55 protein-coding genes (1 of these 55 cut by a window edge) are annotated in these 57,073 nt (G+C 59.3%); 43 read left to right on the top strand and 12 right to left on the bottom strand.

The annotated features are described in order from the left end of the window. The first annotated feature begins 481 nt into the window (after positions 1-481). The 4 genes from AQ981_RS21415 (at position 482) to cirA (ending at position 5,517) form a co-directional block, all read left to right on the top strand. Positions 482-1,570: an ABC transporter substrate-binding protein gene (locus AQ981_RS21415; protein WP_420809782.1), complete on the top strand. Its 1,089-nt coding sequence runs from the start codon at positions 482-484 to the stop codon at positions 1,568-1,570. 14 nt (positions 1,571-1,584) lie between these two features. Continuing rightward, complete coding sequence (locus tag AQ981_RS21420; RefSeq protein WP_058913803.1) at positions 1,585-2,661, top strand: FecCD family ABC transporter permease; 1,077 nt, start codon at positions 1,585-1,587, stop codon at positions 2,659-2,661. Further along, a complete protein-coding gene (locus tag AQ981_RS21425) occupies positions 2,662-3,447 on the top strand; it encodes an ABC transporter ATP-binding protein (protein WP_058913804.1) in 786 nt (261 codons plus the stop codon). Between the two features lie 96 nt (positions 3,448-3,543). Continuing rightward, positions 3,544-5,517, top strand: a complete 1,974-nt coding sequence (gene cirA / locus AQ981_RS21430; RefSeq protein ID WP_058913805.1) for a catecholate siderophore receptor CirA — start codon at positions 3,544-3,546, stop codon at positions 5,515-5,517. A gap of 60 nt (positions 5,518-5,577) precedes the next feature. Here cirA and fghA read toward each other — a convergent pair whose 3' ends face one another. Then, complete coding sequence (gene fghA, locus AQ981_RS21435; protein ID WP_058913806.1) at positions 5,578-6,414, bottom strand: S-formylglutathione hydrolase; 837 nt, start codon at positions 6,412-6,414, stop codon at positions 5,578-5,580. A 260-nt stretch (positions 6,415-6,674) separates the two neighbouring features. On the opposite strand from fghA, the gene folE reads away from it, so the two are divergent. The 20 genes from folE to AQ981_RS21535 all read left to right on the top strand — a co-directional run bounded on the left by folE (position 6,675) and on the right by AQ981_RS21535 (position 26,957). Further along, positions 6,675-7,343, top strand: coding sequence for a GTP cyclohydrolase I FolE (gene folE / locus AQ981_RS21440; protein ID WP_058913807.1), 669 nt, complete (start codon positions 6,675-6,677; stop codon positions 7,341-7,343). Positions 7,344-7,357: 14 nt separating this feature from the next. Continuing rightward, positions 7,358-8,503 (top strand): DUF418 domain-containing protein YeiB, encoded by a 1,146-nt coding sequence (gene yeiB / locus AQ981_RS21445; protein WP_058913808.1) that lies wholly within the window; start codon positions 7,358-7,360, stop codon positions 8,501-8,503. A gap of 169 nt (positions 8,504-8,672) precedes the next feature. Continuing rightward, positions 8,673-9,698 carry an HTH-type transcriptional regulator GalS gene (gene galS / locus AQ981_RS21450; RefSeq protein ID WP_058913865.1) on the top strand — a complete coding sequence of 342 codons (1,026 nt, stop codon included), beginning with the start codon at positions 8,673-8,675 and terminating at the stop codon, positions 9,696-9,698. Positions 9,699-9,974: 276 nt separating this feature from the next. Further along, positions 9,975-10,973: a galactose/glucose ABC transporter substrate-binding protein MglB gene (gene mglB, locus AQ981_RS21455; RefSeq protein WP_058913809.1), complete on the top strand. Its 999-nt coding sequence runs from the start codon at positions 9,975-9,977 to the stop codon at positions 10,971-10,973. A 204-nt stretch (positions 10,974-11,177) separates the two neighbouring features. Continuing rightward, on the top strand, positions 11,178-12,698 hold the full coding sequence (gene mglA / locus AQ981_RS21460; RefSeq protein ID WP_058913810.1) for a galactose/methyl galactoside ABC transporter ATP-binding protein MglA: 1,521 nt from the start codon (positions 11,178-11,180) through the stop codon (positions 12,696-12,698). A 15-nt stretch (positions 12,699-12,713) separates the two neighbouring features. Then, a complete protein-coding gene (gene mglC / locus AQ981_RS21465; protein WP_058913811.1) occupies positions 12,714-13,724 on the top strand; it encodes a galactose/methyl galactoside ABC transporter permease MglC in 1,011 nt (336 codons plus the stop codon). Positions 13,725-14,042: 318 nt separating this feature from the next. Next, positions 14,043-14,357, top strand: a complete 315-nt coding sequence (locus AQ981_RS21470) for a non-heme iron oxygenase ferredoxin subunit (RefSeq protein ID WP_058913812.1) — start codon at positions 14,043-14,045, stop codon at positions 14,355-14,357. A 4-nt stretch (positions 14,358-14,361) separates the two neighbouring features. Beyond that, the gene (locus AQ981_RS21475) at positions 14,362-14,670 is read left to right on the top strand and encodes a recombinase-like helix-turn-helix domain-containing protein (protein WP_058913813.1); all 309 of its coding nucleotides are present in this window, start codon (positions 14,362-14,364) and stop codon (positions 14,668-14,670) included. 12 nt (positions 14,671-14,682) lie between these two features. After that, a complete protein-coding gene (locus AQ981_RS21480; protein ID WP_058913814.1) occupies positions 14,683-15,726 on the top strand; it encodes an aromatic ring-hydroxylating oxygenase subunit alpha in 1,044 nt (347 codons plus the stop codon). Next, entirely contained in the window at positions 15,723-16,472 is a 750-nt protein-coding gene (locus AQ981_RS21485; RefSeq protein ID WP_058913815.1) for an SDR family oxidoreductase, read from the top strand. Before AQ981_RS21480 ends, AQ981_RS21485 begins: the two co-directional genes overlap by 4 nt. Positions 16,473-16,495: 23 nt before the next feature. Beyond that, positions 16,496-17,284, top strand: coding sequence for an IclR family transcriptional regulator (locus AQ981_RS21490; protein WP_058913816.1), 789 nt, complete (start codon positions 16,496-16,498; stop codon positions 17,282-17,284). A 98-nt stretch (positions 17,285-17,382) separates the two neighbouring features. Next, positions 17,383-18,336, top strand: a complete 954-nt coding sequence (locus AQ981_RS21495) for a VOC family protein (RefSeq protein ID WP_082683244.1) — start codon at positions 17,383-17,385, stop codon at positions 18,334-18,336. After that, the gene (locus AQ981_RS21500) at positions 18,333-19,532 is read left to right on the top strand and encodes an NAD(P)/FAD-dependent oxidoreductase (RefSeq protein WP_058913818.1); all 1,200 of its coding nucleotides are present in this window, start codon (positions 18,333-18,335) and stop codon (positions 19,530-19,532) included. The genes AQ981_RS21495 and AQ981_RS21500 overlap by 4 nt, the downstream gene beginning before the upstream one ends. A gap of 29 nt (positions 19,533-19,561) precedes the next feature. After that, a complete protein-coding gene (locus tag AQ981_RS21505; RefSeq protein WP_058913819.1) occupies positions 19,562-20,851 on the top strand; it encodes an MFS transporter in 1,290 nt (429 codons plus the stop codon). Between the two features lie 16 nt (positions 20,852-20,867). Further along, positions 20,868-21,398, top strand: coding sequence for a cupin domain-containing protein (locus AQ981_RS21510; protein WP_058913820.1), 531 nt, complete (start codon positions 20,868-20,870; stop codon positions 21,396-21,398). After that, on the top strand, positions 21,398-22,207 hold the full coding sequence (locus tag AQ981_RS21515) for an alpha/beta fold hydrolase (protein ID WP_058913821.1): 810 nt from the start codon (positions 21,398-21,400) through the stop codon (positions 22,205-22,207). Before AQ981_RS21510 ends, AQ981_RS21515 begins: the two co-directional genes overlap by 1 nt. Beyond that, entirely contained in the window at positions 22,204-22,998 is a 795-nt protein-coding gene (locus AQ981_RS21520; protein ID WP_058913822.1) for an SDR family oxidoreductase, read from the top strand. The genes AQ981_RS21515 and AQ981_RS21520 overlap by 4 nt, the downstream gene beginning before the upstream one ends. A 9-nt stretch (positions 22,999-23,007) precedes the next feature. Then, the gene (locus AQ981_RS21525; protein WP_058913823.1) at positions 23,008-23,799 is read left to right on the top strand and encodes an aspartate dehydrogenase; all 792 of its coding nucleotides are present in this window, start codon (positions 23,008-23,010) and stop codon (positions 23,797-23,799) included. Positions 23,800-23,809: 10 nt separating this feature from the next. Beyond that, positions 23,810-25,279, top strand: a complete 1,470-nt coding sequence (locus AQ981_RS21530; RefSeq protein ID WP_058913824.1) for an aldehyde dehydrogenase — start codon at positions 23,810-23,812, stop codon at positions 25,277-25,279. A gap of 37 nt (positions 25,280-25,316) precedes the next feature. Continuing rightward, complete coding sequence (locus AQ981_RS21535; RefSeq protein ID WP_058913825.1) at positions 25,317-26,957, top strand: thiamine pyrophosphate-binding protein; 1,641 nt, start codon at positions 25,317-25,319, stop codon at positions 26,955-26,957. Positions 26,958-27,020: 63 nt separating this feature from the next. Here the strand turns inward: AQ981_RS21535 and sanA are convergent, their stop codons facing one another. The 5 genes from sanA to AQ981_RS21560 all read right to left on the bottom strand — a co-directional run bounded on the left by sanA (position 27,021) and on the right by AQ981_RS21560 (position 31,006). Then, positions 27,021-27,743: an outer membrane permeability protein SanA gene (gene sanA / locus AQ981_RS21540; protein ID WP_058913826.1), complete on the bottom strand. Its 723-nt coding sequence runs from the start codon at positions 27,741-27,743 to the stop codon at positions 27,021-27,023. Between the two features lie 126 nt (positions 27,744-27,869). Further along, positions 27,870-28,754, bottom strand: a complete 885-nt coding sequence (gene cdd, locus AQ981_RS21545) for a cytidine deaminase (RefSeq protein WP_058913827.1) — start codon at positions 28,752-28,754, stop codon at positions 27,870-27,872. A gap of 129 nt (positions 28,755-28,883) precedes the next feature. Next, positions 28,884-29,579 (bottom strand): CidB/LrgB family autolysis modulator, encoded by a 696-nt coding sequence (locus AQ981_RS21550; RefSeq protein ID WP_058913828.1) that lies wholly within the window; start codon positions 29,577-29,579, stop codon positions 28,884-28,886. Beyond that, a complete protein-coding gene (locus AQ981_RS21555) occupies positions 29,572-29,976 on the bottom strand; it encodes a CidA/LrgA family protein (protein WP_058913829.1) in 405 nt (134 codons plus the stop codon). Before AQ981_RS21555 ends, AQ981_RS21550 begins: the two co-directional genes overlap by 8 nt. A 115-nt stretch (positions 29,977-30,091) precedes the next feature. Continuing rightward, the gene (locus tag AQ981_RS21560) at positions 30,092-31,006 is read right to left on the bottom strand and encodes a LysR substrate-binding domain-containing protein (RefSeq protein WP_058913830.1); all 915 of its coding nucleotides are present in this window, start codon (positions 31,004-31,006) and stop codon (positions 30,092-30,094) included. A 125-nt stretch (positions 31,007-31,131) separates the two neighbouring features. Here AQ981_RS21560 and mhbT point away from each other — a divergent pair, with 125 nt between their 5' ends. From mhbT to bglG, 7 genes are all read left to right on the top strand, one after another. Continuing rightward, positions 31,132-32,505, top strand: coding sequence for a 3-hydroxybenzoate transporter MhbT (mhbT, locus tag AQ981_RS21565; RefSeq protein WP_058913831.1), 1,374 nt, complete (start codon positions 31,132-31,134; stop codon positions 32,503-32,505). Positions 32,506-32,524: 19 nt separating this feature from the next. Beyond that, a complete protein-coding gene (gene gtdA / locus AQ981_RS21570) occupies positions 32,525-33,556 on the top strand; it encodes a gentisate 1,2-dioxygenase (RefSeq protein ID WP_058913832.1) in 1,032 nt (343 codons plus the stop codon). A gap of 14 nt (positions 33,557-33,570) precedes the next feature. Beyond that, the gene (locus AQ981_RS21575) at positions 33,571-34,272 is read left to right on the top strand and encodes a fumarylacetoacetate hydrolase family protein (RefSeq protein WP_058913833.1); all 702 of its coding nucleotides are present in this window, start codon (positions 33,571-33,573) and stop codon (positions 34,270-34,272) included. A gap of 13 nt (positions 34,273-34,285) precedes the next feature. After that, complete coding sequence (gene maiA, locus AQ981_RS21580; RefSeq protein WP_058913834.1) at positions 34,286-34,930, top strand: maleylacetoacetate isomerase; 645 nt, start codon at positions 34,286-34,288, stop codon at positions 34,928-34,930. Between the two features lie 20 nt (positions 34,931-34,950). Further along, on the top strand, positions 34,951-36,144 hold the full coding sequence (locus AQ981_RS21585; RefSeq protein WP_058913835.1) for a 3-hydroxybenzoate 6-monooxygenase: 1,194 nt from the start codon (positions 34,951-34,953) through the stop codon (positions 36,142-36,144). Between the two features lie 486 nt (positions 36,145-36,630). After that, on the top strand, positions 36,631-37,563 hold the full coding sequence (dusC, locus tag AQ981_RS21590; RefSeq protein WP_058913836.1) for a tRNA dihydrouridine(16) synthase DusC: 933 nt from the start codon (positions 36,631-36,633) through the stop codon (positions 37,561-37,563). 331 nt (positions 37,564-37,894) lie between these two features. Continuing rightward, complete coding sequence (bglG, locus tag AQ981_RS21595) at positions 37,895-38,731, top strand: transcriptional antiterminator BglG (protein WP_058913837.1); 837 nt, start codon at positions 37,895-37,897, stop codon at positions 38,729-38,731. A gap of 192 nt (positions 38,732-38,923) precedes the next feature. Here the strand turns inward: bglG and AQ981_RS21600 are convergent, their stop codons facing one another. Further along, on the bottom strand, positions 38,924-39,655 hold the full coding sequence (locus AQ981_RS21600; protein ID WP_058913866.1) for a class I SAM-dependent methyltransferase: 732 nt from the start codon (positions 39,653-39,655) through the stop codon (positions 38,924-38,926). A 133-nt stretch (positions 39,656-39,788) separates the two neighbouring features. After that, positions 39,789-40,370: a DedA family protein gene (locus AQ981_RS21605; RefSeq protein WP_058913838.1), complete on the bottom strand. Its 582-nt coding sequence runs from the start codon at positions 40,368-40,370 to the stop codon at positions 39,789-39,791. Between the two features lie 188 nt (positions 40,371-40,558). On the opposite strand from AQ981_RS21605, the gene AQ981_RS21610 reads away from it, so the two are divergent. From AQ981_RS21610 to AQ981_RS21640, 7 genes are all read left to right on the top strand, one after another. Beyond that, positions 40,559-41,146, top strand: coding sequence for a Yip1 family protein (locus AQ981_RS21610; RefSeq protein WP_058913839.1), 588 nt, complete (start codon positions 40,559-40,561; stop codon positions 41,144-41,146). Positions 41,147-41,318: 172 nt separating this feature from the next. After that, positions 41,319-42,263 carry a D-alanyl-D-alanine endopeptidase gene (gene pbpG, locus AQ981_RS21615; RefSeq protein ID WP_058913840.1) on the top strand — a complete coding sequence of 315 codons (945 nt, stop codon included), beginning with the start codon at positions 41,319-41,321 and terminating at the stop codon, positions 42,261-42,263. 508 nt (positions 42,264-42,771) lie between these two features. Continuing rightward, a complete protein-coding gene (locus tag AQ981_RS21620; RefSeq protein ID WP_058913841.1) occupies positions 42,772-43,887 on the top strand; it encodes a branched-chain amino acid ABC transporter substrate-binding protein in 1,116 nt (371 codons plus the stop codon). 112 nt (positions 43,888-43,999) lie between these two features. Next, on the top strand, positions 44,000-44,914 hold the full coding sequence (locus tag AQ981_RS21625) for an ABC transporter permease subunit (RefSeq protein ID WP_058913842.1): 915 nt from the start codon (positions 44,000-44,002) through the stop codon (positions 44,912-44,914). 10 nt (positions 44,915-44,924) lie between these two features. Next, entirely contained in the window at positions 44,925-46,211 is a 1,287-nt protein-coding gene (gene livM / locus AQ981_RS21630; protein ID WP_058913843.1) for a high-affinity branched-chain amino acid ABC transporter permease LivM, read from the top strand. Continuing rightward, positions 46,208-47,083, top strand: coding sequence for an ABC transporter ATP-binding protein (locus AQ981_RS21635; RefSeq protein ID WP_058913844.1), 876 nt, complete (start codon positions 46,208-46,210; stop codon positions 47,081-47,083). Before livM ends, AQ981_RS21635 begins: the two co-directional genes overlap by 4 nt. Next, positions 47,080-47,796, top strand: coding sequence for an ABC transporter ATP-binding protein (locus AQ981_RS21640; RefSeq protein WP_058913845.1), 717 nt, complete (start codon positions 47,080-47,082; stop codon positions 47,794-47,796). The genes AQ981_RS21635 and AQ981_RS21640 overlap by 4 nt, the downstream gene beginning before the upstream one ends. Before the next feature lie 72 nt (positions 47,797-47,868). On the opposite strand, the gene dld is transcribed toward AQ981_RS21640, so the two are convergent. Next, positions 47,869-49,620 (bottom strand): D-lactate dehydrogenase, encoded by a 1,752-nt coding sequence (gene dld / locus AQ981_RS21645; RefSeq protein ID WP_058913846.1) that lies wholly within the window; start codon positions 49,618-49,620, stop codon positions 47,869-47,871. A 196-nt stretch (positions 49,621-49,816) separates the two neighbouring features. Between dld and bglX the strand changes: the two genes are divergently transcribed. From bglX to AQ981_RS21670, 5 genes are all read left to right on the top strand, one after another. Further along, positions 49,817-52,114: a beta-glucosidase BglX gene (bglX, locus tag AQ981_RS21650; RefSeq protein WP_058913847.1), complete on the top strand. Its 2,298-nt coding sequence runs from the start codon at positions 49,817-49,819 to the stop codon at positions 52,112-52,114. A 138-nt stretch (positions 52,115-52,252) separates the two neighbouring features. Then, positions 52,253-53,164: a glycine betaine ABC transporter substrate-binding protein OsmF gene (gene osmF / locus AQ981_RS21655; protein ID WP_058913848.1), complete on the top strand. Its 912-nt coding sequence runs from the start codon at positions 52,253-52,255 to the stop codon at positions 53,162-53,164. Positions 53,165-53,234: 70 nt separating this feature from the next. Then, complete coding sequence (locus AQ981_RS21660; RefSeq protein ID WP_058913867.1) at positions 53,235-54,356, top strand: ABC transporter permease; 1,122 nt, start codon at positions 53,235-53,237, stop codon at positions 54,354-54,356. After that, positions 54,343-55,302: an ABC transporter ATP-binding protein gene (locus AQ981_RS21665; protein ID WP_058913849.1), complete on the top strand. Its 960-nt coding sequence runs from the start codon at positions 54,343-54,345 to the stop codon at positions 55,300-55,302. Before AQ981_RS21660 ends, AQ981_RS21665 begins: the two co-directional genes overlap by 14 nt. Then, positions 55,286-56,017: an ABC transporter permease gene (locus tag AQ981_RS21670; RefSeq protein WP_058913850.1), complete on the top strand. Its 732-nt coding sequence runs from the start codon at positions 55,286-55,288 to the stop codon at positions 56,015-56,017. The genes AQ981_RS21665 and AQ981_RS21670 overlap by 17 nt, the downstream gene beginning before the upstream one ends. Here the strand turns inward: AQ981_RS21670 and AQ981_RS28210 are convergent. The 3 genes from AQ981_RS28210 to metG all read right to left on the bottom strand — a co-directional run. Beyond that, on the bottom strand, positions 55,998-56,105 hold the full coding sequence (locus AQ981_RS28210) for a hypothetical protein (protein WP_249226366.1): 108 nt from the start codon (positions 56,103-56,105) through the stop codon (positions 55,998-56,000). The genes AQ981_RS21670 and AQ981_RS28210 overlap by 20 nt on opposite strands. A gap of 79 nt (positions 56,106-56,184) precedes the next feature. After that, positions 56,185-56,403: a hypothetical protein gene (locus AQ981_RS27755; RefSeq protein WP_154675968.1), complete on the bottom strand. Its 219-nt coding sequence runs from the start codon at positions 56,401-56,403 to the stop codon at positions 56,185-56,187. A gap of 33 nt (positions 56,404-56,436) precedes the next feature. After that, positions 56,437-57,073: the 3' end of a methionine--tRNA ligase gene (gene metG, locus AQ981_RS21675; protein ID WP_058913851.1), read on the bottom strand. The gene runs 1,403 nt beyond the window's last position; the window shows 637 of its 2,040 coding nt (coding positions 1,404-2,040); its start codon lies beyond the right edge, outside the window; the stop codon is at positions 56,437-56,439.

The following is a 57,073-nucleotide window of genomic DNA, read 5'->3' on the forward strand; positions in this document are numbered from 1 at the left end:
CACATTCCCGGCTGATATCATGAACGGAAAAACAGCGGTGCATCACCCCAATACCAGCCAGCATACCGAAACGGGGTGTCGGGACGCTCCCCGACCCGTTCACTGATAACTGGCGTCAGCAAAGAGCAAGACACATAAAGTGAACGGAAAAAAGCGTCGCTTCAGACTCACCGCGTGAGCGGAAAAAACAACAACACCACAGACTAGCCAACACACCGCACCAGAACGTCGAATCATGCTGGTCCACGGGACAAGGCCGGGAGCGGGACGCTCCCCAACCCGTTCACTGGCAACCGGCGTCAGCAAAAAGCACCAACACCACGTAAACGAAAAACAATCCCCCTGGCACAACCCCCCAAAATCCCCTCAAACTGTAACAATTAAATTGATAAGAATTATCATTTGCTTTATCGTTAGCGCGGTCTTGTAAGGAGCGCAGGAGAGCAATGTGAAACCACTCAGCCATCTCAAACATCTTTGTCTGGCACTCACCCTCACCGTCGGCGCGCTATCCAGCGCATGGGCCGCTACCGTAACGGATATCGCCGGCCGCGAAGTGACTATCCCTCAACAGGTCAACCGTATCCTGCTCGGGGAAGGGCGACTGTTCTATGCCCTGGCGCTGCTGGAAGGGCAACAGCCGCTGGACCGCATTGCCGGATGGCAGGGGGATCTCCGCAAACTGGATACCCAAACCTATGCGCTTTATAAAGCCAAATTCCCGCAGATTGACAAAATCCCGCTGATTGGCAATACCACCGCCGACAGCGTCAGCCCGGAAAAAGTACTGACCCTGAACCCGGATATCGCCATCTTCGGCCTCGCCGGTCACGGCCCGGGGCGCAACAGCGAACTGGTTCAGCAACTGGAAAAAGCCGGCGTCCCGGTGATCTTTGTCGATTTCCGCACCGCGCCGTTAAAGAACACCATCCCCAGCATGCGGGTATTAGGTAAAGCCCTGCAGCGCGAGGCGCAGGCCGAAAAATTCATTACCTTCTATGAAACCCAGTTAAAGAAAGTCACCGATATCACCAGCGCAATTGCGCAGCAGGACAAACCGCGAGTATTTATTGACCTGCGCGCCGCGACTCTGGAAGAGTGTTGCGGTTCGGCGGGCAAGGGGAATATGGGCGACTTTATCGATCTGGCCGGCGGCGATAATATTGCCAGGCCGCTGCTGCCCGGTCCGCTGGGCACCGTCAATCTGGAAACCGTACTGGCGGTGGATCCGCAGGTCTATATCGCCACCGGCGGCAAAGCGCCCGGCACCTCCCCGGGACTGGTGATGGGCGCGCAGGCTACCCAGGCTGGAGCCCGCAGCAGCCTGCAGCAGATTACCTCGCGCAAGGGCATTAACCAGCTCAGCGCGGTGAAACAGGGGCGCGCCCACGGCCTGTGGCATAATTTCTACAACTCGCCATACAACATTCTGGCGATTCAGGCGATGGCGACCTGGTTCTACCCGGAAAAATTCGCCGAATTGCAGCCGCGGGAAACTGAACGTGAAATGTATCAACAATTCCTGGCGGTAGAACCTGCCGGAACTTACTGGATTGATACCCAGGGATAGAAGGTAAATCAGTGATGAGTTCCACCACCGATTCTCTGTCGCGCGCGGCAGACGCCCCGGGCGTTCTGGGGCGCTACCAGCAGGTATTGCGCCATCGTTTATTCATGATGGCGCTAATTGTGGCGGCGATCCTCGCGTCGCTGCTGCTGGATTTCACCCTCGGCCCTTCCGGGCTACCGCTGGAAACCCTGTGGCGCACGCTGATCGACCCGGCCAGCGCCAGCCCTGGCACCCGGGTTATTGTCTGGGATATCCGCTTACCCTATGCGTTAATGGCGCTGGTGGTGGGGATGGCCCTCGGCCTGGCCGGGGCGGAAATGCAGACGATCCTCAATAACCCGCTGGCCAGCCCGTTTACCCTTGGGGTCTCGTCGGCGGCGGCGTTTGGCGCTGCGCTGGCGATTGTCCTCGGAATTGGTATCCCCGGGGTGCCCGATCAGTGGTTTATCTCCGCTAACGCTTTTATCTTTGCGCTACTGGCGGCGCTGATGCTCGACGGTATTACCCGCTGGACCCGGGTGGCGACTTCTGGCGTGGTACTGTTCGGTATCGCGCTGGTGTTCACCTTCAATGCACTGGTGTCGATGATGCAGTTCGTTGCCAGCGAAGATACTTTGCAGGGGTTGGTATTCTGGACCATGGGCAGCCTGGCGCGGGCCTCCTGGGAGAAGCTCGGGGTGCTGGTGCTGGTGTTCGCCATCGTGCTGCCGCTGTCGATGATGAGCGCCTGGAAACTGACCGCGCTGCGTCTTGGGGAAGACCGGGCGGTCAGTTTTGGTATTGATGTCCGCCGTTTGCGTCTGACGACGCTGTTGCGCATCAGTATTCTGTCCGCGCTGTCGGTCGCGTTTGTCGGGCCGATCGGTTTTATCGGCCTGGTGGCGCCCCATATTGCACGGCTGATTTTTGGTGAAGATCACCGCTTTTACCTCCCCGGCAGCGTGCTGATCGGCGCGCTGGTGCTATCGCTGGCGTCAGTGGCGTCCAAAAATATTATTCCCGGAGTGATCATTCCGGTAGGGATCGTCACCTCGCTGGTGGGGGTTCCCTTCTTCCTGAGTATTATTCTGCGTCACCGGGGGAATGTGTAGATGCGCGGTCTGCAAATCAACCATTTCACGGCGGGCTACCCGAAACGCAAAGTGATTGCCGATCTCAGTGTGCCCACGCTGCCACGCGGCAAAATCACCGTATTGCTCGGGCCCAATGGCTGCGGTAAATCGACGCTGCTACGGGCGCTGGCCGGGCTGAATCAGGCTCACGGAGAACTGCTGCTCGACGGAACGGATTTAATGACGCTGCCGTTTCGCCAGCGGGCGGAAAAGGTGGTGTATTTACCGCAGTCGCTGCCCCAGGGGGTACATCTGCATGTGCTGGAGTCGATCGTGGTCGCGCAGCGGGCGTCAGGGGGACGCCACAGCGCGGAAGGGCAGGCGCAGGTAATGTCGCTGCTGGAGCAACTGGGGATTTCCCATCTGGCGCTCAACTATCTCGACCAGCTTTCCGGCGGCCAGAAACAGCTGGTGGGGCTCGCGCAGTCGTTGATTCGCCGGCCATCGCTGCTGCTGCTGGATGAGCCGCTCAGCGCCCTGGATCTTAACTATCAGTTTCATGTCATGGATCTGGTGGCCCGGGAGACCCGGGCGCGGGACATTGTCACCGTGGTGGTCGTGCACGATATCAATATCGCGCTGCGCCACGCCGAACATGTGCTGATGCTCAAAGAGGGGCGGCTGGTGGCCAGCGGCGAGCCGGAAGCGGTCATCACCGCCGGGAGCCTGGCGGAAGTCTATGGCGTGGTGGGGCGCATTGAACGCTGCTCCCGCGGTACGCCGCAGGTATTGATTGATGGACTGGCAAACGTACCAGTCGTATAGCGCGGTTTTTGGCAGCTGCCGGCCAAAGTAGCGGGCAGCGCGTTGCGCAGTGTGAGTAGTACTTTTTTATTTTTTTGAGACCTCATGGAGTATGGAATGTTTCGCTTAAACCTTGTCACCCGGGGAGGGTTGTGCGCGTCCGCGATTTCCCTGGCATTTCCTGTGCTGGCGGCGCAAGAGCCCCAGGCCCGCGAAGAAACCCTGGTTGTCACCGCTTCCGGTTCGGAGCAAAACCTCAAAGACGCGCCGGCCAGTATCAGCGTCATCACCCGCGAAGAACTCAAGCGTAAACCGATTCAGAATCTGAAGGATATCCTTCAGGAAGTCCCCGGCGTGCAGTTAACCAACGAAGGGGATAACCGCAAAGGGGTGAGTATTCGCGGCCTGAAGAGCAGCTATACCCTGATTCTGGTGGACGGTAAGCGGGTAAACTCGCGTAACGCGGTGTTCCGCCATAACGATTTCGACCTCAACTGGATCCCGGTGGACGCCATTGAGCGTATCGAAGTGGTACGCGGGCCGATGTCCTCGCTGTATGGTTCGGATGCGCTGGGAGGCGTGGTCAATATTATCACCCGTAAAGTGGGTAAGGCCTGGCACGGTAGCGTCACGCTCGATACCACGATTCAGGAACATCGCGATCGCGGCGACAGCTATGGCGGCCAGTTCTACACCAGCGGGCCGCTGGTTGACGATCTGCTGGGCGTAAAAGTGTACGGTAGCCTGGCGAGACGCGATAAAGACGATCAGCAGTCATCGTCCACGGCGGCCAGCGGTCTGTCGCCGCGAATTGAAGGCTATACCTCGCGCGACGGCAACGTGGAGTTCGCCCTGACGCCGAATGAAAACCATGAATTCAACCTTGGCTACGGTTTCGATCGCCAGGATCGTGATTCCGATTCGCTGGATAAGAATCGCCTTGAGCGCCAGAACTATTCGCTTTCGCATAACGGGCGCTGGGACTACGGCAACAGCGAACTGCGTTTCTACGGTGAGAAGGTGGATAACAAAAACCAGGATAATGGCGGCGCCATTACTTCGGAAAGCAACACCCTTGACGGTAAATATGTGCTGCCTCTCGGGGAGATCAATCAGCTGATGACATTCGGCGGCGAGTGGCGCCATGACAAGCTCAAAGATCCGGTTAACCTCGGCGCTGGCGGCAGTACCTCCGCCAGTCAGTACGCGCTGTTCCTTGAAGATGAGTGGCGGATTTTCGAACCGCTGGCGCTGACCGCGGGCGTGCGTATGGACGACCATGAAACCTATGGCGATCACTGGAGCCCGCGCGCCTACCTGGTGTACAGCGCCACCGATACGCTGACGGTGAAAGGGGGCTGGGCAACGGCGTTTAAAGCCCCGTCGCTGCTACAGCTCAGCCCGGACTGGACCAGCAACTCCTGCCGCGGCAGTTGCCGGATTATCGGTAACCCGGATCTGAAACCGGAAACCAGTGAAAACTTCGAGATCGGCCTCTACTACAGCGGCGATGAAGGCTGGCTGGACGGCGTATCGGCCAGTATTACCACTTTCCAGAATAACGTGGACGATATGATAGACGTGCTGCGTACCTCAAACCCGGCGCTGGCGCCGTCTTACCCCAACTATGTGGGGATGGAAAACGGCAGGCCGGTGTTCCGTTACTTCAACGTCAATAAAGCGCGTATCCGCGGACTGGAGACAGAGCTGAAAGTCCCGTTTAACGAACAGTGGAAACTGACGCTCAACTATACCTACACCGATGGCCGCAACCTGAGCGATGGCGGCAATAAGCCGCTGGAAAACCGTCCGTTCCACAACGCTAATGGGACGCTGGACTGGGCGCCATTGCAGGACTGGTCGTTCTACGTTTCCGCGAATTACAGCGGCGAGAGTCGCGCCACCGCCGCTAATGGACCGACGCCGGGCGGATACGTTATCTGGAATGCCGGCGCTGGCTGGCAGGCGACAAAGAACGTGAAACTGCGCGCCGGGGTGCTGAACCTTGGCGATAAAGACCTGAGCCGCGACGACTATAGCTTCAATGAGGATGGTCGCCGCTACTTTGTGTCGCTGGATTATCGTTTCTGATTGTTGACCGGTTATCGCGGTTAGCGCCGTGCAACCCGGTTCGGGTTGCACGGCGTTTTTTCAGGCGAACAGATAGCGGGCGTGGAAGCGCAGATGGTCTTCGATAAAGGTGGCAATAAAATAATAGCTGTGATCGTAACCCGGCTGGATACGCAGTTCCAGCGGCCATCCGCTCTGGCGGGCGGCTTCCGCCAGCAGCGCCGGCTGTAATTGATCGGCGAGGAACTGATCGCTATCGCCCTGATCGATCAGCGCCGGAATATGATCCTGCGGTTTTGCCTGGCGCATCAGAACACAACTGTCCCACGCCTGCCACTGGCTCTCATCCTCGCCCAGGTAAGCGCGAAACGCTTTCTGGCCCCAGGGCACCTGGCCCGGATTGACTATCGGGGCAAAGGCGGAAACCGAGCAGAAGCGACCCGGGTTTTTTAGCGCCATGATCAGCGCCCCGTGTCCGCCCATAGAATGGCCGCAAATCGATGCCCGCTCGCTGACCTGAAACTGAGCGCTGATCAGCGCCGGCAGTTCATCGCGCAAATAGTCAAACATCCGGTAATGGGCCGACCACGGGGCGCGGGTGGCGTTAAGGTAAAAACCGGCGCCCTGACCAAGATCGTAACCCTCGTCGTTGGCGACATCGGCGCCGCGCGGACTGGTATCCGGCATGACCAGGACGATGCCCAGTTGCGCCGCGATGCGCTGGGCGCCGGCCTTGGTGGTAAAGTTTTCATCGTTACAGGTAAGTCCGGAAAGCCAGTACAGCACCGGCGGCGGCGCGCTGTCGCGCGGCCCGGGTAAAAAAATACTGAAGGTCATCGCGCAGTTCAGCGTCGCGGAGGCATGGCGCCAGCGCTGTTGCCAGCCGTCGAAACAGCGGTGTTCTTCGAGTAGTTCCATCAATATCTCCCTTGTGGCGACTTTTTCAGTTCCCGGTGAGGAACTTTCACTTCACCCACGATAACGGATGTTGCATCATATTCATAACCTGGCAGTTACAGACCGGGCGGTTTTTTCGGCGTTGGGTATCAGCAATGGAATTAACGATGATAATAATAGTTACCCGCCGCGCTGGATTCTCCGCGGTGACTGCCGCACAATGAGCGCAAACTTTACCCCACGCAGGGTGAAGATAAGCCACACCTGCAGGAGAACAATTGATGTCATCACTCAGTAAAGAAGCCGCCCTGGTACACGAGGCGCTGGTCGCCCGCGGGCTGGAAACCCCGCTGCGCCCGCCGGTGCACGAGATGGACAACGAAACCCGCAAGCGCCTGATTGCCGGCCACATGACGGAAATCATGCAATTGTTAAATCTCGATCTGAGCGATGACAGTTTGATGGAAACCCCGCATCGCATCGCCAAAATGTATGTCGACGAGATCTTTTCCGGGCTGGATTACGCCAATTTCCCGAAAATCACCGTGATCGAAAACAAAATGAAGGTCGACGAGATGGTGACGGTGCGTGACATCACGCTGACCAGCACCTGTGAGCACCATTTTGTCACCATCGACGGTAAAGCCACCGTGGCCTATATCCCGAAAGATTCGGTTATCGGCCTGTCGAAAATCAACCGTATCGTGCAGTTCTTCGCCCAGCGCCCACAGGTGCAGGAGCGGTTAACCCAGCAGATTCTGGTGGCGCTGCAGACCCTGCTGGGCACCAACAACGTGGCGGTATCCATTGACGCGGTGCATTACTGCGTTAAAGCGCGCGGCATTCGCGATGCCACCAGCGCCACTACCACCACCTCGCTGGGCGGTCTGTTCAAATCCAGCCAGAATACCCGACAGGAATTTTTGCGCGCGGTACGTCACCACAACTGATCGGGAGCGGGGCCATGCAGCGAAATATTACGCTGGATTTTGTGCGCGGCGCCGCCATTCTCGGCATCCTGCTTCTTAATATCACCGCCTTTGGACTGCCGAAGGCGGCCTATCTCAATCCCGCCTGGTCCGGCGCTATTCGCGCCCACGAGGCGTGGACATGGGCGCTACTCGATCTCTTCGCCCAGGTAAAATTCCTGACGCTGTTTGCTCTGCTGTTCGGCGCCGGACTGCAAATGCTGCTGCCGCGCGGTAAACGCTGGATCCAGGCGCGCCTCTCCCTGTTGGTGCTGCTGGGCTTTCTGCATGCGCTGCTGCTGTGGGACGGTGATATTTTGCTGGCGTATGGCCTGGTGGGGCTGATCGGCTGGCGGTTAATCCGTGATGCTACCAGTAGCCGCCAGCTATTTAAAACCGGGGTACTGCTGTACCTGATGGGCATCGCTGTCCTGATTTTGCTCGGCATGGTATCCGGCGATCAGGTCAATCGCTCCTGGGTGCCGGACGCCGCCCATATTCAGTATGAGCAGTTCTGGAAATTACAGGGCGGCATGGAAGCGGTGCGTAATCGCGCCGACCTGCTTTCCGCTAACCTGCTGGCGCTGGGCGCTCAGTACGGCTGGCAACTGATGGGCATGATGTTGCTCGGGGCGGCGCTGATGCGCAGCGGCTGGTTACAGGGGCAGTACAGCCTGCGGCACTATCGGCGTAGCGGCTGGTTGCTGGTGGCCGCGGGGCTGGCTATCGATCTGCCGGGGGTTATCGCCCAGTGGCGGCTGGGGTGGGACTACCGCTGGTGCGCATTTCTGTTACAGGCTCCCCGGGAACTGGCGGCGCCATTTCAGGCTATCGGCTATGCGGCGTTGGCCTGGGGCTACTGGCCGTGGCTGGCGCGCTGGCGCATTATCGGGGCGGTGGCCTGCGTCGGGCGTATGGCCCTGAGCAATTATCTGCTGCAAAGCGTTATCGGTGTTGCGCTGTTCCATGTCGGCGGGCTGTTCCTGAAGTTCGACCGTTGGCAACTGCTGGCTTTTGTACCGGCGATCTGGGCAGTTAACCTGGTCTTCTCAGTGCTGTGGCTGCGCTGGTTCCGCCAGGGGCCGCTGGAATGGCTGTGGCGTCAACTGACGCAGCGAGCCAGTGGAGCCACTTATAGCTAACATTGATTTAACGATTTAGATCACATTTAACAACATTCTTTCCTGTAACCGTTTTCATCCTGTGACCAGTCTCACGCTGGCGCAGGTCTGGCGCTGACAGAATAGCTCCTTCATTTCTTCCCTGAGGGGCCGCCAGTGAATTGCTGCCAGAATCAATCGGGTGGTCGTTATGATCACCATTCGTGATGTCGCCCGCCTGGCGGGCGTTTCCGTGGCGACCGTTTCCCGGGTACTCAACAATAGTCCGCTGGTCAGCGCCGACACCCGCGACGGCGTTATGCAGGCGGTAGCGCAATTGGGTTATCACCCCAATGCCAACGCCCAGGCGCTGGCGACTCAGCACAGCGATACGGTCGGCGTGGTGGTGATGGATGTCTCCGATCCCTTCTTTGGCGCGCTGGTTAAGGCAGTGGATACGGTCGCCTGGCAGCATAAAAAATATCTGCTGATCGGCAACAGTTATCACCAGGCGGAGAAGGAGCGGCACGCTATTGAGGTGATGATACGCCAGCGCTGCAGCGCCCTGATTGTGCACGCCAAAATGCTCAGCGACGGCGAGCTGGCCAGTTTTATGGGTAATATTCCCGGCATGGTGCTGATCAACCGCGTCGTACCCGGCTATGAGGGGCGCTGCGTCGCGCTGGATAATTTCGCCGGGGCGATGATGGCGACGCGCATGCTGCTTAACCAGGGGCACCGACGTATTGGTTATCTGGCGTCAAGTCACGCCATTGACGACGATGAACAGCGGCGCGCTGGCTGGCGCCAGGCGCTCGGCGAGGCCGGCATTCAGGCCCCGGAAAGCTGGATTGGGGTTGGTAGCCCGGATATGCAGGGCGGCGATGCCGCGATGGTGGAGCTGCTGGGGCGCAACCAGCGGCTGAGCGCGGTGTTTGCTTACAATGACGGGATGGCCGCCGGCGCCCTGACGGCGCTGAAAGACAATGGCATTCTGGTGCCGCGCCAGCTGTCGCTGATAGGCTTTGACGATATCCCCGGCGCCCGTTATACCGATCCCCAGTTAACCACGGTGCGCTATCCAATTATTTCAATGGCGAAACTGGCCACGGAACTGGCGCTGCGCGGCGCTGCCGGGCAGATCGACGACGCCCAGACGCATCTGTTTCTGCCTACTCTGGTGCGTCGTCATTCGGTAGCGGCCAGCCCCCGGTCAGGAGATTTAACGACGATTTAATGTAACCGCTTTCAATCTGTGAGTGAATTCACAGATTGTTAACATTACTCTGTCTATGATGGCAACGTTTCATGATTGTAAACAATATGTAAACTTTAGTCTGGGGTGGTAAGCCACGGTTTACGTCCACAGACAGCGATATTCACGCCACGGAGCGTCACCGAACAGGGATGAAAAGCAACAATAAAAATAAAGCCCGGCGTTCAGTAACGTTTTATTAACATTATTGCCCGCCAGTATTTGATCAGAACAACCCTGTATAAAACCGGAGATATCATGATTAAGAAGGTCTTGACCCTGTCCGCGCTGGCGTCCTGCATGTTATTTGGCTCCATGGCCCACGCGGCGGATACCCGTATCGGCGTGACAATTTATAAATATGATGACAACTTCATGTCAGTGGTGCGCAAGGCGATTGAAAAAGACGCCAAATCGGCGCCGGACGTCCAACTGCTGATGAATGACTCGCAGAACGATCAGTCGAAGCAGAACGATCAGATTGACGTGCTGCTGGCGAAAGGGGTGAAGGCGCTGGCGATTAACCTCGTCGACCCGGCGGCGGCGGGAACGGTGATTGATAAAGCGCGCGCCCAGAATGTTCCGGTGGTGTTCTTCAACAAAGAGCCGTCACGCAAAGCGCTGGACAGCTACGACAAGGCTTACTACGTGGGTACCGACTCTAAAGAGTCCGGGATTATCCAGGGCGACCTGATTGCCAAACACTGGAAAGCCAATCCCAACTGGGATCTGAATAAAGACGGTGAAATTCAGTTTGTGCTGCTGAAAGGGGAGCCTGGCCACCCGGACGCCGAAGCGCGTACCACCTATGTGATCAAAGAGCTCAACGATAAAGGCATCAAAACCCAGCAGTTGCAGCTGGATACCGCCATGTGGGATACCGCACAGGCGAAAGACAAAGTGGACGCCTGGCTCTCCGGCCCGAACGCCAACAAAATCGAAGTGGTGATCGCCAATAACGACGCCATGGCGATGGGAGCGGTGGAAGCCCTGAAGGCGCACAATAAGAGCAGCATCCCGGTATTCGGCGTCGATGCGCTGCCGGAAGCGCTGGCGCTGGTGAAATCCGGCGCGATGGCCGGTACTGTTCTGAACGACGCCAACAACCAGGCGAAAGCGACTTTCGATCTGGCGAAGAACCTGGCGGCAGGTAAAGAAGCCGCTGCCGGTACCGACTGGAAAATCGATAACAAAGTGGTGCGCGTGCCGTACGTCGGGGTGGATAAAGACAACCTGGCGCAGTTTACCGCGAAGTAAGCGGCCTGCGCCCGGCGCGGCATAGCTGCGGCGTCGGGCCTGGCTGTGCCGCAGGCTGATGGGCGATTCGACACGGCCTGCGGCATTTGCGCGTCGCCGCGATTAGCAATGATTCACTTTGATGCTGGTTTCCGGGCGCGGAATATTGCGCCCCGTTTTAAACGTGTCTGAGCGCCACGCTTACGGCGCCGCCAGGTAATATTTATGGTCAGCAATGATTCATCCGCCTCGCGCGAATTTCTGCTGGAAATGAGCAATATCAGTAAATCATTTCCCGGTGTTAAAGCGCTGGACAATGTTAATTTGAAAGTGCGTCCCCATTCTATTCATGCGCTGATGGGGGAAAACGGCGCCGGAAAATCGACATTACTGAAGTGCCTGTTCGGTATTTATAAAAAAGATAGCGGCACGATTATTTTTGAAGGCCGGGAAATTGATTTTACCAGTGCTAAAGAGGCGCTGGAAAATGGTATTTCCATGGTGCACCAGGAACTGAACCTGGTATTACAGCGTTCGGTGATGGATAACATGTGGCTGGGGCGTTACCCCACCAGAGGCATGTTTATCGATCAGGAGAAAATGTACCGCGATACCAAAGCGATTTTCGACGAGCTGGATATTGATATCGATCCGCGCGCCCGCGTTGGTACTCTGTCGGTCTCACAAATGCAGATGATCGAAATCGCCAAAGCGTTCTCCTACGATGCGCGTATCGTGATTATGGATGAGCCGACCTCCTCCCTGACGGAAAAAGAGGTCAACCATCTGTTTAAAATCATTCGCAAACTGAAAGAGCGCGGCTGCGGTATTGTTTATATCTCCCACAAAATGGAAGAGATATTTCAGCTGTGCGATGAGATTACCATTCTGCGTGACGGCCAGTGGATCGCCACCCAGCCGCTGGAAGGGCTGGATATGGATAAGATCATCGCCATGATGGTTGGCCGCTCCCTGAATCAGCGCTTCCCGGATAAAGAAAACCATCCCGGCGAGGTGATTCTGCAGGTACGTAATCTGACCAGCCTGCGCCAGCCGTCGATTCGCGATATCTCTTTTGATCTGCATAAAGGGGAGATTCTCGGTATTGCCGGTCTGGTCGGGGCGAAGCGAACCGATATTGTCGAAACGCTGTTCGGGATCCGCGAAAAATCAGGCGGCACGATTACCCTGCACGGCAAGCGGATTGACAACCATTCGGCGAATGAGGCGATTAATAACGGCTTCGCGCTGGTGACCGAGGAGCGGCGCTCCACCGGGATTTACGCTTATCTGGATATTGGCTTTAACTCGCTGATCTCTAATATCCGCAAATATAAAAACAGCGTCGGTTTGCTGGATAATTCGCGTATGAAGAGCGACACCCAGTGGGTGATTGACGCCATGCGCGTAAAAACCCCCGGCCATCGCACCCAGATTGGCTCGCTGTCCGGCGGTAATCAGCAAAAAGTGATTATTGGCCGCTGGCTGCTTACCCAGCCGGAAATTTTAATGCTCGATGAGCCGACCCGCGGTATTGACGTTGGGGCTAAATTTGAAATTTATCAATTAATCGCCGAGCTGGCGAAGAAAGGGAAAGGGATCATCATTATCTCTTCGGAAATGCCGGAGCTGTTAGGGATTACTGACCGTATTCTGGTGATGAGTAATGGACTCGTCTCCGGAATTGTTGACACCAGAACCACAACGCAACACGAAATATTACGTCTTGCGTCATTGCACCTTTGATATCAGGGGTTTCTCATGAGTGCGCTGAATAAAAAAAGTTTCCTCACTTATCTCAAAGAGGGCGGTATTTACATTGTGCTTCTGGTCCTGCTGGCAATTATTATTTTCCAGGATCCGACATTTTTAAGCCTGCTCAACCTGAGTAATATTCTTACCCAGTCATCGGTGCGTATTATTATTGCGCTCGGGGTGGCGGGACTTATTGTGACTCAGGGGACTGACCTGTCCGCCGGGCGCCAGGTGGGGCTGGCGGCGGTGGTGGCGGCCACGTTGCTGCAGGCGATGGATAACGCTAATAAAGTATTTCCTGAGATGGCGACGATGCCGATTCCGCTGGTGATTCTGATTGTCTGCGCGATAGGGGCGCTGATCGGGTTGATCAACGGTATTGTCATCGCTTACCTGAATGTTACGCCGTTTATCACTACGCTTGGCACCATGATTATCGTCTATGGCATCAACTCGCTCTACTACGATTTTGTCGGTGCGTCGCCGATCTCCGGTTTCGATTCGCGATTTTCGACCTTTGCCCAGGGCTTCGTGGCGATAGGCAGCTTCCGGCTCTCCTACATTACCTTCTATGCGCTGATCGCCATTGCGTTTGTGTGGATCCTGTGGAATAAGACCCGCTTCGGGAAAAACATTTTCGCCATCGGCGGCAACCCGGAAGCGGCGAAAGTTTCCGGTGTCAACGTCGGCCTGAACCTGATGATGGTTTACGCCCTGTCCGGGGTGTTCTACGCCTTCGGCGGCCTGCTGGAAGCGGGGCGTATTGGTTCGGCCACCAATAACCTTGGCTTTATGTACGAACTGGACGCCATCGCCGCCTGCGTGGTGGGTGGGGTCTCGTTCAGCGGCGGCGTCGGTACGGTGCTGGGGGTGGTGACCGGGGTGATCATTTTTACCGTCATCAACTACGGCCTGACCTATATCGGCGTCAACCCCTACTGGCAGTACATTATCAAAGGGGCGATCATTATTTTCGCGGTAGCTCTCGACTCGTTGAAATACGCGCGTAAAAAATAATCATTTTGCTCATCACAAAGCTGCCCTTGCGGGCGGCTTTTTTATTTTTATGCCGGGATTTTTTATAAAATAAATTTATATTTCAGCATGTTACATAATATTTCTTCGCCGCTGACCGACTGCATAACCGCCTGTCAAATTCCTTTCTTATACATCCCATAACTGTGAATCGACTCACAAATGCTTCAATTTTGTTTCTTGATTGTTAATTTTTAGTTTCTTTTTGTTGACGACATTTTGGCCGCCAGTTATAGAGATCAAGTACCAAATAATAAACAAAGTTTCATATATGAAACAAAAAGATAGAGGAATGCTTTTATGAGCTGGACCAACGTGTGCGAAGTGTCTCAGGTAAAAGAGGAATTTCCTTTTTCAGGCACCGTTAGCGGCAAAGAGATCGGCATCTATCTGGTAGACGGCGAATACTACGCGCTGGAAGATGTCTGCCCTCACGCCTATGCGCTGCTCAGCCAGGGATTTGTCGAGGACGGTAAGGTGGAATGTCCGCTCCATGAAGCGATTTTTGACATCAAAACCGGCCAGTGTCTGCGCGAACCGGGGGGCCGCGATCTCAAGCGCTATCCCCTGCGCATCCTGGACAACCGTATCCAAATCACCCTGATAGAGGAGTAAACCCGTGAATCCAATTCAGGATTTTAATCCCTGGCTGCCTGATACCCAGGCGCTGATCCCGGCCCAGGAAGGCGGCAACGGTAAAATTCATCACCCTGGTCAGTACCAGAACGTGGTCTGGCAGACCCGTAGCCGCGTACCGGACAGCTTTGAACGGGCGCTGGTCGCCGCTCTTGAACCGCTGTTTGACGCCGGGCTGGAAACCCTGTCCGAACTGGTGGAAGCGCTCAATCAGCGCCGGTTGTTCGATCGCAGCGGCGCGCCGTGGAGCGAGCAGACGTTTCGTGAATATCTGGCCATTAACGGTTACTGACGGGGGCGCAACATGACGGCAGAAACGCAATTTGATTCAGTCCAGGCGTATCTCGACAGCGGCCTGCGCGACAACTGGTATCCGGTACTCTCCAGCTGGGAAGTGAGCAGCAACCCGGTGGGCATCACCCGCCTCGGCCAGCAAATCGTCGTGTGGCGCGACCGCGACGGTCAACTACACGCCCTGGAGGACCGCTGTCCGCACCGCGGCGCGCGGCTGTCCCTCGGCTGGAATCTCGGCGATCGGGTGGCCTGCTGGTACCACGGCGTCGAAGTGGACGGCCAGGGGGAAGTGAAAGATGTACCGGCGGTAGACCGCTGCCCGCTGGTAGGGCAGAAATGCCTGCGCTCTTACCCGATTCAGGAGGCCCATGGCGCGGTATTTGTGTGGTTCGGCGTGCTGGCTGGCGATGAGCCGCCGGCGCTCAGTTTCCCGGAAGAGCTGGCGGACGGTGAACAGTACAGCCACTTTTTATGTACCGCGGCCTGGAAGTGTAACTACCAGTATGCGCTGGAAAACGTGATGGACCCGATGCACGGTTCGTACCTGCATTCCGCATCGCACTCTATGGCTGAAGGGGACCGCAAGGCCGATATGCTGCTGGAGCCTACCGAAAACGGCTTTATGTTCCGCAAAAGCGGTCAGATGGGGGTCAATTTTGACTGGGTGGAATACGGCCATACCGGCGCCGCCTGGCTGCGGCTGTCGATCCCGTATCGCAAGCGTTTCGGACCCGGCGGTCACTTCTGGATCATTGGCATGGTGGTACCGGAAGACAACGATAATTGCCGGGTGTTCTTCTGGCGTATTCGCCGGGTGCAGGGCTGGCAGCGCGATATGTGGCGCTTTATGTACCGTAATCGCCTGGAACAACTGCACTGGGATGTTCTGGAACAGGACCGCATCGTACTGGAAAACCTCGCCCCGCAGGCCCGGGACCATGAATACCTGTATCAGCACGATGTCGGGCTGTCGCGCCTGCGACGCATGATGCAAAAAGAGGCGAAACAGCATCTGGCGCGTATCAACGCCGCCGCGACGGAAAACCGCCAATGAGCGCTCTGCTGGCGGGAAAACGTATTGTGATCACCGGCGCGGCGCGCGGTCTCGGGCAGAGTTTTGCCCGGGCGGCGGCCGATGCCGGGGCGCGCCTGGTACTGTGCGATATCCTCGAACAGCCGCTGCAGGAGACGGCGGCGACGCTGAGCGAGCAGGGGGCTGAGGTTGACGCGGTGACTATTGATCTGGCGGATCCGGCCTCCATCGAGCAGGCTTTTGCGCGCATTGCCGACGGCGGCGGGATCGACGGACTGGTGAATAACGCGGCGCTGGCGACCGGCGTCGGCGGCGTCAATATGCTGGATTATGACATCGAGCTGTGGGATCGGGTGATGCGTGTGAACGTACGCGGCACCTGGCTGGTAAGCCGCGCCGCGGTGCCGCTGCTGCCGCGCGGCGGCAAGATAGTCAACGTGGCGTCGGACACTGCGCTGTGGGGCGCGCCTAACCTGCTGGCCTATACCGCCAGCAAGGGGGCGGTAATCGCCATGACGCGCTCGATGGCCCGCGAGCTGGGGGAGCGTGGCATTTGCGTCAACGCCATCGCTCCCGGCCTGACCCGGGTGGAGGCCACCGAGTACGTACCGGCCGCCCGCCACCAGCTGTATGAAACCGGCCGCGCGCTGGCCGGCGCTCAGCAGCCGCAGGATGTCGACGGCAGCGTACTGTATCTGCTGTCGCCGCTGGCGGATTTTGTCACCGGCCAGCTACTGCCGGTAAACGGCGGTTTTATCTTTAACTAGTGGCACCAGCCGGGAGAATGGCGATGAGCACCATCAACGACGAAGAAGCGGGCTACAAATACCTGATTCCCGGCCTGGAACGGGGGCTACAACTGTTGCTGCTGTTCAGTCAGCAGCATCAGGAGCTGTCGTTTACTGAACTGCACCGGCTGATCGATATCCCCAAGGCCACGGCCTACCGGGTGGTGCAGACCCTTGAACACATGGGCTTTCTGCAGCGCAACCCGCGCAATAACACCTTTGCGCTGGGGATCAACGTACTGCGGCTGGGCTTTGAATATATCGCCGGGCTGGATGTGGTGCAGGCCGGGCAGCCGGTGATTGAGCGGCTGCGCGACAGCAGCCTGTGCAGCAGCCACCTGGCGATCCGCGATGGCGCTGACGTTATTTATGTGGCGCGGGTCAGCGCCGCTGGCGCCACCATTAACCAGGTGAGCGTCGGCACCCGGCTGCCGGCCCACAGTACCTCGCTGGGACGTATGTTGCTCACCGGTCTGGACCGCCGCGAGTTTGAGCGTCTGTACCCGCAACCAGCGCTGCCAGCGGACGCCGCGGTTACCGATCGCGAGGCCCTGTGGCGCATGGTGCAGGAAGACCGGGCGCGCGGTTATGTGATTGGCGAATCGTTTTATCGCCACGGTATTTCGTCCATCGTCTATCCGGTATTCAACCGTGAGCAGAAGGTGACCGCCGTGGTCAGCATTATGGTACCGCTGGATGAGATCCCCGCCGCCGACCGCGAGCGGCTGCGCCAGCAGGTACGCGAAGCCGCCGGGACAATTTCCGGCTTCCTGGGGGCGCCGCTCTACTGAGCGAGGCCGTGATTCCTTAACACGTTTCGGGCGCGTTTTTATGCGTCACGGGCACCCGTACGCCTGAATCCGGGCGCACAGGACCAAGAGGCACAATGATGAACAGCGAATTTTCACCGGTTACCGGCATTGAACGGCTTGAATTTGGCGTCACGGATTTACAGGCCTGCGCCCGCTTTATGCAGGATTTTGGCCTGACGCCCGCCGCGGATGCGACCCCTCCAGGTCGCGAATTCACTACCCTGAGCGGGGCGCGCGTTGCGCTGGCCTCGCTGCAGGACTCTGAGTTGCCGGCCCCTTTTGAAGACGGCTCGACCCTGCGCCGCATGACCTGGGGAGTGGCCAGCGCGGCGGATCTGGCGGCGCTGGCGCCGCGCCTGCGTGATTGTCCGGGCTTTCGCGAAACCGCAGACGGGCTGGAGTGCCGCGATCCCAACGGCATGACCCTGCGCATCATCGTCAGCCGCCAGGTGGAGGTTAATCTGACGGTACCGCCGATCAACCAGTGGGGCGATGTGCGCCGCGTCGATCAGCCGAGTCCGCTCTATGAGGGCGCCCGGCCGATCAATATCGGCCACGTGGTGTTCTTTGTTGACGATCTGGCGGCCACGGAACGTTTCTATCGTGAAGTCCTCGGTTTTCAGGTATCCGATCGCTATATCGATCGCGCCGTGTTTCTGCGCTGCCAGGCGCGTGGCGGCCACCACAATCTGTTCCTGCTGAAACTGCCACAGCGCGGCGCCGGGCTGAATCATGTGGCGTTTACGGTGCGCGATATCCATGAAGTGGTGGGGGGCGGTATCGCCATGAACCGCCAGAAGTGGAGCACTTTTATCGGGCCTGGCCGCCATCCTGTCTCTTCGGCTTACTTCTGGTATGTCAACAGCCCTTGCGGCGGCGCGTTTGAATACTACACCAACGACGACTACCTGACGGAAAACTGGCAGCCGCGCGAGCTGGAGCATTCGCTGGTGTCCTTTACCGAATGGGCGGTCGAAGGCGGTATTGACGCCGATACCCGCCGCCAGCAGCGCAAAGAGGGGGCGCTATGAGCGACACCATTGTGATTATCGGCGCCGGGCAGGCCGGCGGCTGGACGGCGAAAACCCTGCGCGATAAAGGGTTTACCGGTCGGCTGGTGGTGGTCGGCGACGAATCCTGGGATTTCTATGAGCGCCCGCCGCTGTCCAAATCGGCGCTACAGCAGGCGCAGCCGCCGTTCAGCCCATTGTTCAGCGCAGAGACGCTGGCGGCGCTGAACCTTGAATGGCGCCGACCGCTGCGGGCCGAGGCGATTGACCGCGCGGCGCAGGAGGTGGTGCTGAGCAGCGGCGAGCGTCTGCGCTATGACCAACTGGTGATCGCCACCGGCGGTCAGGCGCGACTACCGGGCCGCGAATGGCAGGCCCATCCGCGGGTTTACACCCTGCGCAGCTGGGACGACGCCACGCGTTTGCGCGCCGGGCTGTCCGCCGGGCAGCGGGTGGCGGTGGTCGGCGGCGGCTGGATAGGCCTGGAGATTGCCGCCACCGCCCGCGGACTGGGTAAAGCGGTGACGGTATTCGAATCCCAGCCGCGTCTGTGCCAGCGTAGCGTCGATCCTGACGTTTCCAGCGGACTGCTGGCGCTGCACCAGAGTCACGGCGTGACGGTGCATCTCAACTGCGGCGCCGTCACCCTCGACGACCAGCAAGGTCTGGCGCTTATCGGCAGTGCGGCCACGGAGCAACAGGCCTTTGACTGCGTAGTGGTAGGGATTGGCGTAACGCTGAACAGCGAGCTGGCCGCCCGCGCCGGTCTTAAGGTCGCGCAGGGCATCGTGGTGGACGCCCGGGGCCGAACCAGCGATCCGGCGATTTTCGCGGTCGGCGATGTGGCGCAACATCCGCGGCTCGGTCTGTGCCTGCAATCCTGGGCCTGGGCGCAAAATCAGGCTATCGCCACCGCCGCGGCGATGCGCGATCCCCAGGCGCCGGAATATGACGACGGTCCGTGGCTGTGGTCGGATCAATACGGCCACAATATCCAGATCCTCGGGCTGCCCGGCGTTGCCGATCGTACCTGGATCCGCCGCCAGCCGGCGGGGGATGTCTATTTTTCGCTTGATGAGCGCGGGCGTCTTACCCAACTGGTGAGCTTCAATGATCCGCGCACGGTTAAACTGGCCCGGCGCTGGCAGGCCTCTGACCGCGAACTGGATCCGGCGCAACTGGTCAACCCGGAATTTTCACTGATGTCGCTGAAATAAACCACGGCTTTACTCCGCGAGGAAACATCATGACTACCACCCACGAACTGGACGACAGCATCGGCCAGCGCGTCGGCCAGCCTGTGCCGACGGAAACGACGCAACCGCAGGCGCAGCCGGTGCGCTGGAGTGTGCCGCTGGCGCTGTTTGCCTGTGTGCTGCTGGCGTTTTTCGACAAGATAAGCATTGCGGCGCTGTTTTCCGATGCCGGTTTCCAGCAGGCGCTGGGCATCGACTTTGATCCCACCCGGCTCGGGCTACTGATGACGGCATTTCTGCTCTCCTACGGCCTGTCATCGACATTGCTCAGCGGTATTGGCGACCGGATTTCCCCGAAAAAACTGCTGCTGGCGATGATGGGGATCTGGTGTCTGCTGATGATCATGATGGGTTTTACCCATTCTTATCACGGCATGATGACGCTGCGTATTTTGCTCGGTATCGCTGAAGGGCCGCTGTTCCCGCTGGCGTTTTCGATTATCCGCCACGCCTTTCCGCAGCATCTCCAGGCGCGCGCCACCATGCTGTGGCTGCTGGGCACGCCGATTGGCGCCGCGGTCGGCTTTCCGGTCACCCTGTATATCCTCAGCCATGTCGGCTGGCAGGCGACCTTTTTCGCCATGGCGGCTATGACGGTGCCGGTGATGCTGTGGGTGTGGTTCGGTCTGCGCCACATGAGGCCGCCGCGCGCTGCCGCAATGCCCGCGCCGGCGCAGCGCGCCGGGATGCAGCGCCAGCGCCGCCAGGAAAGACGCGAACTGCTCCGGCAGCCGCATTTCTGGTTGATCTGCCTGTTTAACGTCACCTTTCTCACCTATCTGTGGGGCATGAACGGTTGGCTGCCCAGTTATCTGATCGCCGGTAAAGGCATCCATCTGGAGCACGCCAGCTATCTCTCTTCGCTGCCGTTTATCGCCATGCTGCTTGGCGAAGTGCTCGGCGCCTGGTATGCCGATCGCCTCAACTGGCGCGCCCTGAGCTGTTTTGTCTCGATGTGCGGGGCCGGCGCCGGGCTGCTGCTGGTGCTGTATCTGGACAGTACCTGGGCGGTGATGGGCGCCATGGCCTTCAGCACCTTTATGTGGGGCACCGGGGCGCCAAATATTTTCGCCCTGCTGGCGAAAGCCACCGCCAGCCAGGTGAGCGCCACGGCGGGGGGCATTTTTAACGGACTGGGTAACTTTGCCGGCGCTCTGGCGCCGGTAGTGATGGGCCTGCTGATTGCTGCCCTCCACGATATGGACAGCGGTTTGCTGTTCCTGGCCGCGGTGGCCGGTGTGGGGTGCCTGATGCTGCTGCCGCTGCTGAAACACTATTGATAACCGGAGAATCACTATGTCTGACATGACCGAACTGAGACCGCAGGCGGTAAAACCGCAGGATAAATCGTTGCAGGAGTGGGTGGAGTCGCGGGTGGCGCGCTTTGAAGGCCGCCAGTACGACTGGAATGCCCTGAAATTCCAGGCGGATTTCGACCCTAAATACCGCCGCGCCCAGATGCGTTACATCGGTACCGGCGCCACCGGGGTGGCAAACGATGTCAACACGGTACCCGCTGAGCATTTCACCTTCTCTACTATGGTATTGCCGGCGAAATGCGAAGGGCCGCTGCATCTGCACACCGATGCTGAAGAGGTCTTTTTCATGTTGCGCGGCACCATCACTTTATTCGTGCGCGATGGCGAAGAGGAATACCAGACCGTGCTGCGCGAACGCGACCTGATTTCAGTGCCGAAGGGGATCTATCGCGGCCTGTTTAATCACGGCGAAGAAGAGGCGCTGATGCTGGTGATGATCGGCAATCCGCAGCCGGTCACCCCGACCTATCCGGCAGATCATCCGCTGTCGAAAGTGAAGCGTAACTAATGGAGCAGGGCAGTCTGAGCCTTAACGGCGGTCAACTGAGCTATCGCCACGCCGGTCAGGGGGTGGATGTGGTGCTGTTGCACGGTATCAGCTCCCGGGCCGCTTCCTGGCATAAACAGCTGACGGACCCGGCGCTGTGCGCTCGCTGTCGGCTGTGGGCCTGGGATGCGCCGGGCTATGGCGATAGCACGCCGCTGGCCGTATCCCGGCCGCGGGCGGCGGACTATGCCCGGACGCTGGCCCACTGGCTGGATGCGCTGGGGCTGGAGCGGGCGACGATCGTCGGCCATTCGCTGGGGGCCATGATGGCCGCGGCTTTTGCCGCCGCTTACCCACAGCGGGTCGCCGGGCTGGCGTTCGCCGATCCGGCGCAGGGCTACGGCGGCGCGGACAGCGCGCGGCGTGAACAGGTTTTCAGTATCCGTCGCCGTCAGGCGGAGGATGTGGCCGATTATGCGCAGCGCCGCGGCCCGCTGCTGCTGCGCCCGGGAGCCGATGCCGTGGATATCGCCACCGTGCGCGACGGCATGCTGGCCCTGCGCCGGGACGGGTTTCTCGCCGCCGCGCGCATGCTGGCCGATGATGCGCTGGAGCCTTATCTGCGCGACTATCGGGGAACGCTGGCGGTGTGGTGCGGCGCTGAGGACGGGATTACGCCCGCGCCGGATGCCGCCGCGCTGGCGCAGCGCTGCGGCGCGCCGTTCCGGCTGATTGCCGCCGCCGGCCATGCCAGCTATCTCGATGCCCCGGAACAGTTTAACCGGCTGCTGTGTGATATCGCGCGGCAGTCATCAGGAGACGGGTTATGAATTACCAGATTGAAGGACGGGTGGCGGTAGTGACCGGCGGATCATCCGGTATCGGGTTCGCCACCCTGCGCCTGCTGCTGGCCGAAGGGGCGAAAGTCGCTTTCTGCGGCCGTGACCGGGAGCGCCTGAGCGCTGCGCTGGAGCGCCTGCGCGGTGAGTTTCCCGATGCTGACATTGTCGCTCACGGCTGCGATGTGCTTAACGCGCAGGAAGTTCAGCAGTTTGCTGAGCGGGTGGAGCAGCAACTGGGGGCGGCGGAGATGTTGATCAATAACGCCGGACAGGGCTATGTCGCCAGTTTTGAGCAGACCCCGGAAAGCGCCTGGCTGCATGAAGCACAACTGAAACTGTTTGGGGTGCTGAATCCGCTAAACGCCTTTTTACCCCAGTTACGCCGTTCGGGCCGGGCGTCGGTGACCTGCGTGAACTCGCTGCTGGCGCTACAGCCGGAAGAGCACATGATCGCCACTTCGGCGGCCCGGGCGGCACTGCTCAATATGACCCTCAACCTGTCGAAATCGCTGGTGGAGCAGGGGATCCGCGTCAACTCAATCCTGCTCGGGATGGTGGAGTCCGGCCAGTGGCGACGCCGCTTTGAACAGCGCGACGACCAGAGCCAGGACTGGGAAAGCTGGATCGCCGCCATTGCCCGTAAACGCGGCATTCCGATGGGGCGGCTCGGTAAGCCGGAAGAAGCGGCGCAGGCGCTGCTGTTTCTCGCTTCGCCGCTGGCGTCATTCACCACCGGCGCCACGCTGGATGTGTCCGGCGGTTTTAACCGTCATCTGTGAGGGCCGGAAATGAAAAAAATCATGCTGATTGGCTACGGCGCGATGGCGCAGGCGGTTATAGAGCGCCTGCCGCAGGGGGTCAGCGTCGGCTGGGTGGTGGCCCATCCGCGTCATCATGACGCCATCAATGCGCGCTTCAGCCCGGGAGCCGCGCTGAGCGATCCGCAGCAGTGTCCGGTCGCGCCGGATCTGGTACTGGAGTGCGCCAGCCAGCAGGCGGTGCGGGAATATGGCGCGGCTGTCCTCGCCCGCGGCTGGACCATGGCGGTGATCTCCACCGGCGCGCTGGCCGATAGCGAACTGCAGCAGGCGCTGAAGCGCAGCGCGCAGCAGGGCGGCGGACGTCTGGTGGTGCTGTCCGGGGCGGTCGCCGGTATGGACGGCCTGGCCAGCGCCCGGGAAGGGGGGCTGGATAGCGTGACGTATCAGTCCTGCAAAGGTCCCGCCAGCTGGCGCGGCAGCCCGGCGGAACAACTGGTGGATCTGGATACGGTGCGCAAGGCGCAAATCTTTTTCGAAGGTACGGCGCGCGAAGCGGCGCGTCTGTTTCCGGCCAATGCCAACGTGGCGGCCACGATCGCGCTGATGGGCATCGGCCTTGACGATACCCGGGTGCAGTTAAAGGTCGATCCCGATGCGCGGCGCAATACCCACGTGATCCACGCCAGCGGCGGATTCGGTGAATTTCATATTGAGCTGTGCGGCAATCCGCTGGCGGCGAATCCGAAAACCTCCACCCTGGCCGCCCTGAGCGCGGTACAGGCCTGCCGTCATTTACTGAACCAGGACTATGCCTGGTAGGGAGAACGCGATGGATTTACAGCCGATTTTTATCGCCGGGCGCTGGCGCACCGGTCGGGGTGAAGAGATGGTATCCCGCTATCCGGCGGATGGCAGGGAAATCGCCCGCCTTAACGCCGCCAGCCTTGAGGATGTGGAAGAGGCGATCGGCGCAGCGGATCGGGCCTGGCGCGACCCGCAGTGGCGCGGGCGGCTGCCCCATGAGCGTGCGACCATCCTGTATCGGGTCAGCGAACTGATCGTGGCGCAGCAGGAGGAACTGGCGCGCCTGCAAAGTCTTGATAACGGTAAACCGCTGGCGGAAACCCGCGGGCTGGTGGCCAGCGCCGCGGCGACCGCGCGCTATTTTGCCGCCGCCTGCGAAGTGCTGGAGGGCGAGCTGCCGACGCCGCGCAGCGCCGCGGTGATGACCCTGAGTGAGTATGAACCGCTTGGCGTGGTGGCGGCCATCACGCCGTGGAACTCGCCGATCGCCAGTGAAATGCAGAAAGTGGCGCCGGCGCTGGCGGCGGGTAACGCGGTGATCCTCAAACCGGCGGAAGCCACGCCGCTGATGGCCCTGAAGCTGGCGGAACTGTTTGAACAGGCGGGATTACCCGCAGGTCTGCTCAGCGTCCTGCCCGGTAAAGGCAGCGTGGTGGGCGAAGCCATCGCCCGTCACCATGCGGTGCGCAAAATTTCATTTACCGGCGGAACCCGTACCGGGCGCCATCTGGCGGCGATCGCCGCCGGGCGGCTGATTCCGACCTCGCTGGAACTGGGGGGCAAATCGCCGACCATCGTACTGGCAGACGCCGACCTCGAACAGGCGGCGCGCGGCATCAGCTACGGCATTTACAGCTCTGCCGGCCAGGCGTGTATCGCCGGAGCGCGGCTGTTCGTGCAACGCGAATGTTATCAGGCGCTGGTGGCGCGGGTGGCGGAACTGGCGCGCGGGCTGCGGGTGGGCTCTCCGTTTGCCGCCGACACCCATCTGGGTCCGCTGATTAGCCCGGCCCATCGCGCCAGCGTGGCGGCGTATGTGGAACTGGCGAAAAAAGAGGGCGGACGGGTGCTGGTGGGCGGCGAAGCCCCTGCCGACTCGGCGCTGGCTAACGGCAGTTACTATCTGCCGACGCTGATTGAAGGGCTGAATAACCAGGCGCAGGTGTGCCAGGAGGAGATTTTCGGCCCGGTGCTGGTGGCGATGCCGTTTGACGACGAAGAAGAGTTGATAGCCCTGGCTAACGATTCGGTTTACGGTCTGGCGGCGGGGATCTGGAGCCGGGATTTTCCGCGCGCGCTGCGTCTGGCGCGGGCGTTGGAGGTCGGCACCGTGTGGATCAACACCTATAAAACATTTTCGATTTCCACCCCGTTCGGCGGCTTTAAAGACAGCGGCCTCGGGCGGGAGAAGGGGCTGCAGGGCATTAAAGCATATATGCAGCAAAAGAGTATTTATCTGGGGCTGAGCGGGCAGAGTAATCTGTGGAGCGACTGAACCGGCGTGGCAATAATAACTGATGAGAAGGCTGACGATGAGCGAAGAGATTACCGTGGGCGAAGCGATTGCCCGAACGCTGGAACAGTACCATGTAGACGCCGTATACGGCATTATCTCCATCCATAACCTGCCGGTGGCGGACGCCATTGGCCGCCGTGAGCGCATCCATTTTGTGCCGGCGCGCGGCGAGGCCGGCGCGGTGACTATGGCGGACGCCCACGGGCGCTTTTCCGGCCTTGGCGTAGCGCTGACCAGCACCGGCGCCGGAGCCGGCAATGCCGTGGGCGCGCTGGTGGAGGCGACCAACGCCGGCTCGCCGCTGCTGCATATTACCGGACAGGTGGAAAAGGCCTGGCTGGACGCCGATGTGGGCTTTATCCACGAGGCCCGCGATCAGCTCGGCTTTCTGCGCGCCAGTTGCAAAAAGGCCTTCCGCGTCAGTAATGCCGGGCAGGCGGTGGCGCTGTTGCATAAAGCGATCGCTGAGGCGCGCACGCCGCCCTGCGGGCCGGTATCGATTGAGATCCCGATTGATGTGCAGGCCGAGAAAATCCCCGTGGCGCTGTTGACGGCGCCGCCGGCGTCGCCCGTGGCGCCGCAGGCTACGGACGAGCAACTGGAGCATCTGTACCAGCGGGTGAGCCAGGCGCGGCGACCGATCCTGTGGGTCGGCGGCGGCGCGCTGGGCTGTGCCGACGCGGTGCGGCGTCTGGCGGATGCCGGGATCGCCGTGATCTCTTCCACTCACGGGCGGGGGATTCTGGCGGACTCCCATCCGCGCAGCCTGCGGGCGTTCCACAATTCGCCCTCCGTGGAGCAGCTACTGGCGCAAAGCGATCTGCTGGTGATTGCCGGATCGCGTCTGCGCAGTAACGAGACCCGCACCTGGAGCCTTGGTTTGCCGGAAGTGCGGGTGCAGATTGATATCGATCCGGCGGCGATAAACCGCAACTATCAGATCAGCGAGGCGATCGTCGCTGACTGTGGGCAGGTGCTGAACGCGCTGGCGGAGCGTCTGCTGGCGGACGAGCGGCGCAACGGCGAATGGGACGGACAGATCGCCGCCGCCGTGGCGCAGGCGGAGCAGGCGCTGCGCGCCCAGGCGGGGCCCTATGCCCGGCTCAACGACGCCATTGCCCGGGCGCTGCCGGCTGACGGTATTCTGGTGCGCGATATTACGGTCTCCGGCAGCGTCTGGGGTAGCCGACTGTTTCGCGCCGCCGCGCCGCTGCGCAATATTCACTCCCTGGCGGGGGCGATTGGCATGGGGTTGTCGATGGCGGTAGGCAGCGCGGTGGCGAACCCGGGCAAAAAAATTGTCGGGCTGGTGGGGGACGGCGGACTGATGCTCGGCATCGGCGAACTGGCGACCATGGCTCAGGAACGCTGCGATATCACTCTGCTGGTGATGAATGACGGCGGCTATGGCGTGATGCGCGGTATTCAGGATAAGTACTTTGCCGGTCGTCAGTATTACAACCAACTGCTGACCCCGGATTTCGCCGCTCTGGCGGGCTCAATGGGCATTCAGTCCTACCGGATTAGCGAAGCGGCGCAGTTTGACGGCGTGATGGCGGAAGCCATTAATTATCCGGGACCGGTGGTGGTGGAGGTGGATATGTGCGCGATTGGCGAGATTCAGTTCGCCGGACCGCCGCAGAAAACCCTGTACTAAGCCGGGACCGCCGCTCCCTGTACGACGGGGAGCGGCGTTATTCAGGTAAAACGGGCCGCCCGGCTATTTGTCGCGGCGGCCTTTTTGCAGATCCAGCAATTGTTGCGGAGTGACCGCCGGGTATCCCTGGGCGCCGTCCGGCACTTCCTGGACCGCCGGAATCGGTACCAGCGGCCCGAGAAAACGCGGCTCGCGTTTAAAAATATACAGATCCGCCAGCGCGCCAAGCCGGGCGCCGAACTCCCGTAGCCGCACGCTGAGCATATTCTTTGGCGACGGTACCGCATAGCACTGGGCCTGAATCCCCATATGCAGGGCGATAAACAGCGCCCGCTCGCAGTGGAAGCGCTGGGTAATAATGATGAAATCGTTGGTGTCGAACACTTTACGGGTGCGCACGATGGAGTCGAGGGTGCGGAACCCTGCATAGTCCAGTACGATATCCGCCGGATCGACGCCGGCGGCGATCAGATCCTTACGCATGGTCACCGGTTCATTGTAGCTCTGCTGGGCGTTGTCGCCGCTGAGCAGCAGGTAGTTCACTTTACCGCTGTTGTAGGCGTTGAGCGCCCCCTGAATCCGGTAACGGTAATACTGATTAATCACCCCGGTGCGGTAATACTTGGCGGTCCCCAGCACCACGCCCACCTGGCGGTAGGGCAGATCCTGAAGTTCATCATACACGTAGGGGGCTGTGCGCCAGCTAATCCAGCGATCCAGACCAAGCGCCGCCAACAGCAATAAGCCGATAATGACCAGCAGGCTGTACAACAGGCGCTTAAACATGAACTTGCCGACTCGACTCGGGAACGGGGAATTTTCCCAAGGCTACTTTACCCCTGCGGCAAGAGCAAGAAATCGCTGACTGGTTGCAGTAATTTTCGCCAGTGGGTCGGGCCGGTAGGCGAATTTTTATGCGACCGCTACTCGCTCGACGTAGGTGCAACCCAGCGACTCCAGCGTGGAGAGCGTGGCGTCCCACTGGGTCAGCAGCGGCGCTTCGCGTTCCGCCAGCACCGCGCGGCTGATATCGCCCGCGCCCCGGCCGGTGAGGAACAGCAGATTCAGAGCGGCCTGTAGTGGCGGCAGCGACGGGTTATAGGCGGCGTTTTCCGCATAGCGCCCGGTCAGAATGGCGCCGTCCTGTAACGCCAGGGCTACCCCTGACGGCGAGTCGCTGTAGGGCGCGTGGCTGCGGCTGGCCGCATCGATCGCCGCCTGGGTCAGCGCGTCGCCGTGGGGGATAAAACCGTGGTCGCACGGGTCCATCAGCAGCGTGGCTATCTGTAAATCGCGCGGGCCGAAGGCGTCCGGCAGGTAGTGGCCAAGGGTGCCCGGCTGGCGCTGCGGCAGATGAATCAGCAAATCGGTGCCGCTGTTCAGTTCATTCATAAACTGGCGGCAGTGGCCGCAGGGGGTGTAATTGACCGTTATGTCGGTGAGGCGGGTTTCACCGCGCATCCACGCGTGGGTGACGGCGCTCTGTTCAGCGTGAATGGTCTGCTGCATGGTGGTGCCGGGAAATTCCATGTTGGCGCCGAAGTAGAGGTTGCCGCTTTCGCCGCTGGCGATAGCGCCGACGTTAAAACGCGATACCGGCGTTTGGGCGCAGGCGGCGGCCAGCGGCAGCAGGGCGAAAGACAGCGCCTGGCGATCCAGACCGCTTTCATCCATGACGCGTTGCACTTCGTCAGCGTTGAGCATGGCCGGGAAGTGGTCATCATTCAGCAGCGGCAACAGGGCCGCCTGGAGTTTTTCCGGCAGCGTGGCGAAAGCGCAATCAAAACGTGGATGCATGGCGATACCTCATAGCAGAGTAACGGGAGCGTAGTGTACGGCCCATTTGCGCTATCAATTGTGATCAATATCTCTGTTTTAATGTAATGAAGTTGTTGATTGCAATATTTGCGAGATATGCAGCAAGTATTAACCAAACAGCGCCATAATGAGCGGAAACAGAAACGGCGCCGTCAGCGAGGTGATAATGCCGCAGATCACCAGCGCCAGCGAACTGAAGGCCCCTTCCTGGAAATCCAGTTCGGCGCAGCGGGCGGTGCCCAGCGCGTGGGAAGCGGTGCCCATTGCCAGCCCGCGCGCCGCTTTGGTTTTAATGCGCATCAGGTTGAGCAGCGAGTGGCCGAATACCGCGCCAAGAATACCGACAAAGATTACGCACACTGCGCTAATGGCCGGGATACCGCCGATACTGCCGCCGACGGCCATGGCGATCGGCGTGGTGACCGATTTCGGCAGTACCGAGGCGGCGATCTCCGGGCTGGCCCCCATCATCAGGGCAATACCGGTGCCGGTGACCATCGCCACAATACTGCCGGCAAAGCAGATGGTAATAATTGATTTCCAGCGCGCGCGGATCTGGTGCAACTGTTCATAGAGCGGAAACGCCAGCGCCACCACCGCCGGCTGCAGCAGATCGTTAAGCACTTCGCTGCCCGCAAAGTAGCGCTGGTAGGGAATATCCAGCGTCAGCAGCAGCGGAATAATCACCAGCATCGACAGCAGTAGCGGATTGAGCAGTGGACTTTTAAACTTTGCTCCCAGCTTGCGGGCCGCCAGAAAAACCACAACGGTCAGCGGCAGAGACCACCAGATATTGTCAATCATGCTTTTCCGCCTCGTCGTGGCCGATGACTTTGCGCTCGCCGTGGACCAATTGGGAGCTCCAGCTCACCACCACCAGTACCACCAGCGTGCTGATAATGCAGGAGACCACCACCGGGCCGAATTGCGCGCGCAGCACATCGTAGTACTGCATTACCCCGACGCCGATCGGCACAAACAACAGCGCCATATAGCGAATCAGCACGTAGCAGCCGGGAAACACCCATTTTGACGGCATAATCTGCAGCGCCAGCAGGACAAATAAAATCAACATCCCGATGATACTGCCGGGAATTACGATCGGTAGCAGGGAAGCGATGCCGATTCCGGCATACAGGCAGGCATAGATCAGGATAAAAGCCCGAAGATATTCCCAGAGTGTTATCAGCGTTTTGCGCATGGTGGTCATCCTTTCAGAAACGCATTCATCATACAATTAAACCCAAAAATGTGCTACCGATCACATCATGAATTAAAAGCATATCAGACATTCCTCCGCGGCACGCCGCAGACGGTCAACCGGCGCTTTTTTCCAGATGATAAATCAGGCGCAGCAGAGCGGTGGAGGGGTTATCGTCTTTACGCCAGAATACGCCGACGCTGCCTTTTTGCTCAATACGCGGCAGGGCGAGGATCGACAACTGGCCCTGGGCCTCATAGCGCTGGGCCAGTCGCCACGACAGGATCGACACCATATCGCTGGCCTGTAGCAGGTTAAGGGTGACGTTCATGGAGGCGGATTCGACGGTATTCTCCGGCATCATCACGCCGTTATCCACCAGCGCGCTGTCGATACTGATGCGGATCGGCGTACCGGTGGGCCAGACTATCCAGCGCCACGGCGCCAGATCGCGCCAGCTAATGGCGCTGCGTCCGGCCAGCGGATGATCGTTGCGCGCCACGAAGCACACCGGCTCGGTATACAGCACCTGATAATTGAGGGGCAGTTTCAGGGCTTTTCCGCCGACCCTGCCCACCACTGCGTCGAGCACCCCGGAGGTCAGATCCTGCAGCAGCGGCGTCATGACCTTTTCTTCTATGTTCAGATGCAGCCCCGGCATCTCTTCCAGCAGCGGCAAAATGGCCTGCGAGACACAGTCGGTGGCCACCGGCGAGCAGCCGATCTTCAGGCTACCGACCAGCCCGCCTTCCCGGAAGCGCGCCATCTCCTCCCGGGAGCGTTCCAGCTCATTTATCACCCGCTGGGCATGCTCGAGCAGCAATTTCCCACCCTCGGAAGGGCGTAGTCCTTTGCTGTGGCGCTCGTAGAGGGCAAAACCTATCTCTTCTTCCAGCGCGCTAAGCCATTTGGAAAGCGCCGGCTGGGTGATGTGCATCATTTTTGCCACCCGGCTCAGATTACCCTGTTCGCCAATCGCCACCAGCAACTGCCAGTGGTGCAGTTTTAGTTTCTGGGTCCAGTCCGCCATAAAGATATAACCTCCTGGTTATAGCACTGCCTGAAATACCATTGTACATCTCATTCCTCAGACCACAAGATTGCAACATAAACACAACATAACAACCTCTACTTACCTGCACCGAGGCATCTGCTATGACCCTACAACGTTGCGATCTTCAGGCGCTTATCGACGCTTCCCCAATCCGCGCTATTCAATGGCGCGTCGTCATCTGCTGTTTCCTGGTGGTGATGATGGACGGTTTCGATACCGCCGCGATTGGCTTCATCGCTCCCGATATTCGCCAGCACTGGGCGCTGAGCGCCGCCGACCTGGCGCCGCTGTTCGGCGCTGGTCTGCTGGGCCTGACTGGCGGGGCGCTGCTGTGCGGCCCGCTTTCCGACCGCTTTGGCCGTAAACGCGTGATTGAGTGGTGTGTGGCCTTCTTTGGCCTGCTCAGTCTGGTGTCGGCTTTCTCTCCTGACTTACAGACCCTGGTTATCCTGCGCTTTCTGACCGGCCTCGGGCTGGGCGGCGCGATGCCCAATACGATTACCATGACGTCCGAATTCCTGCCGGCCCGCCGGCGCGGCGCGCTGGTCACCCTGATGTTCTGCGGCTTCACCCTCGGTTCGGCGCTGGGTGGTATCGTCAGCGCTCAACTGGTGCACAGCATTGGCTGGCAGGGCATTCTGGTGCTGGGCGGTGTATTGCCGCTGGCGCTGTTTGTCGGCCTGCTGTTTTTACTGCCGGAGTCTCCGCGCTGGCAGGTACGGCACAACCAGCCACAGCAAAAAATCGCCGCCACCCTTAGCCGTATCGCCGGCGAGCAGTACCGCAACGCCCATTTCTATCTGGATGAACCAGCCAGCCATAAAGGTAGCAGCGTCGGCGCCCTGTTCCGCGGCCGCTCAATTGTCGTCACGCTGATGCTGTGGGTGGTGTTCTTTATGAGTCTGATGATCATCTACCTGCTGTCGAGCTGGATGCCGACGCTGCTGAACCATCGCGGCATCGATCTTCAGCATGCGTCGTGGATCACCGCTGCATTCCAGATTGGCGGCACCCTCGGGGCGATGCTGCTGGGCTGGATGATGGACAGGCTTAACCCTTACTGGGTGCTGGCCGTCAGCTACCTGCTGGGCGCGGTGTGTATTGTGATGATCGGCCTGTCGGAAAGCTCGCTGTGGATTATGGCGCTGGCGATTTTCGGCACCGGTATCGGTATCAGCGGCTCGCAGGTGGGGCTGAACGCCCTGAGCGCCACGCTGTATCCCACTCAGTGCCGCGCCACTGGCGTGAGCTGGGCGAATGCGGTAGGTCGCTGCGGCGCCATCGTCGGCTCGGTTAGCGGCGGCATGATGATGGCGATGAATCTGTCGTTTGGCGCCCTGTTCACCATTATTGCTCTACCGGCGCTGATCTGCGCCCTGATGCTGGTGCTGCTCACTCTGTCGATGCGTGTGCGTCTGTCGGTGACTGCGCCTGGATACGCCGCTGTACCCCGCCACAGCGCGGCGAATGATTAAATCTATAAGGAGAACGACTATGACCAATATTTCTGTACAGGAACAACGTCAGCAGTTTTATCAGCAAATTTCCGGCATGGATTTAGCGCCGCTGTGGGAGTCGCTGCATTCACTGGTGCCCAACACCCCCAATCCGACCTGTGCGCCGGCCCTGTGGCGTTACCAGGATATTCGCCCGTACCTGATGCAGAGCGGCGAGTTGATTGGCGCGAAAGAGGCTATCCGCCGGGTGCTGGTGCTGGAAAACCCCAGCCTGCGCGGTCAGGCGTCGATTACGTCTTCGCTGTATGCCGGCCTGCAATTGATTATGCCGGGCGAGGTGGCGCCGAGCCATCGCCACACCCAGTCGGCGCTGCGCTTTATTGTGGAAGGTAATGACGCGTTCACCGCCGTCGACGGCGAGCGTACGGTGATGCACGAAGGGGACTTTATCCTGACGCCCCAGTGGCGCTGGCACGACCACGGCAACAGCGGTAATGAGCCGGTGGTATGGCTGGACGGGCTGGATCTGCCGCTGGTTAACTACCTTGGCTGCGGTTTTGCCGAAAACTACCCGGAAGATCAGCAGCCGGTGACCCGCCGCGAAGGGGATTACCTGCCGCGCTACGCCGCCAATATGCTGCCGCTGCGCCACCAGAGCGGTAACTCGTCGCCGATCTTTAACTATCGCTATGACCGCAGCCGCGAAGCGCTGCACGATCTGAGCCGCCTTGGCGAGCCGGATGAGTGGGAAGGTTACAAACTGCGCTACGTTAACCCGGTCAACGGCGGCTATCCGATGCCGACCATTGCCGCCTTCCTGCAACTGATGCCGAAGGGCTTCCGTTCAAAAACGGCGCGCAGTACCGACAGCACGGTCTACCACGTGGTGGAAGGCAGCGGGCGCGTCACTATCGGCGAGCAGACCTTCACCTTTACGCCGAAAGATACTTTTGTGGTGCCGAACTGGAACGCCGTCTCTTTTGACTGCGACAGCGAGGCGGTACTTTTCAGCTTCTCGGATCGTCCGGTACAGGAATTCCTCGGCCTGTTCCGCGAAGCGCGCAATTAATTGGGAGAGAGATCATGACGAATTATGTATTCCAGCCGCAGCCCGTTGTTACGGTTCCCGTTGCCGACAGCGACGCGCAGTTCCCGGTACGCCGTATCTACTGTGTGGGCCGTAACTATGCCGCTCACGCCCGGGAAATGGGATTTGATCCGGATCGCGAGCCGCCGTTCTTTTTCTGCAAGCCGGCGGATGCGATTGTGCCGGTAGCGGCTGGCACCACGCTGGAACTGCCGTACCCGGCGCAGACCGATAACTACCACTATGAGATTGAGCTGGTAGTGGCGATCGGTAAGCAGGGGCGCGATATTCCGCTGGAAAAAGCCCATGAGTATATCTGGGGCTACGCAACCGGTCTGGATATGACCCGCCGCGACCGCCAGATGGAGATGCGCCAGATGGGGCGTCCGTGGGAAATCGGTAAGGCTTTCGACCTGTCGGCCCCGATTGCGCCACTGCACCCGGCGGCCAGCGTCAGCGGTATGGACAATGCGCCGATCTGGCTGCAGGTCAACGGTGAAGACCACCAGCGCAGTGATATTCGTCATTTGATCTGGTCAGTACCGGAAACCATCAGCTACCTGTCCGGCTATTTCGAACTGCAGCCGGGAGATCTGATCTTCACCGGTACGCCGGAAGGGGTTGGCCCGGTCGTCAAAGGGGACGTCATGACCGGGAATGTGGATGGCCTGACGCCGATCGCCGTGAAAGTGGTGTGAGCAGGAGTTTGCCATGAAGCTGTACAGTTTTTTCAACAGTTCCGCCTCTTATCGGGTGCGTATTGCGCTGGCGCTGAAGGGCATTGACTACCAGACCGTCGGCGTAAATATCCGCATCGGCGAGCAGAATCAGATGGATTACCGGCGCCTTAACCCGATAGCCCTGGTGCCCACGCTGGTCACCGATGAAGGAGAGGCGCTGGGCCAGTCGCTGGCGATTATCGACTGGCTCGACAGGGCATACACCCAGGCGCCGCTGATTCCTGAACAGGATGAAATACGCGCCCGGGTGCTGGAGATTGCTTACGCTATCTCCTGCGACATCCACCCGGTAAATAACATGCGGGTACTGCGTTACCTGACTGAAGAGCTGGGCATCAGCGAAGAACAGAAAAATCGCTGGTATGCCCACTGGATTAAACAGGGGCTGAGCGCCGTGGAGCAGTTGCTGAAACGCAGCGAATCCGGACGCTTCTGCGTGGGTGATGCCCCAACCCTGGCCGATTGTTGTCTGATACCGCAAATCGCCAACGCCCAGCGTATGGGGTGCGACCTGAGTGCGTACCCGCGCTGTCTGGCGGTATGGCGGACCTGTCAGGAACTGCCCGCCTTTGTGGCGGCGGCTCCGGAAAACCAGACGGACAAGATCCCGGCGTAATCAATAAAAGGAGACAAGCCATGGCTAAAGTAAAAAGCGCAATTATCGTCGGCGGCGGCATTGGTGGGGCGGCAGCCGCCCTGTCGCTGGCCCGTCAGGGCATCGACGTGATGCTGCTGGAAAGAGCCCATGAAATTGGGGAAATTGGCGCCGGGATCCAGCTTGGTCCAAATGCGTTCTCAGCCCTCGATAGCCTGGGCGTCGGGGAAGTTGCCCGCCAGCGGGCGGTGTTTACCGATCATATCTGTATGATGGACGCGGTGACCGCGGAGCAGGTGGTGCGTATTGAAACCGGCCAGGCGTTCCGCGACCATTTCGGCGGTCCCTACGCGGTTATTCACCGGGTAGATATCCACGGGACGGTATGGGAAGCCGCGCTGCAGCATCCGAATATTCAGTACCGCACCTCCACCACGGTGGTGGACATTAGCCAGACAGAAAACGATGTCACGGTGTATGACAGCGAAGGCAATAGCTGGACGGCGGATATTCTGCTGGGCTGCGACGGCGGTAAATCGGTGGTGCGTCAGGCGCTTCTGGGAGACGGCCCGCGGGTGACCGGCCATGTGGTATACCGGGCGGTGATTGATAAGGCCGATATGCCGGAAGATCTGCAAATTAATGCGCCGGTATTGTGGGCGGGTCCACACTGCCACCTGGTGCATTATCCGCTGCGCGGCGGTTCCCAGTACAATCTGGTGGTGACTTTCCACAGCCGCGAGCAAGAGGAGTGGGGGGTGAAGGACGGCAGTAAGGAAGAGGTGCTTTCTTACTTCAAGGGTATTCACCCGCGTCCGCGTCAGATGCTGGATAAACCCACCAGTTGGCGGCGCTGGTCCACCGCGGATCGCGAGCCGGTAGAGAAGTGGGGTAACGATCGGATTACGCTGCTCGGCGACGCCGCGCACCCGGTAGCCCAGTATATGGCGCAGGGCGCCTGTATGGCGCTGGAAGACGCGGTGACCATCGGTAAGGCGCTGGAGCGTTGCGAAGGGGATGCGGCGAAGGCCTTTGCGCTGTATGAGTCAGTACGTATTCCACGTACCGCGCGTATCGTGTGGTCGACCCGCGAGATGGGGCGTCTGTACCATGCCGCGGGCGTTGAACGCCAGGTGCGTAACCTGCTGTGGAAAGGTAAAGGCCAGCCGGAGTTTTACCGGGCAATGGAATGGCTGTACGGCTGGAAAGAAGATAACTGTCTGGAACCGCGTTAAGACGGTTGATTAAAGGGTGTGCTATGTGTTTGCCCCGAGGCCTGTCCGGCTTCGGGGTTTTTTATTGCCCGTAACAGATAACGGTTTTCGATTTTCCCGCGGGGCGCTACCATAGCGGGCCGAAATAGTGACTACCTGAAGAAACCTACAGCAATAGGGTTGTTTCAGATTAGGCTGGGTATTATCGCGAGGGTTTCAGAGTCACGCTGGAAATCGCTGACACGAAGGCCGTGAGACAAAGATCTGGTGCCATGGATGGCGCCAGAAAGGCATGCCGCAACAGTGATGTGGCATGCCTGGTCCGCAGGATAAGGCCGGGAGTGGAAGTTCCCGCGTAGCGCCCCTTAACCCGTTCGCGAATTACTGAAGCCAGTAAAGAATGGATAACATAACGCGAACGGAAACCGGCAGACTGAGCCACAACACCACAAACAACCATTTCTAACCCCTGGCGCTCCGCGCCTCACAACCAAAACGGACACCACTATGCGCATCCTCCTCGCCCCCATGGAAGGAGTACTTGATTCCCTGGTTCGCGAGTTGCTGACCGACGTCAACGACTACGATCTGTGCATCACCGAATTTCTGCGGGTGGTGGATAGCCTGCTGCCGGCAAAATCCTTCTATAAACTGTGCCCGGAGCTGCGCAACCAGAGCCGCACGCCGTCCGGCACCTTGGTGCGTATCCAGTTGTTGGGCCAGCATCCGCAGTGGCTGGCGGAAAACGCCGCCCGGGCGGTGGCGCTGGGGAGCTGGGGGGTGGATCTTAACTGCGGCTGCCCGTCGAAGCTGGTTAATGGCAGCGGCGGCGGGGCGACGCTACTGAAAGATCCGGAGCTGATTTACCGGGGGGCGAAAGCGATGCGCGAGGCGGTGCCGGCAGCGTTGCCGGTCACCGTAAAAGTGCGTCTCGGGTGGGACAGTAGCGCCCGCAGTCTGGAGATTGCCGATGCGGTTGAACAGGCCGGGGCCAGCGAGCTGGTGGTCCACGGGCGTACCAAAGAAGACGGTTATAAAGCGGAGCGTATCGACTGGGCGGCGATTGGCGAGATTCGCCGCCGCCTGACCATACCGGTTATCGCCAACGGCGAAATTCGCGACTGGCAAAGCGCGCAGGATTGCATGGCGGCAACCGGCTGCGATGCGCTGATGGTCGGGCGCTGGGCGCTGAATGTGCCCAACCTGAGCCGGGTGATTAAATATCATCAGCCGCCGATGCCGTGGGATGAGGTCGTGCAACTGTTGCGGAAATACACCCGTCTGGAAAAGCAGGGGGACACCGGTATGTACCACGTGGCGCGCATTAAGCAGTGGCTGGGGTATTTACGCAAAGAATATCCTCAGGCCAGTGTACTTTTCGGGACGATCCGGGCATTAAAAACCTCTGCGGAGATCGCGAGAGTTATTGATGCCCGCTAAGATGCCGTCATCATTAAGGGGGCCGCTCTCTTAATGGCGTCAGCCATGATTACGCTGCGACCAGGAAAGCTGCGCAACGCGGTTAGCGCGTTCCAGCCAGCAAGACGCTGGCGTCGCGGCTCAGGAGTGGGAGGCAGGGTGCTTCGGGAGAGGCGCTGAAAAGCCCAGTAACGTTTTGATTGCCGATCTGCATCACGTTTTTTTATGCCTCTGTTTGCGGGAGTTAAGGGAACTGCTACAGTGCCGCAAAAGGATTGTTACTGCATCAGCAGGCATAACCTGATTTTCCGGCCCGTGCCGGAGGTCAGGTTTTTTTGTTTTCGGGGTAGTGATGAAGATCGCCAAAATTCTCAATAACAATGTTGTCGTGGTACTGGATGACCAGGCTCGGGAACAGGTGGTGATGGGCCGCGGTCTGGGCTTTCAGAAACACCCCGGCGACAGGCTGGATCCGTCAAAGGTGGAAAAGGTGTTCGCGCTACAGAGTGATGAACTGGTGGCGCGCCTCAGTGAACTGCTCAGCCAGATCCCGCTGGAGGTGATGACGACCTGTGATCGCATCATCGAACTTTCCCGCCAGCGGCTGGGGAAATTACAGGAAAGCCTGTATATCACGCTCACCGATCACTGTAACTTCGCCATTGAACGCCAGCGTAAAGGGATTACCATCCGCAATGTGCTGCTGTGGGAAATCAAGCGTCTGTACCCGAAAGAATTCCAGTTGGGGATGGAGGCGCTGGCGATCATCGACAAACGGCTGGGTATCCTGATGCCGGAAGATGAGGCCGGATTTATCGCGCTGCATCTGGTTACTGCGCAGCTCGACAGCGAAATGCCGGAAGTGATGCACATTACGCAGGTGATGCAGGAGATTCTGCATATCGTCAAATACCAGCTACAGCTGGAATATCAGGAAGAGTCGCTGAGCTACCAGCGCTTTGTCACCCACCTGAAATTTTTCGCCCAGCGCATGCTCAACCGCACCGTGGTGCCGGATGACGATATTTCGCTGCACGTGGCGGTCAAAGAAAACTACCCGAAAGCATGGCGCTGCGCGCAGAAAGTCAGCCAGCATCTCAACGGTCAGTATCAGCGGGATCTCACCAATGAAGAGGTGATGTTTCTGGCGATTCATATTGAGCGGGTGCGTAAAGAGTGCGCCCATTAATGCGCTTTTCCTGAACGGGTTCCTTTCAGGCAAGCTGGCGTCGCAAAAATCCTTTAAACCATATTCATCCCGGATCGCTGTTGCGGCCCGGATGCCACGAAAACGTCAGTTCAGGGATATCCAGCGGCAGAGGGGCGTGTGCCATGGCGACTGCCGGCGCCAGTGCGTCCGAATGGCGGCCAGGCGCGTGTATCAGGGTTTGCGGGCGCTGAGCAGGAAAATCATCGGCCGCTCTTTCTCTTCATCCAGCGCCGGATTGGCGGCGATTTGTTGGGCGTCCGGCCCCCATTCGTCAATATGGGTTAGCGTAAAACCGTTGGCGATCAGCAGGTTAATCCATGTGGCGAGCTTGCGGTGCTGTTTGCGCACTCCGGCGGCGAACCAGTTGCTGATGCGCACCCCTTCGGCCTGGTAATGATTTACCGGCCACGATTTCTGGCTGGTTTTATCCACCACCCAACCCTGTACCAGCGGCGCGGTATAAATCGGGTGCTCCGCGGAAAAAACCAGTATCCCACCGGGTTTCAGGGCCTGGTAAACGGTAGCGAATAACCCGCTGATGTTTTCCAGGTAATGCAGCGCCAGCGAACTGTACACCAGATCCAGCGAATCCGCGGCGAGTTGCAGTTTTTCCAGATCGGCATGGCGGTAAACAATCGGGCTTTTGCCGGTCATGGAGCGCGCTTTTTCCAGCATTCGCGCTGAAACATCATAGCCGGTAATCTGCGCTGCCCCCTGCTGCTGTGCATAACGGCAAAACCAGCCATAGCCGCAGCCGAGATCGGCAACCCGGGCGCCGAGCAGCGGCGGTAGCATGGCGCTGAGCGCCGGCCATTCCGGCGCGCCTTCCAGCCCTTTTACCGAACGATCGAGGGTAGCGTAACCGGCAAAAAACTGCGGATTATCATAAATATTCTGTGTCATATCTTTCTCCATTTGCTCCTTTTCGCCAGGTAAGCATCGCGGCCCTGTGGAGGTTATCTCAGCGCCGGAATGGCCTGGGGTGGAGGGTTGCCGCGTTTGCTGTGGCGTCCGGGGAGGCGCAGCCTGGCGTGGATTAATCCCTTTCTTGTTGTTCGCGGCGCGCGGCGCGGCGTTTTAACCACAGACGCGCCAGCCAGACCGCCGCGACTGCGGCAATAAGCCAGACCAGATGTTTAAGATGCTGGTCAAGATGGTGCAGCCACGGCGCGATAAGTTCACCGCCCAGATAGCCCAGAGTGGTGAAAATCAGCGCCCACACCAGCGCGCCAAGGATATTCAGCGGAATAAACACCCGCGGCGCGAGATGGCTGGCGCCGATCAGTACCGGGCCGATAATGCGAAAGCCGTACATAAAGCGCGCGCCAATCACAAACAGCCATGGTCGGCGCTGGATCAGGCGCCGGGCCGTGGCTATCTTTTTCTGATGGCGGTGAAAACGGCGCAGGAGGCGATCGCCATAATAATGGCCGAGCAGGAACAGCAATTGATCGCCAATCATGCCGCCCAGCGCCACGGCGAGCACCACCAGCGGAAATTTCAGCAGCCCCTGATGAGCCGCAACGCCCCCCAGCAGAGTGACGGTTTCCCCTTCGGCCAGGCTGCCGACGATCAGCGCAGCGTAACCGTACTGCGCGATCAAATGATTAATATCCATCAGGACAGTCACTATCTCTCTGTTATTTCCCGTTATTAAGCATACACCCTGTTTATAGCTTTGCGCTGAAGGATATATTTTTACTGGTTAATAAATAATCTGACGGGTGAATTATACTTATCATTAATGTGTCGCAGCGCGACGCTGACGCAGTTGCTTTTCCGCGGGTAGACAGACCAGGAGGCGTTATGAACCATGTCTGGGGACTTTTCTCCCATCCGAATCGTGAAATGCAGTCAATTCATCATGAAAATGAATCTGTCGGTCACCATTACGCGCATCACGTATTGTTGCTGGCGGCGATCCCGGTTATTTGCGCATTTATCGGTACCACGCAAATCGGCTGGGATTTTGGCGATGGTACGATTGTGCGGCTGGCGCCGCTGACCGGTATTTATCTTGGCATCCTGTTTTATGCCGCGATGCTGGTCGGCGTGGCGGTGATGGGGCGCGTTATCTGGTGGATGGCGCGTAACTATCCGCAGCGGCCGTCGCTGCGGCGCTGTATGGTATTTGCCGGCTATGTGGCGACTCCGCTGTTTCTGAGCGGTATTGTGGCGCTATACCCGCTGGTGTGGCTGTGTGCGCTGGTGGGAACTCTGGCGCTGGTGTATACCGGCTATCTGTTGTTTATCGGTATCCCGCCGTTCCTTAGTATCACGCGGAATGAGGGGCTGAGCTTCTCCGGCTCGACTCTGGCGATAGGGGTGCTGGTGCTGGAAGTGCTGCTGGCGATCACCGTGATTCTGTGGGGCTACGGCTACCGTCTGTTCTGAACCGGCTGCATTGTCGCTCAGATAAGCGGCAATGCAGCATTTCGTCACGATTCTTCTCTGGCATGGCGCAAGCGCCGCAGAGTATGATGCGACGCCAGCTTTCGTTATTGATTATAAAAGCGAAAGCGGTGTGCATTATTTTGCGCATGAATAATCTTTCAGAAGCGTCATCATGCCGGACAAAATTCGCCTTTCTTTATTCAGCCTTGCGCTGTTGGTTAGTACTCCTTTTGCGCCTCAGGCGCTTGCCGCATCGGCCAGTGGCGCTGGTTATGCCGCGCAGCCGGAAATCGCCTCCGGTAGCGCGATGATTGTCGATTTACAGACTAATAAAGTCATTTATGCCAGCCACCCGGACCTGGTCAGGCCGATGGCGTCGATTACCAAAGTGATGACCGCGATGGTGGTGCTTGACGCCCGCCAGCCGCTGGATGAAATGCTCAGCGTTGATATCAGCCAGACGCCGGAAATGAAAGGCATCTATTCGCGGGTACGCCTGAACAGCCAGATCAGCCGTAAGAATATGCTGCTGCTGGCGCTGATGTCCTCGGAAAACCGCGCGGCGGCCAGCCTGGCGCATCACTACCCCGGCGGCTACGCGGCCTTTATTCGGGCGATGAACGCGAAGGCGAAAGCGCTGGGGATGACCCACACGCGCTATGTTGAGCCGACCGGGCTGTCGGTAGATAACGTTTCCACCGCCAGGGATTTGAGTAAGCTGCTGATCGCCACGAAGCAATATCCCCTGATAGGGCAGCTCAGCACCACCCGGGAAGATATGGCCACTTTCAGCCATCCCGCCTATACCTTGCCGTTCCGCAATACCAACCATCTGGTGTACCGCGACGACTGGAATATCCAGTTGACCAAAACCGGGTTTACCAATGCGGCGGGCCACTGTTTGATCATGCGCACGCTGATTAATAAACGCCCGGTGGCGCTGGTGGTGATGGACGCCTTTGGAAAATATACCCACTTTGCCGACGCCAGCCGCCTGCGTAGCTGGCTGGAGACCGGGAAAATAACGCCGGTGCCGGCGGCGGCGATGAGCTATAAACGCCAGAAAGCGGCGCAGATGGTCAGTAATGAGTCCCGCGCCACCGCGCAGGTGGAATAAGCAGTAAGCGGCGGAATGCAGCGATGCTGGGTTCCGCCGTGGTTTATTTATCCTTCGGGGTCACCCTGGATGAGGATATTCCGCCGATGCTCCGCCCGGACGCATCGATTGTTCATTCCCGAATCTATCCGCGCTATTCACTCCCTTTATTCAGACAAGCCTTTTTTGCTGGCCTGTGAAATAGCATCAGTGGCGCCAGCGGTGCGTTTGCACCAAAGCAGAGCAGCGCCGCCAGGCAATACAGAATATTTTGCGGCGCGGTGCCTGATTCTCACCCTGCCGGCGGTTCGGCCCTCCCGGCGCTGAAATATGTTTTACCGCAGGCGGTAATCATTTTGAGCTCATCTATCATTAATTGATCTGCATAGTATTTAGCCTCTGGTGCGACTTTTGCTTGCGTCAGCGTAGCTATTGCGGCCCGTAGGTTAACCGCTGGCAAAAATGCAGTAAGTGATATTTTCCGCGCCAGTGTATGGCGCCTGGCTGTGAATCAGTGAGGAATATCCGAATGTCTCTGAAACTTAAAACGTTGGTTCTTCAGGTTGCGATAGCGGGTTGTCTCAGCGCGGCGTTTTATGCGCAGGCGGAGGTGAAAATTGGTGTGGCCGGTCCGTTTACCGGGCCGAATGCCACCTACGGCGCCCAGTACTGGAAAGGGGCGTCGCAGGCCGTAGCGGATATTAATGCGGCTGGGGGAATTAAGGGTGAAAAGATTGTCCTGGTGCAGGGGGATGACGCCTGTGAGCCAAAGCAGGCGGTGGCGGTAGCGAACCGGCTGGTTGATGAGTCCGGCGTTTCTGCCGTGGTCGGCCATTTCTGTTCGTCGTCGACCATGCCCGCTTCCGAGGTTTATGACGAGGCGGGGATTCTGACCATTACCCCCGGCTCGACCAATCCTCAGATCACCGAGCGCGGCATGAAGGATATGTTTCGCATGTGCGGTCGCGACGACCAGCAGGGCGAGATTGCCGCGAACTACATGCTCGACGTCCTGAAAGCCAAAAAGATCGCCGTGATCCACGATAAAGATACTTACGGTCAGGGACTGGCCGACGCCACCCGGGCGGCGCTGGCGAAACGCGGTACTAAAGAGGTTCTGTATGAGGGGCTGTCGCGCGGCGAGAAGGATTTTAACGCCCTGGTCACCAAAATCGGCGCCCTGAAGCCGGATGTTGTGTACTTCGGCGGCTGCCATCCGGAAGCCGGGCCGCTGGTGCGGCAGATGCGCGAGCAGGGGGTGCAGGCTAAATTTTTCTCCGGCGACTGCATTGTTACTGAGGAACTGGTGACCGCCGCTGGCGGACCACAGTTCACTAACGGTGTGCTGATGACCTTCGGCCAGGATCCACGCACCATTGCGGAGGGTAAAAGCGTGATTGAAAAATTCCGCGCCGAAGGCTTTGAGCCGGAAGGGTATACCCTCTATGCCTATGCTTCCATCCAGGCTATCGCCGCCGCCTATAACGCCGTGGGTACAGATAACGCCAAAGCCAGCGAGTGGCTGAAGACCAACAGCGTCAATACGGTGATGGGCAAAAAGGCCTGGGACAGTAAAGGCGACCTGAAAGTGTCGGACTATGTTGTCTACCAGTGGGATGATAAAGGCAAATATCACCAGCTTTAATCGTCGCCAGATCCTGAATTCCCCGGCCCTTGCGTTATTAAGGGCGTGATACTTGCGCAGGCGGCGTACACAGGATGCCGGACGTCGCCTGTTTATCGGCTGGATGGTTTCTATGGAAGCTTTCTTTCTGCAACAAATGATCAATGGACTGACGCTGGGGGCGGTCTACGGGCTGATAGCCATTGGCTATACCATGGTCTACGGCATTATCGGCATGATTAACTTCGCCCACGGCGAGGTTTACATGATTTCCGCCTACCTCTGCGCGATCGGGCTGGCTCTGCTCGGCTATTTTGGTATTCACTCTTTCCCGGTGCTGATCTTCGGCACGCTGCTGTTCACTATTGTAGTGACTGGCGTTTACGGCTGGGCTATCGAACGCATTGCCTACCGCCCGCTGCGTAACTCGACGCGGCTGGCGCCGCTGATTTCAGCCATTGGCATGTCGCTGATTTTGCAAAACTATGTGCAAATCAGCCAGGGGCCGAATCAGCAAGGCATTCCGACACTGCTTAGCGGCGTGGTGCGTTTTCACGTCGCCGACGGGGTAGTACAAATCACCTGGACCAAAATCTTTATCGTGGCCGCGGCGCTGGTCGGGATGGCTATCCTCACCTGGATAATCCAGCGTACCCGGCTGGGGCGTGTCTGTCGCGCTACCCAGCAGGACCGGCGGATGGCGGCGATCCTCGGCATCAATACTGACCGGGTGATCTCGCTGGTCTTTGTCATCGGCGCGGCGATGGCCGGGCTGGCCGGGGTTCTGGTGACCATGAACTACGGCACCTTTGATTTCTATATCGGCTTTATTATCGGCATTAAAGCCTTTACCGCCGCGGTGCTGGGCGGCATCGGTTCGCTGCCGGGGGCGATGCTTGGCGGGCTACTGCTGGGGGTGGCCGAGGCCCAGTTTGCCGGGATGGTGAACTCGGATTACAAAGATGTTTTCTCTTTCGCCCTGCTGGTGGTGATCCTGATTTTTCGCCCTCAGGGTCTGCTGGGTCGTCCGGTCGCTGCTAAGGTCTAAGGGGTAAAAAATGACAGAGGTTTCCCGCAAGCCAGGGCTGGATATCAGGCAGAGCCTGATAGATAGCGTGCTGGCCGGATTGTGTGCGCTGGTGGTTTTTGGGCCGATCGTCGGCATTGTGCTTGATGGATACAGTTTTAATTTATCCGCCCGGCGGGTGGCGGTGCTGGTCGCGATAGTGATGCTCGGACGACTGGTGATCAGTCTGGGGCTGCAAAGCCAGGCCGGGCGCCGCTTTAAGGCGCGCTTTGAAGGGGCGGACGATGGGGTGTATGTGCGCCCGCCCGGTTATCGCTCCCGGCTGCGCTGGATTATTCCCCTGCTGCTGGCGCTGGCGGTGTTATTTCCCTTCATCGCCACTAAATATTTGTTAACGGTCGCCATTCTCGGGCTTATCTACGTATTACTGGGGCTGGGGCTGAATATCGTGGTGGGCCTGGCCGGTCTGCTCGACCTGGGATATGTGGCGTTTTACGCGATCGGGGCGTATGGCCTGGCATTGGGTTATCAGTATCTGGGGCTGGGTTTCTGGGCCATGCTGCCGCTGGGGGCGATTATGGCGGCGCTGGCCGGGGCGCTACTGGGATTTCCGGTGCTGCGTATGCACGGGGATTACCTGGCGATTGTTACCCTCGGCTTCGGGGAGATTATCCGTCTGGTTCTGAATAACTGGGTCAGCTTTACCGGGGGGCCCAATGGCGTCTCCGTGCCGGCGCCGACCTTTTTCGGCCTTGAGTTCGCCAGACGGGCAAAGGAGGGCGGGGTACCGGTGCATGAGTTTTTACAAATAGGCTATAACCCCAATCTCAAATTTATCTTTATCTACGCGGTATTGTTGCTGGTGGTGCTGCTGGTACTGTTGATTAAGCATCGGCTGACCCATATGCCGATTGGCCGCGCCTGGGAGGCGCTGCGCGAAGATGAGATTGCCTGCCGGGCGATGGGGCTGAATCATGTGCTGGTCAAGCTTTCGGCGTTCATGATTGGGGCATCGACGGCGGGGATTGCCGGGGTTTTCTTCGCCACCTACCAGGGATTTGTCAACCCGACCTCGTTTACCTTTTTTGAATCTGCCTTAATCCTGGCGATTGTCGTTCTCGGCGGTATGGGATCGACGCTGGGGGTGGTGCTGGCGGCCTTTGTCCTTACGGTAACGCCGGAACTGCTGCGCGGTTTTGCCGAATATCGGGTGTTGCTGTTCGGCGTTCTGATGGTGCTGATGATGATCTGGCGGCCGCGCGGGCTGGTGCGCACCAGCCGGATGGGGGTAGCCATTCGTAAGGGGGTGGCGCCATGAGTGACTGCATCCTGCAGGTCAGGCATTTGATGATGCATTTTGGCGGCATCAAAGCGCTGAATGACGTTAACCTTGAAGTGCAGCGCGGATCGATAACCGCCCTTATCGGCCCCAACGGCGCCGGTAAAACCACGGTATTCAACTGCCTTACCGGTTTTTATCGCGCGACCGGCGGTTCGATTATGCTCAACGCGCATACCCGGGCTACCGATGTGATTCAGATCCTCGGGCAAAAGATCACCTTCGCCGATCTGGTGAACCCGCTCCATCTGGGATCGCGCATTTACTACAAAATGTTCGGCGGCACGCACCTTGTTAACCGGGCGGGTCTGGCGCGTACCTTCCAGAACATCCGCCTGTTCCGCGAAATGTCGGTGATTGAAAACCTGCTTGTGGCTCAGCATATGCAGGTCAACCGTAACCTGATTGCCGGGATACTCAACACGCGCGGTTATCGCCACGCCGAAAATCAGGCGCTGGATCGGGCCTTTTACTGGCTGGAACTGGTGGAAATGACCGACTGCGCCAACCGGCTGGCGGGGACGCTCTCTTATGGCCAGCAGCGGCGGCTGGAGATTGCCCGCGCTATGTGTACCGGCCCGGAGATAATCTGCCTCGACGAGCCGGCCGCCGGCCTTAACCCCGCGGAAACCCGCGCCCTGAGCCGGATTGTGCGCCTGTTGCGCCAGCAGCACGGCGTGACGGTGTTGTTGATCGAGCATGATATGGGCATGGTGATGGAGATCTCCGATCGCATTATTGTGCTCAATCACGGCTATGTGATAGCCCAGGGAACGCCGCAGGAAATTCGCTCGGATGCCAGCGTTATTGCCGCCTATCTGGGGACCGACGAAGAGGAAACCACCGAATGAGCCAGCCGCTGCTTGAGTTTCGTCAGGTCGATGTGTTTTACGGCCAGATACAGGCCCTGAAAGAGGTTTCGTTAACCGTTAATCAGGGGGAGACGGTGGCGCTGATTGGCGCTAACGGCGCCGGTAAGTCGACGCTGCTGATGTCTATTTTTAGCCAGCCGCGTATCGCCGGCGGGCAAATCTGCTATCGCGGCGAGGATATCAGCCGTAAACCCACCGCCAGCATCGCCCGCTGCGGAATTGCCCAGGTCCCGGAAGGGCGGCGAATCTTTCCGGATATGACGGTGGAGGAGAATCTGGTCATGGGGACCATTCCCACCGGCGATCGCTACCAGAATGAAGATAAAGCGCGGATGTACCAGTTGTTTCCGCGTCTCGAAGAGCGGCGCAGCCAGCGGGCGATGACGCTTTCCGGAGGGGAGCAGCAGATGCTGGCTATCGCCCGGGCCCTGATGAGCAGACCACAACTGTTATTGCTGGATGAGCCGAGTCTCGGGCTGGCGCCGCTGGTGGTCAAACAGATTTTTCAGGTGCTGCGCGAACTGACACAACAGGGGATGACGCTGTTTCTGGTGGAGCAGAACGCTCATCACGCCCTGAAGTTGTGCGATCGGGCTTATGTGATGGCCACCGGCCAGATTCGGCTAAGTGGCACCGGCAGGGAGTTACTGGACAATCAGGAGGTGAGGCGCGCCTATTTAGGCGGTGCGTAATGGCGCGGGGCCTTAACCTTGAAGTTATCCCGGCGCCAGCCGTGTCCGCTGCTGGCGCCGGTGAGCCCGGGTTTAGCCCGGGTCGTGCAGGTGTTCTGCCGAACAGCCGCAGTGGCTGTGCTGCCAGTTTTTCAGCTTGCTGGTTTTACCGATGCCCGGATTCATACTGTTGGTGGGATCGTTAGCCTTGTAGAACTGTGTCAGGCTCTCCGGCGCTTGATACAGATGGCCGACGTTATGTTCCGCCGGATACCGGGCGCCGCGCTCGCTCAGTAGCGTCAGCATCTGCTCTTTTAGCGCGTGGACATCGACGCCTTTCCTGACGATATAGTCCTGGTGGAAGACATGGCACAGAAAGTGGCCGTAATAGAGCTTATGCGCCAGTTGGTTATCGATCTCCGCCGGTAAATGCTCAAACCATTGATCGTCATTGCGCCGCAGGGCGATATCCAGCGCCAGAATATCCTCAACCTCCGCGGCGTGTACCGCGTGGTAGCGCACCGCGGCGCCGGCGGCGGCAAAACGGTGCAGAAACGCTTTGGCGCCTTCCTCCGGGGTACATTCGAAAAATGCGCCATCCGCAGTGGCGAACCAGGTACTCAGCCAGTCGCGGGCCTCGCTGATGCCTTCCCCGGACATTTTCAGCAGCAGATGGTGCTGGTACTTGTCGCGCCACTCCTGCATACGCGGCGGAAGGTGACGCGGAAATAAGCCGCTCAGTTTTTGCAGCAGGCGATCGCTGAAATGCGGTTTGATAAACGGCACTTTTTCCAGCCAGGCGTCGGCGCGCCCCTTCAGGGTGAAGAAAAACGGCATCTTATCGGTGCCCAGTTTATCGATCATCAGGAAGGTATCTTTGCCGTAGATTTCCGCAATGTCATAGATATCCCGGTGCATATATTCGCCGGCCACCGGCAGATGCCGGAAGCTGGACAGAATATGGCGCCGGATATCGGTCAATACCTGCGGATTGTTGCTGCCGATGTAGAACACCTGCTGCTGTGTTTCAATCGGGAAGGTATCCAGCCGCACGGCGAACACCGCCAGCTTACCGGCGCAGCCGGAGGCTTCATACAGGTGGCTGGGATCGGCGTTATAGCGCGCCGGGCTGTCGGCATCCACATCGCGTACCCGCTCACTGTAATGATGATCCGAGGCCTGACGTCCGTCGTGGCGCACCGCGCCGTCCGGGATCTGCCCGTCATCCAGTTTCCCGAGGATCTGCTCAGGAGACTCCCCGAGATCGATGCCAAGATGGTTGACCAGCATCAGCCGACCCCGGGCGTCTATCTGGGCATACAGGGCCAATTCGGTATAGGCGGGACCGCGCTGCACCAGCGAGCCGCCGGAATTGTTACAGATACCGCCCACCACCGAGGCGCCAATACACGAGGAGCCGATCACCGAATGGGGCTCCCGGCCCAGCGGCTTGAGCGCTTTTTCCAGTTGATAGAGAGTGGTGCCCGGGAATGCAAGGATCTGCTGACCATCATCCAGCAACTGTAGCTGGTTCAGGCGCAGGGTGTTGATGATGACGATATCGCGATCGTAATCGTTGCCGCTCGGCGTGGAACCTTCCGTCAGACCAGTATTGGCAGCCTGCATCAGAATAATTTTATCAGCCTGTACACAGCGTTCGAGAATGCGCCATAGTTCCAGCAGCGTGCCGGGAAACATCACCGCCAGCGCTTCTCCCTGCCCGGAGCGGAAACCTTTACGGTAGCGGGCGGTGGCGGCGGGGTCGGTGAGAACGTGCGAGGAGCCGAGCAGGCGTTGGCATTCGGTAAGCAGCGTTGAGTTATCGGATGGCGTTATCGCGGACATGTTCCACTCCCTGGTGGGTGACTTAATTTCCCCTAAGCATAGACCTCCCGGCGGCGCGGCGCATTTAAAATGGTCTAAAAATCAGCAAATAAGACGGGTTACCCGTTTTCTCCGGCGCCGGGCTTGTGGCACACTGGGCGCCTTATCACTACCGTGGCGGCGTGGAGCGCGCTGCGCAAACCGGAGAATATATTCCATGAAATGGCTGTGTAGTGTAGGTATTGCCGTCAGTCTGGCCCTGCAGCCCGCGCTGGCGGATGAGCTGTTCGGCGATCATCCTCTGACACCGCAAGCGCGCGATGCTTTTGTCAGCGAACTGCTGAAAAAAATGACGACCGATGAAAAAATTGGTCAGTTGCGGCTGATTAGCGTCGGGCCGGATAATCCGAAAGAAGCTATCCGCGAGATGATTAAACAGGGTCAGGTCGGGGCGATTTTCAATACCGTCACCCGTGGGGATATCCGCGCCATGCAGGATCAGGTCATGGACCTTAGCCGGCTGAAAATCCCGCTGTTTTTTGCCTATGACGTGGTCCACGGTCAGCGTACGGTGTTCCCGATTAGCCTCGGGCTGGCCTCCAGTTTTAACCTTGAGGCGGTGAAAACCGTCGGACGTATTTCGGCTTATGAAGCGGCGGACGATGGCCTGAACATGACCTGGGCGCCCATGGTCGATGTCAGCCGGGATCCGCGCTGGGGCAGGGCCTCGGAAGGGTTTGGGGAAGATACTTATCTTACCGAAGTGATGGGCCGCACTATGGTGGAAGCGATGCAGGGCAAAAGCCCGGCGGATCGCTATTCGGTGATGACCAGCGTGAAGCATTTTGCCGCTTACGGCGCCGTGGAAGGGGGCCGGGAATATAATTCGGTGGACATGAGTCCGCAGCGGCTGTTTAACGACTATATGCCGCCCTACAAAGCGGCGCTGGATGCCGGCAGCGGCGGGGTGATGGTGGCGCTGAACTCCCTGAACGGCACGCCGGCATCGGCGGACAGCTGGCTGCTGAAAGATCTGCTGCGCGATCAGTGGGGCTTTAAAGGCATCACGATATCCGATCATGGGGCGATTAAGGAGCTTATCAAACACGGCGTCGCCAGCGATCCGCGCGATGCGGTGCGGGTGGCGCTGAAGTCCGGCATCAATATGAGCATGAGCGACGAGTACTACAGTAAGTACCTACCGGAGCTGCTTAGCAGCGGCGCGGTCACCATGCAGGAGCTTGATGATGCCGCGCGCCATGTGCTGAACGTCAAGTATGATATGGGGCTGTTTAACGATCCTTATAGTCATCTCGGGCCGAAAGGTTCCGATCCCCAGAACACCAATGCTGAAAGCCGTCTGCACCGCCAGCAGGCCCGCGAAGTGGCCCGGGAAAGTCTGGTGCTGCTGAAAAATCGCCTGCAAACCCTGCCGCTGAAAAAGTCCGCCACCATTGCCGTGGTGGGGCCGCTGGCCGACAGCCAGCGCGACATGATGGGGAGCTGGTCGGCGGCCGGCGTGGCGACTCAGACGGTAACGGTACTGACCGGCATGAAAAACGTCGTCGGCGAGAGCGGCAAGATCCTCTACGCTAAAGGCGCCAATGTGACCGATGACAAAGGCATTGTCGATTTCCTCAATCAGTACGAGCAGGCGGTGAGCGTGGACAGCCGCTCGCCGCAGGAGATGATTGACGAGGCGGTGAATACCGCGAAACAGGCGGATGTGGTGGTCGCCGTGGTCGGCGAAGCCCAGGGGATGGCCCATGAAGCCTCAAGCCGTACCGAGCTCGCTTTGCCGCAAAGCCAGCGCCAGTTGATCGCCGCCCTGAAAGCCACCGGTAAGCCGCTGGTACTGGTGCTGATGAACGGTCGCCCGCTGACGCTGGTGAAAGAAGATCAGCAGGCGGACGCGATTCTGGAAACCTGGTTTGCCGGTACCGAAGGGGGCAATGCCATTGCCGACGTCCTGTTTGGCGACTATAACCCGTCCGGGAAGCTGCCGATGTCGTTCCCGCGCTCGGTGGGGCAGATTCCGGTGTATTACAGCCACCTGAATACCGGCCGGCCCTATAACCCGGAAAAGCCGAACAAATACACTTCCCGCTACTTTGATGAAGTCAATGCGCCGCTGTATCCGTTCGGCTATGGCCTGAGCTACACCACCTTCCGGGTGTCGCCAGTGACGCTTTCGGCGCCGACCATGAAGCGCGACGGCGCGCTCAAGGCCAGCGTTGAGGTTATCAATACCGGCGACCGGGAGGGGGCGACGGCGGTACAGATGTATCTGCAGGATGTCACGGCGTCTATCAGCCGTCCGGTTAAAGTGCTGAAAGGCTTCCAGAAAATATCGCTTAAGCCCGGGGAAACCCGCACTGTCACTTTCCCGATTGATAATGAAGCGCTGAAGTTCTGGAACGCGCGGATGCAGTATGTCTCCGAGCCAGGCCAGTTTAATGTGTTTATTGGTCTGGACTCCGCCCGGGTGCAGCAGGGCAGTTTTGAACTGCAGTAAGTTCTGGTCAGAGAGGCCGCCGTCAGGGCGGCCTCTCAGTTTCCGGGGACAGGAATATCGTGAAATGGGATAACTCCGCGGCGATTCTCAACTACGCTTTGTTACAGACTAAGCCGCCTTGCAGAAAAAGGAGCCAGGATGATAAGGGTTAAAAACGGGTGCATGGCCGGGCTGATGATATTTGCCGTCGGCGTTCAGGCCGCGCAGCCGGTCAAAGTGGGATCGAAAATCGATACGGAAGGATCGCTGCTGGGAAATATCATTTTGCAGGTGCTGGAAAGCCATGGCGTAAAGACCGTTAACCGCGTGCAGCTTGGCACCACGCCGGTAGTGCGGGCGGCTCTGACCGCCGGGGAGCTGGATATTTACCCGGAATATACCGGGAACGGCGCCTTCTTCTTCCGCGATGAAACCAATCCGGTGTGGAAAGATGCCCGTCAGGGGTATGAAACGGTGAAACAGCGCGACTACCAGCAAAACAAACTGGTCTGGCTGACGCCGGCGCCCGCCAACAATACCTGGACCATTGCGGTACGCGATGACCTGGCGCAGAAAAACCATCTGGCGTCGCTGGCCGATCTCAGTCGCTACCTCAGGGAAGGGGGAACGTTTAAGCTGGCAGCGTCGGCGGAATTTATCGAGCGCCCGGATGCGCTGCCGGCGTTTGAGAAAGCCTACGGCTTTAAACTACAACAGAGCCAACTCTTGTCGCTGGCGGGCGGCGATACCGCGGTGACGATTCGCGCCGCGGCTCAGCAGACCTCCGGGGTTAACGCCACCATGGCCTACGGCACCGACGGGCCGCTGGCGGCGCTCGGGCTGACCACCCTGAGCGATCCGCAAAATGTCCAGCCTATCTATGCGCCGGCGCCGGTGGTGCGCGAAGCGGTACTCAAAGAGTGGCCGCAGATGGCGGAGTGGCTCGATCCGGTATTCAAAGCGCTGGATGAAAAAACGCTTCAGAAACTCAATGCCAGTATCGCCGTCGAGGGCCAGGACGCCGGCAGCGTGGCGGCGCAGTGGCTGAAAACTCAGGGATTTGTGAAATAAGCCCGTGGTTCGCGGCTCTGTAACCACCCTATGGCGGTGTCACAATCGGGTGCTGTTGCTGCTGACGGCGATGAGCGTACTGGCGATCAATTTGCCTTTTCTCAGCTACGCGCCGAACCGCCTGGTGTCCGGCGAGCCGCTGCTGCTGGCGGAGTTATTGCCGGGGGGCTGGCGCTGGCCGTCCATCATCGCGCTGGCGCTGGTTATCGTGACGTTGTTAGCGCCGCGCCGCTGGCTGAATATCCTCTCCCTGCTGGCGGTAGAAGGCTTGTTTTGCGGCCTGCTGTGGTTCAGCGCTGCCGCGGCGACGCGGCTGGCGGAACAGGGTAGCGCTCTGGCGCGGGTGTCGCCGGGTAGCGGGCTGTGGCTGTTGCTGGCGTTATGCCTGCTGGCGGCGGCGGACATCAGCGCGCGCCTGAGCCGCCGCTTTATCTGGCGCTGGCTGCTGAATGCGCAAATCTGGATTGTACCGCTGGCGCTGCTGGCTGGCGGCTGTTTTGACAGCTTTTCACTGTTAAAAGAATACGCTAACCGCGCCGCTATTTTTAATGATGCGCTGGCGCGCCATCTGCTGTTGCTGTTCGGTACCCTGATTCCCGCCCTGTTGATCGGCCTGCCGCTGGGCTGGCTGTGTTACCGACGTCCGGCCCTGCAATCCGCCACCTTTACCCTGCTGAATATCATTCAAACCATCCCGTCGGTGGCGCTGTTTGGATTGTTGATCGCGCCGCTGGCCGGGCTGTCCCGGCATTTTCCCGCTCTGGGACAACTGGGGATCAGCGGCACCGGCATGGCGCCGGCGCTGATCGCGCTGGTGTTGTATGCGTTGTTGCCGCTGGTACGCGGCGCGGTGGCCGGGTTGACGCAGGTGCCGCGCGAGGTGCTGGAGAGCGCGCGCGGGATGGGGATGTCGCGTCGCCAGCGGTTTTTCCGGGTGGAGATACCGCTGGCGCTGCCGGTACTGCTGCGCAGCCTGCGCGTGGTGGCGGTACAGACTACCGGAATGGCGGTGGTGGCCGCGCTGATTGGCGCCGGGGGCTTCGGCGCGCTGGTATTTCAGGGGCTACTCAGCAGCGCGCTGGATCTGGTGCTGCTGGGGGTGATCCCGGTGGTGGCGCTGGCGGTGCTGGAAGATGCGCTGCTGGCGCTGCCCATTGCATTACTGGAAGGAGGTCGGCGTGATCGCGTTTGAGGGGGTAAGTAAATATTATCAGGGGCGGCCGGCGGTGGCGGATCTACAGCTCACCTGCCGGGAAGGCGAGTTTACCGTACTGGTGGGAACTTCCGGCTCCGGGAAATCCACCACCCTGAAAATGGCCAACCGTCTGGTGGAGTGCGACAGCGGGGTGATTCGTTTTGCCGGCGCGGATATCCGCCAGCTCGACCCGTTACAGCTGCGGCGGCGTATGGGCTATGTCATTCAGTCCACCGGCCTGTTTCCACACTGGACGGTAGCGCGCAATATCGCCACGGTGCCTGAGTTGCTCAAGTGGCCGGGGCGGCAAATAGCCCGACGGGTGGATGAACTGCTGGAACTGTTGGGGCTGGATCCCGAGGCGTTCCGCGATCGCTACCCGCACCAGCTTTCCGGCGGTCAGCAGCAGCGGGTGGGAGTGGCCCGGGCGCTGGCGGCGGATCCACAGGTGCTGCTGATGGATGAACCTTTCGGCGCCCTCGACCCGGTCAATCGCGGCATGCTGCAGCAGGAGATCCAGCGCATTCAGCGGCGCGACGGGCGCACCATTGTGCTGGTGACCCATGATGTCGATGAGGCGCTGTTGCTGGCCGACAGATTGGTGCTGATGGACGGCGGGCGTATTGTCCAGCAGGGTAGCCCGCAGACGCTGTTGATGCATCCGCAAAGCCCGCTGGTGACGGACTTCTTTGGTCAGCGTGAAACCGGGCTGCGCCTGCTGGCGCTGCGTCAGGTACGGGATTGCCTGCGGCGCGGCGAATGGCTGGAGGGTTGTCGGCAGCCGCTGCTGGAGAGCGACTCGCTGAAGAGCGCGCTGTCGCAATTTATCGCCAGTGGTTGCCAGGCGCTGCCGGTGGTATCCGACGATGGCGCGCCGCTGGGGAGTGTGCGGCTGGAGGATGTACTGAATTATCAGGGGGATGACGATGCGGCGGCTGACTGATCCGTTACTCTGGCTACTGGCGCTGTTTCTGTTTCTGCTCTGGGCGCTGCCGCACAGCGCGCCGCTGTTTGGCTGGTGGTTCGACGATCTGCCCAGACCGGTCTACCAGCAGGAAAGTTTTGCCATGCTGGCGGTCAGGCACCTGGCGCTGGTGGCGGTTTCCAGCTTTGCCGCCGCCGCGCTGGGCATCGGGCTGGGGATTGCCGTGACCCGTCCGGCGGGACGGGAGTTTCGTTCCCTGGTGGAAACCGTCGCCGCTGTCGGGCAAACCTTTCCGCCGGTGGCGGTGCTGGCTATCGCGGTACCGGTTCTGGGTTTCGGCAACCAGCCGGCGATTCTCGCGCTGATTCTCTACGGCGTGCTGCCGATTCTGCAGGGCACGCTGGCGGGAATGGGCAGCGTAGCGCAGGAGGTGAAAGAGGTGGCGCGTGGCGCGGGGATGAGCGCCTGGCAACAACTGATACGGGTTGAACTGCCGCTGGCGGCGCCGGTGATTCTGGCCGGGGTGCGAACATCGACAATCATTAATATCGGCACTGCCACTATCGCTTCTACGGTGGGCGCCAGTACGCTGGGGTCGCCAATCATTATCGGCCTGAGCGGCTTTAATACCGCCTGGGTTATCCAGGGGGCGCTGCTGGTGGCGCTGGCGGCGATAATTGTCGACCGGGGATTTGAACGGTTACAGCGGCGCTTCAGCCGCCATGGACAATAAAGCTGTAGCCCGCCAGCATGACGCCGCCAATGCCGCCGAGAGATAAAATCACCATACCGGCAATCAAGACAATTTTTCCTGCTTTCATAAGAGGCTCCTGTTGTTAGCGCAGTGATTATACGGCGAAACGATAATGTTAATGAAACATTAAATGTTATTTCCACGCCTCAGTCGATCCTCTCGTTTTCAGCGACAATAAACGTTTTTTCCAGTTGCTCAATTAACAGTTCCACCTGGCACAAAACGTCGGTCGGCGTGCGCTCCGTCGCTGTACGGCAGGCGCCGTCGAGGCAGCGTAGCAGCGCGGCCAGAGGCAACGTATTAGTGTGGGTCTTTCCAGAAAAAGGCCCGGAAAACAGTGTCTTCCGGGCCTGTGTCTTAACCATGGCGGGCGATATAAATTCGCCCGTATTGAGCCATTATTTTACCTGTTGACCCGGCTGGGCGCCGCTGTCCGGGCTGAGCAGGAAAATATCTTTCCCGCCGGGGCCGGCGGCCATCACCATCCCTTCGGAAACCCCGAAACGCATCTTGCGCGGCGCGAGGTTGGCGACCATTACCGTCAGACGGCCAATCAGCACCTGCGGATCCGGGTAAGCGGAACGAATACCGGAGAACACATTGCGTTTTTCACCGCCAAGATCGAGCGTCAGACGCAGCAGTTTGTCAGAACCGTCGACAAACCCGGCGTTTTCGATCAGCGCGATGCGCATATCCACCTTCGCGAAATCTTCAAAGGCGATGGTCTCCTGGAGAGGGTCATCCGCCAGCGGGCCGCTGACCGGGATGCTGGTGTTAATGGCTTTCACCTCTTCTTTCGAAGCGTCCACCAGCGCTTCCACCTGCTTCATATCGATGCGGGTGTATAGCGCCTTAAACGGATTAACCTTGTGGGACAACAGCGGCTGGCGCACCGCGTCCCATTCCAGGGGGGCGTTGAGGAAGGCTTCGGCGCGTTCGGCCAGTGAAGGCAGTACCGGCTTCAGCCAGGTCATCAGCACCCGGAACAGGTTGATGCCCATCGAACAGATAGCCTGCAGATCGGCATCGCGGCCT

The sequence above is a fragment of the Entomohabitans teleogrylli genome (assembly GCF_001484765.1).
GTDB classification, from domain to species: domain Bacteria; phylum Pseudomonadota; class Gammaproteobacteria; order Enterobacterales; family Enterobacteriaceae; genus Entomohabitans; species Entomohabitans teleogrylli.

Coding starts and splice junctions, on each gene's coding strand:
- sanA (WP_058913826.1), bottom strand. CDS start 27,743: ATGTTTAAGCGCCTGTTGTACAGCCTGCTGGTCATTATCGGCTTATTG.
- AQ981_RS21620 (WP_058913841.1), top strand. CDS start 42,772: ATGTCTCTGAAACTTAAAACGTTGGTTCTTCAGGTTGCGATAGCGGGT.
- AQ981_RS21495 (WP_082683244.1), top strand. CDS start 17,383: ATGAACAGCGAATTTTCACCGGTTACCGGCATTGAACGGCTTGAATTT.
- bglX (WP_058913847.1), top strand. CDS start 49,817: ATGAAATGGCTGTGTAGTGTAGGTATTGCCGTCAGTCTGGCCCTGCAG.
- galS (WP_058913865.1), top strand. CDS start 8,673: ATGATCACCATTCGTGATGTCGCCCGCCTGGCGGGCGTTTCCGTGGCG.
- AQ981_RS21420 (WP_058913803.1), top strand. CDS start 1,585: ATGAGTTCCACCACCGATTCTCTGTCGCGCGCGGCAGACGCCCCGGGC.
- mhbT (WP_058913831.1), top strand. CDS start 31,132: ATGACCCTACAACGTTGCGATCTTCAGGCGCTTATCGACGCTTCCCCA.
- AQ981_RS21470 (WP_058913812.1), top strand. CDS start 14,043: ATGAGCTGGACCAACGTGTGCGAAGTGTCTCAGGTAAAAGAGGAATTT.
- AQ981_RS21535 (WP_058913825.1), top strand. CDS start 25,317: ATGAGCGAAGAGATTACCGTGGGCGAAGCGATTGCCCGAACGCTGGAA.
- AQ981_RS21550 (WP_058913828.1), bottom strand. CDS start 29,579: ATGATTGACAATATCTGGTGGTCTCTGCCGCTGACCGTTGTGGTTTTT.
- AQ981_RS21515 (WP_058913821.1), top strand. CDS start 21,398: ATGGAGCAGGGCAGTCTGAGCCTTAACGGCGGTCAACTGAGCTATCGC.
- cdd (WP_058913827.1), bottom strand. CDS start 28,754: ATGCATCCACGTTTTGATTGCGCTTTCGCCACGCTGCCGGAAAAACTC.
- AQ981_RS21560 (WP_058913830.1), bottom strand. CDS start 31,006: ATGGCGGACTGGACCCAGAAACTAAAACTGCACCACTGGCAGTTGCTG.
- AQ981_RS21530 (WP_058913824.1), top strand. CDS start 23,810: ATGGATTTACAGCCGATTTTTATCGCCGGGCGCTGGCGCACCGGTCGG.
- AQ981_RS21600 (WP_058913866.1), bottom strand. CDS start 39,655: ATGACACAGAATATTTATGATAATCCGCAGTTTTTTGCCGGTTACGCT.
- gtdA (WP_058913832.1), top strand. CDS start 32,525: ATGACCAATATTTCTGTACAGGAACAACGTCAGCAGTTTTATCAGCAA.
- AQ981_RS21610 (WP_058913839.1), top strand. CDS start 40,559: ATGAACCATGTCTGGGGACTTTTCTCCCATCCGAATCGTGAAATGCAG.
- AQ981_RS21640 (WP_058913845.1), top strand. CDS start 47,080: ATGAGCCAGCCGCTGCTTGAGTTTCGTCAGGTCGATGTGTTTTACGGC.
- pbpG (WP_058913840.1), top strand. CDS start 41,319: ATGCCGGACAAAATTCGCCTTTCTTTATTCAGCCTTGCGCTGTTGGTT.
- AQ981_RS21490 (WP_058913816.1), top strand. CDS start 16,496: ATGAGCACCATCAACGACGAAGAAGCGGGCTACAAATACCTGATTCCC.
- dld (WP_058913846.1), bottom strand. CDS start 49,620: ATGTCCGCGATAACGCCATCCGATAACTCAACGCTGCTTACCGAATGC.
- maiA (WP_058913834.1), top strand. CDS start 34,286: ATGAAGCTGTACAGTTTTTTCAACAGTTCCGCCTCTTATCGGGTGCGT.
- AQ981_RS21480 (WP_058913814.1), top strand. CDS start 14,683: ATGACGGCAGAAACGCAATTTGATTCAGTCCAGGCGTATCTCGACAGC.
- mglC (WP_058913811.1), top strand. CDS start 12,714: ATGAGTGCGCTGAATAAAAAAAGTTTCCTCACTTATCTCAAAGAGGGC.
- AQ981_RS21625 (WP_058913842.1), top strand. CDS start 44,000: ATGGAAGCTTTCTTTCTGCAACAAATGATCAATGGACTGACGCTGGGG.
- mglA (WP_058913810.1), top strand. CDS start 11,178: ATGGTCAGCAATGATTCATCCGCCTCGCGCGAATTTCTGCTGGAAATG.
- livM (WP_058913843.1), top strand. CDS start 44,925: ATGACAGAGGTTTCCCGCAAGCCAGGGCTGGATATCAGGCAGAGCCTG.
- AQ981_RS21605 (WP_058913838.1), bottom strand. CDS start 40,370: ATGGATATTAATCATTTGATCGCGCAGTACGGTTACGCTGCGCTGATC.
- AQ981_RS21555 (WP_058913829.1), bottom strand. CDS start 29,976: ATGCGCAAAACGCTGATAACACTCTGGGAATATCTTCGGGCTTTTATC.
- AQ981_RS21500 (WP_058913818.1), top strand. CDS start 18,333: ATGAGCGACACCATTGTGATTATCGGCGCCGGGCAGGCCGGCGGCTGG.
- AQ981_RS21585 (WP_058913835.1), top strand. CDS start 34,951: ATGGCTAAAGTAAAAAGCGCAATTATCGTCGGCGGCGGCATTGGTGGG.
- AQ981_RS21505 (WP_058913819.1), top strand. CDS start 19,562: ATGACTACCACCCACGAACTGGACGACAGCATCGGCCAGCGCGTCGGC.
- yeiB (WP_058913808.1), top strand. CDS start 7,358: ATGCAGCGAAATATTACGCTGGATTTTGTGCGCGGCGCCGCCATTCTC.
- AQ981_RS21525 (WP_058913823.1), top strand. CDS start 23,008: ATGAAAAAAATCATGCTGATTGGCTACGGCGCGATGGCGCAGGCGGTT.
- AQ981_RS21575 (WP_058913833.1), top strand. CDS start 33,571: ATGACGAATTATGTATTCCAGCCGCAGCCCGTTGTTACGGTTCCCGTT.
- AQ981_RS28210 (WP_249226366.1), bottom strand. CDS start 56,105: ATGAAAGCAGGAAAAATTGTCTTGATTGCCGGTATGGTGATTTTATCT.
- mglB (WP_058913809.1), top strand. CDS start 9,975: ATGATTAAGAAGGTCTTGACCCTGTCCGCGCTGGCGTCCTGCATGTTA.
- AQ981_RS21485 (WP_058913815.1), top strand. CDS start 15,723: ATGAGCGCTCTGCTGGCGGGAAAACGTATTGTGATCACCGGCGCGGCG.
- osmF (WP_058913848.1), top strand. CDS start 52,253: ATGATAAGGGTTAAAAACGGGTGCATGGCCGGGCTGATGATATTTGCC.
- bglG (WP_058913837.1), top strand. CDS start 37,895: ATGAAGATCGCCAAAATTCTCAATAACAATGTTGTCGTGGTACTGGAT.
- AQ981_RS27755 (WP_154675968.1), bottom strand. CDS start 56,403: ATGGTTAAGACACAGGCCCGGAAGACACTGTTTTCCGGGCCTTTTTCT.
- folE (WP_058913807.1), top strand. CDS start 6,675: ATGTCATCACTCAGTAAAGAAGCCGCCCTGGTACACGAGGCGCTGGTC.
- AQ981_RS21510 (WP_058913820.1), top strand. CDS start 20,868: ATGTCTGACATGACCGAACTGAGACCGCAGGCGGTAAAACCGCAGGAT.
- AQ981_RS21660 (WP_058913867.1), top strand. CDS start 53,235: ATGAGCGTACTGGCGATCAATTTGCCTTTTCTCAGCTACGCGCCGAAC.
- AQ981_RS21520 (WP_058913822.1), top strand. CDS start 22,204: ATGAATTACCAGATTGAAGGACGGGTGGCGGTAGTGACCGGCGGATCA.
- AQ981_RS21425 (WP_058913804.1), top strand. CDS start 2,662: ATGCGCGGTCTGCAAATCAACCATTTCACGGCGGGCTACCCGAAACGC.
- dusC (WP_058913836.1), top strand. CDS start 36,631: ATGCGCATCCTCCTCGCCCCCATGGAAGGAGTACTTGATTCCCTGGTT.
- AQ981_RS21670 (WP_058913850.1), top strand. CDS start 55,286: ATGCGGCGGCTGACTGATCCGTTACTCTGGCTACTGGCGCTGTTTCTG.
- cirA (WP_058913805.1), top strand. CDS start 3,544: ATGTTTCGCTTAAACCTTGTCACCCGGGGAGGGTTGTGCGCGTCCGCG.
- fghA (WP_058913806.1), bottom strand. CDS start 6,414: ATGGAACTACTCGAAGAACACCGCTGTTTCGACGGCTGGCAACAGCGC.
- AQ981_RS21635 (WP_058913844.1), top strand. CDS start 46,208: ATGAGTGACTGCATCCTGCAGGTCAGGCATTTGATGATGCATTTTGGC.